Annotated in this window: 53 protein-coding genes and 1 pseudogene (2 of these 54 running past the window's edge); 20 read left to right on the top strand and 34 right to left on the bottom strand. The window is 66.1% G+C overall.

What is annotated here, in order from left to right; all coding sequences use genetic code 11:
- Positions 1-412: the 3' portion of a polyhydroxyalkanoate synthesis repressor PhaR gene (gene phaR / locus EV560_RS04925; protein WP_131854526.1), read on the top strand. It extends 176 nt beyond the left edge of the window; only the last 412 of its 588 coding nucleotides appear in the window; its start codon lies beyond the left edge, outside the window; the stop codon is at positions 410-412.
- A gap of 209 nt (positions 413-621) precedes the next feature.
- On the opposite strand, the gene EV560_RS04920 is transcribed toward phaR, so the two are convergent.
- Positions 622-2310 (bottom strand): bifunctional diguanylate cyclase/phosphodiesterase, encoded by a 1689-nt coding sequence (locus EV560_RS04920; RefSeq protein WP_131854524.1) that lies wholly within the window; start codon positions 2308-2310, stop codon positions 622-624.
- A 180-nt stretch (positions 2311-2490) separates the two neighbouring features.
- Between EV560_RS04920 and EV560_RS04915 the strand changes: the two genes are divergently transcribed.
- Positions 2491-2694: a hypothetical protein gene (locus tag EV560_RS04915; RefSeq protein WP_131854522.1), complete on the top strand. Its 204-nt coding sequence runs from the start codon at positions 2491-2493 to the stop codon at positions 2692-2694.
- A 62-nt stretch (positions 2695-2756) separates the two neighbouring features.
- Here EV560_RS04915 and rpmF read toward each other — a convergent pair whose 3' ends face one another.
- Together rpmF and mtgA are read right to left on the bottom strand one after the other, a co-directional pair.
- On the bottom strand, positions 2757-2942 hold the full coding sequence (gene rpmF / locus EV560_RS04910) for a 50S ribosomal protein L32 (RefSeq protein ID WP_056710300.1): 186 nt from the start codon (positions 2940-2942) through the stop codon (positions 2757-2759).
- A 119-nt stretch (positions 2943-3061) separates the two neighbouring features.
- Positions 3062-3787, bottom strand: coding sequence for a monofunctional biosynthetic peptidoglycan transglycosylase (gene mtgA / locus EV560_RS04905; RefSeq protein ID WP_131854520.1), 726 nt, complete (start codon positions 3785-3787; stop codon positions 3062-3064).
- A gap of 72 nt (positions 3788-3859) precedes the next feature.
- Between mtgA and EV560_RS04900 the strand changes: the two genes are divergently transcribed.
- The 3 genes from EV560_RS04900 (at position 3860) to EV560_RS04890 (ending at position 7075) form a co-directional block, all read left to right on the top strand.
- On the top strand, positions 3860-4798 hold the full coding sequence (locus EV560_RS04900) for a polyprenyl synthetase family protein (protein WP_131854518.1): 939 nt from the start codon (positions 3860-3862) through the stop codon (positions 4796-4798).
- Positions 4799-4851: 53 nt separating this feature from the next.
- Positions 4852-6000: a threonine synthase gene (thrC, locus tag EV560_RS04895; RefSeq protein WP_131854516.1), complete on the top strand. Its 1149-nt coding sequence runs from the start codon at positions 4852-4854 to the stop codon at positions 5998-6000.
- 271 nt (positions 6001-6271) lie between these two features.
- Positions 6272-7075, top strand: a complete 804-nt coding sequence (locus EV560_RS04890; protein WP_131854514.1) for a DUF899 domain-containing protein — start codon at positions 6272-6274, stop codon at positions 7073-7075.
- 176 nt (positions 7076-7251) lie between these two features.
- Here EV560_RS04890 and EV560_RS04885 read toward each other — a convergent pair whose 3' ends face one another.
- From EV560_RS04885 to EV560_RS04860, 6 genes are all read right to left on the bottom strand, one after another.
- Positions 7252-7977, bottom strand: a complete 726-nt coding sequence (locus tag EV560_RS04885) for an outer membrane protein (protein ID WP_131854512.1) — start codon at positions 7975-7977, stop codon at positions 7252-7254.
- Between the two features lie 191 nt (positions 7978-8168).
- Positions 8169-8840, bottom strand: coding sequence for a GNAT family N-acetyltransferase (locus EV560_RS04880; protein ID WP_207907943.1), 672 nt, complete (start codon positions 8838-8840; stop codon positions 8169-8171).
- A 312-nt stretch (positions 8841-9152) separates the two neighbouring features.
- Positions 9153-9959 carry a carbohydrate ABC transporter permease gene (locus EV560_RS04875; RefSeq protein WP_207907942.1) on the bottom strand — a complete coding sequence of 269 codons (807 nt, stop codon included), beginning with the start codon at positions 9957-9959 and terminating at the stop codon, positions 9153-9155.
- Between the two features lie 8 nt (positions 9960-9967).
- Positions 9968-10849, bottom strand: a complete 882-nt coding sequence (locus EV560_RS04870) for a carbohydrate ABC transporter permease (protein WP_131854508.1) — start codon at positions 10847-10849, stop codon at positions 9968-9970.
- A 60-nt stretch (positions 10850-10909) separates the two neighbouring features.
- Entirely contained in the window at positions 10910-12172 is a 1263-nt protein-coding gene (locus EV560_RS04865; RefSeq protein ID WP_131854506.1) for an ABC transporter substrate-binding protein, read from the bottom strand.
- 2 nt (positions 12173-12174) lie between these two features.
- Complete coding sequence (locus EV560_RS04860; RefSeq protein WP_131854504.1) at positions 12175-13263, bottom strand: ABC transporter ATP-binding protein; 1089 nt, start codon at positions 13261-13263, stop codon at positions 12175-12177.
- Positions 13264-13805: 542 nt separating this feature from the next.
- Here EV560_RS04860 and EV560_RS04855 point away from each other — a divergent pair.
- From EV560_RS04855 to EV560_RS04840, 4 genes are all read left to right on the top strand, one after another.
- Positions 13806-14585 (top strand): DeoR/GlpR family DNA-binding transcription regulator, encoded by a 780-nt coding sequence (locus EV560_RS04855; RefSeq protein ID WP_248311887.1) that lies wholly within the window; start codon positions 13806-13808, stop codon positions 14583-14585.
- A 126-nt stretch (positions 14586-14711) separates the two neighbouring features.
- Positions 14712-19082, top strand: coding sequence for a glycerophosphodiester phosphodiesterase family protein (locus tag EV560_RS36645; protein WP_348982187.1), 4371 nt, complete (start codon positions 14712-14714; stop codon positions 19080-19082).
- Positions 19083-19287: 205 nt separating this feature from the next.
- A complete protein-coding gene (locus tag EV560_RS04845; protein ID WP_131854498.1) occupies positions 19288-20130 on the top strand; it encodes a LysR family transcriptional regulator in 843 nt (280 codons plus the stop codon).
- Between the two features lie 319 nt (positions 20131-20449).
- A complete protein-coding gene (locus tag EV560_RS04840; RefSeq protein ID WP_248311886.1) occupies positions 20450-21691 on the top strand; it encodes an amidohydrolase family protein in 1242 nt (413 codons plus the stop codon).
- Positions 21692-21776: 85 nt separating this feature from the next.
- On the opposite strand, the gene EV560_RS04835 is transcribed toward EV560_RS04840, so the two are convergent.
- Both EV560_RS04835 and EV560_RS04830 read right to left on the bottom strand, forming a co-directional pair.
- A complete protein-coding gene (locus tag EV560_RS04835) occupies positions 21777-22544 on the bottom strand; it encodes a glucose 1-dehydrogenase (RefSeq protein ID WP_131854494.1) in 768 nt (255 codons plus the stop codon).
- A gap of 57 nt (positions 22545-22601) precedes the next feature.
- Complete coding sequence (locus EV560_RS04830; protein ID WP_207907941.1) at positions 22602-25259, bottom strand: MGH1-like glycoside hydrolase domain-containing protein; 2658 nt, start codon at positions 25257-25259, stop codon at positions 22602-22604.
- 254 nt (positions 25260-25513) lie between these two features.
- On the opposite strand from EV560_RS04830, the gene EV560_RS04825 reads away from it, so the two are divergent.
- The 9 genes from EV560_RS04825 to EV560_RS04785 all read left to right on the top strand — a co-directional run bounded on the left by EV560_RS04825 (position 25514) and on the right by EV560_RS04785 (position 33889).
- Positions 25514-26605, top strand: coding sequence for a PspA/IM30 family protein (locus EV560_RS04825; RefSeq protein ID WP_131854492.1), 1092 nt, complete (start codon positions 25514-25516; stop codon positions 26603-26605).
- The gene (locus tag EV560_RS04820) at positions 26605-27255 is read left to right on the top strand and encodes an OB-fold-containig protein (RefSeq protein ID WP_131854491.1); all 651 of its coding nucleotides are present in this window, start codon (positions 26605-26607) and stop codon (positions 27253-27255) included. The genes EV560_RS04825 and EV560_RS04820 overlap by 1 nt, the downstream gene beginning before the upstream one ends.
- Before the next feature lie 3 nt (positions 27256-27258).
- Positions 27259-28953, top strand: coding sequence for a flotillin family protein (locus EV560_RS04815; RefSeq protein ID WP_131854489.1), 1695 nt, complete (start codon positions 27259-27261; stop codon positions 28951-28953).
- A 190-nt stretch (positions 28954-29143) separates the two neighbouring features.
- Positions 29144-30073, top strand: a complete 930-nt coding sequence (locus EV560_RS04810) for a transporter substrate-binding domain-containing protein (RefSeq protein ID WP_131854487.1) — start codon at positions 29144-29146, stop codon at positions 30071-30073.
- 79 nt (positions 30074-30152) lie between these two features.
- Positions 30153-30821, top strand: coding sequence for an amino acid ABC transporter permease (locus EV560_RS04805; protein ID WP_131854485.1), 669 nt, complete (start codon positions 30153-30155; stop codon positions 30819-30821).
- 22 nt (positions 30822-30843) lie between these two features.
- Positions 30844-31509, top strand: a complete 666-nt coding sequence (locus tag EV560_RS04800) for an amino acid ABC transporter permease (RefSeq protein WP_131854483.1) — start codon at positions 30844-30846, stop codon at positions 31507-31509.
- An 8-nt stretch (positions 31510-31517) separates the two neighbouring features.
- Positions 31518-32315, top strand: coding sequence for an amino acid ABC transporter ATP-binding protein (locus EV560_RS04795; RefSeq protein WP_131854481.1), 798 nt, complete (start codon positions 31518-31520; stop codon positions 32313-32315).
- Between the two features lie 149 nt (positions 32316-32464).
- Positions 32465-32749: an acylphosphatase gene (locus EV560_RS04790; RefSeq protein ID WP_131854479.1), complete on the top strand. Its 285-nt coding sequence runs from the start codon at positions 32465-32467 to the stop codon at positions 32747-32749.
- Positions 32750-32940: 191 nt separating this feature from the next.
- Positions 32941-33889, top strand: a protein-coding gene (locus tag EV560_RS04785; protein ID WP_131854477.1) for an IS630 family transposase whose coding sequence is annotated in 2 segments (ribosomal slippage) — positions 32941-33276 and positions 33278-33889 — 948 coding nt in all. Because the reading frame shifts where the segments join, the coding sequence is not laid out codon by codon here.
- Between the two features lie 74 nt (positions 33890-33963).
- Here EV560_RS04785 and EV560_RS04780 read toward each other — a convergent pair.
- Positions 33964-35223 carry a histidine kinase gene (locus EV560_RS04780; RefSeq protein ID WP_131854475.1) on the bottom strand — a complete coding sequence of 420 codons (1260 nt, stop codon included), beginning with the start codon at positions 35221-35223 and terminating at the stop codon, positions 33964-33966.
- Positions 35224-35254: 31 nt separating this feature from the next.
- Entirely contained in the window at positions 35255-36547 is a 1293-nt protein-coding gene (locus EV560_RS04775) for an adenylosuccinate synthase (protein ID WP_131854473.1), read from the bottom strand.
- 259 nt (positions 36548-36806) lie between these two features.
- Between EV560_RS04775 and EV560_RS04770 the strand changes: the two genes are divergently transcribed.
- Positions 36807-37376 (top strand): dihydrofolate reductase family protein, encoded by a 570-nt coding sequence (locus EV560_RS04770; RefSeq protein ID WP_131854471.1) that lies wholly within the window; start codon positions 36807-36809, stop codon positions 37374-37376.
- A gap of 9 nt (positions 37377-37385) precedes the next feature.
- Here EV560_RS04770 and EV560_RS04765 read toward each other — a convergent pair whose 3' ends face one another.
- Together EV560_RS04765 and EV560_RS04760 are read right to left on the bottom strand one after the other, a co-directional pair.
- Positions 37386-39095, bottom strand: a complete 1710-nt coding sequence (locus tag EV560_RS04765) for a mucoidy inhibitor MuiA family protein (RefSeq protein ID WP_165923319.1) — start codon at positions 39093-39095, stop codon at positions 37386-37388.
- Positions 39096-39435: 340 nt separating this feature from the next.
- Positions 39436-40314: a type 1 glutamine amidotransferase gene (locus EV560_RS04760; RefSeq protein WP_131854467.1), complete on the bottom strand. Its 879-nt coding sequence runs from the start codon at positions 40312-40314 to the stop codon at positions 39436-39438.
- A 107-nt stretch (positions 40315-40421) separates the two neighbouring features.
- Between EV560_RS04760 and EV560_RS04755 the strand changes: the two genes are divergently transcribed.
- Positions 40422-41330, top strand: coding sequence for a DMT family transporter (locus tag EV560_RS04755; protein ID WP_248311885.1), 909 nt, complete (start codon positions 40422-40424; stop codon positions 41328-41330).
- Between the two features lie 296 nt (positions 41331-41626).
- Here EV560_RS04755 and bla read toward each other — a convergent pair whose 3' ends face one another.
- The 19 genes and pseudogenes from bla to EV560_RS04675 form a co-directional block, all read right to left on the bottom strand.
- Positions 41627-42628 carry a class A beta-lactamase gene (bla, locus tag EV560_RS04750; protein ID WP_131854463.1) on the bottom strand — a complete coding sequence of 334 codons (1002 nt, stop codon included), beginning with the start codon at positions 42626-42628 and terminating at the stop codon, positions 41627-41629.
- A 73-nt stretch (positions 42629-42701) separates the two neighbouring features.
- Positions 42702-44291: a phosphoglycerate dehydrogenase gene (gene serA, locus EV560_RS04745; RefSeq protein ID WP_131854461.1), complete on the bottom strand. Its 1590-nt coding sequence runs from the start codon at positions 44289-44291 to the stop codon at positions 42702-42704.
- A gap of 214 nt (positions 44292-44505) precedes the next feature.
- The gene (locus EV560_RS04740) at positions 44506-45684 is read right to left on the bottom strand and encodes a phosphoserine transaminase (RefSeq protein ID WP_131854459.1); all 1179 of its coding nucleotides are present in this window, start codon (positions 45682-45684) and stop codon (positions 44506-44508) included.
- A 205-nt stretch (positions 45685-45889) separates the two neighbouring features.
- Positions 45890-46744, bottom strand: a complete 855-nt coding sequence (locus tag EV560_RS04735; protein ID WP_131854457.1) for a hypothetical protein — start codon at positions 46742-46744, stop codon at positions 45890-45892.
- Between the two features lie 80 nt (positions 46745-46824).
- On the bottom strand, positions 46825-47052 hold the full coding sequence (locus EV560_RS04730) for a hypothetical protein (RefSeq protein ID WP_131854455.1): 228 nt from the start codon (positions 47050-47052) through the stop codon (positions 46825-46827).
- A gap of 355 nt (positions 47053-47407) precedes the next feature.
- Positions 47408-47788: a hypothetical protein gene (locus EV560_RS36225; protein ID WP_248311913.1), complete on the bottom strand. Its 381-nt coding sequence runs from the start codon at positions 47786-47788 to the stop codon at positions 47408-47410.
- A 76-nt stretch (positions 47789-47864) separates the two neighbouring features.
- Positions 47865-48329: pseudogene (locus EV560_RS36220) on the bottom strand (DNA cytosine methyltransferase); the annotation flags it as partial.
- Positions 48307-48504 (bottom strand): Com family DNA-binding transcriptional regulator, encoded by a 198-nt coding sequence (locus tag EV560_RS36825; protein ID WP_131854451.1) that lies wholly within the window; start codon positions 48502-48504, stop codon positions 48307-48309. The pseudogene EV560_RS36220 and the gene EV560_RS36825, both read right to left, overlap by 23 nt.
- Before the next feature lie 140 nt (positions 48505-48644).
- A complete protein-coding gene (locus EV560_RS04715; protein ID WP_131854449.1) occupies positions 48645-49226 on the bottom strand; it encodes a hypothetical protein in 582 nt (193 codons plus the stop codon).
- 2 nt (positions 49227-49228) lie between these two features.
- On the bottom strand, positions 49229-50275 hold the full coding sequence (locus EV560_RS04710) for a phage late control D family protein (protein ID WP_131854447.1): 1047 nt from the start codon (positions 50273-50275) through the stop codon (positions 49229-49231).
- Positions 50276-50277: 2 nt separating this feature from the next.
- Entirely contained in the window at positions 50278-50496 is a 219-nt protein-coding gene (locus tag EV560_RS04705) for a tail protein X (RefSeq protein WP_131854446.1), read from the bottom strand.
- A complete protein-coding gene (locus tag EV560_RS04700) occupies positions 50496-50927 on the bottom strand; it encodes a phage tail protein (protein ID WP_131854444.1) in 432 nt (143 codons plus the stop codon). Before EV560_RS04700 ends, EV560_RS04705 begins: the two co-directional genes overlap by 1 nt.
- Positions 50927-52957, bottom strand: coding sequence for a phage tail tape measure protein (locus EV560_RS04695; RefSeq protein ID WP_282568834.1), 2031 nt, complete (start codon positions 52955-52957; stop codon positions 50927-50929). Before EV560_RS04695 ends, EV560_RS04700 begins: the two co-directional genes overlap by 1 nt.
- 456 nt (positions 52958-53413) lie before the next feature.
- Positions 53414-53536, bottom strand: coding sequence for a hypothetical protein (locus tag EV560_RS36640; protein ID WP_282568832.1), 123 nt, complete (start codon positions 53534-53536; stop codon positions 53414-53416).
- A gap of 23 nt (positions 53537-53559) precedes the next feature.
- On the bottom strand, positions 53560-53982 hold the full coding sequence (locus EV560_RS04690) for a phage tail assembly protein (RefSeq protein WP_165923318.1): 423 nt from the start codon (positions 53980-53982) through the stop codon (positions 53560-53562).
- Entirely contained in the window at positions 53979-54524 is a 546-nt protein-coding gene (locus EV560_RS35690) for a phage major tail tube protein (RefSeq protein WP_165923317.1), read from the bottom strand. Before EV560_RS35690 ends, EV560_RS04690 begins: the two co-directional genes overlap by 4 nt.
- A gap of 30 nt (positions 54525-54554) precedes the next feature.
- Positions 54555-55760, bottom strand: coding sequence for a phage tail sheath family protein (locus tag EV560_RS04685; RefSeq protein ID WP_131854438.1), 1206 nt, complete (start codon positions 55758-55760; stop codon positions 54555-54557).
- Between the two features lie 137 nt (positions 55761-55897).
- Positions 55898-56563: a DUF4376 domain-containing protein gene (locus tag EV560_RS04680; protein WP_131854436.1), complete on the bottom strand. Its 666-nt coding sequence runs from the start codon at positions 56561-56563 to the stop codon at positions 55898-55900.
- Positions 56556-56717, bottom strand: the final stretch of a protein-coding gene (locus tag EV560_RS04675) for a phage tail-collar fiber domain-containing protein (protein ID WP_131854434.1). It continues 1437 nt past the right edge of the window; only the last 162 of its 1599 coding nucleotides appear in the window; the start codon falls outside the window, past its right edge — the gene reads right to left on this strand; the stop codon is at positions 56556-56558. Before EV560_RS04675 ends, EV560_RS04680 begins: the two co-directional genes overlap by 8 nt.

The following is a 56717-nucleotide window of genomic DNA, read 5'->3' as shown; positions in this document are numbered from 1 at the left end:
CCAGATCATCTTCGACGAGGAGAGCAAGGACGGGCAGAACCTGCTGCCGATCACCTTCCTGCGCCAGCTCATCCGCTTCTACGGCGACAGCATGCAGGCGCTGGTGCCGCGCTATCTCGAATTCTCGATGGATAATCTGGCCAAGGAGCAGAACCAGTTCCGCGATCAGATGAGCAAGGCCTTCGGCACGAATCCGATGGATGCGATCCAGGCGCAGACGCGGGCGAACATGGCGATGTTCACCGAGGCTTTCCGGCTGTTCAATCCCTTTGCCGCCGCGGCCGCCGCCAAGGCGAAGACCGAGGCGGAAGCGGCCCCGCCGGCAGCGCAGAAAGGCGACGAACTCGGCGACCTGAAGCGCGAGCTCTCCGAAATGCGCGACAGGCTGGACAAGCTCGCCAAGGCGAAATGACGTCGAGGCGTCGTGCCCCGGCCTGAGCCGGGCAGTTCGTGACGGAATGCAGTCTCGTTCCAGATCATCGGGCCGGATATCGTATCCGGTCTGATGATCTAGCTAGTTGTTTTGCATCGGCTTTTCCGAAAGCCGCAATCCGCTTTCCGGGCCGATGCGCTAGCTGAAATTCCCGGTGTGCGCTTCGCCGCCCCCCGATTGATGTCGGCTCAGCCTGCGGCGCGCAGCGGATTGGCCGTCTCCGGCTTCCAGAGCTCGGCCTTTCCGACGAGATGGCCCTGCAGATAGGTCACGCCCCAGTCGGCAAGCATGCTCGCCTGAAGGTCGTCATCGACCCATTCGGCGACCGTGTCGACCTGGAGATGGCGCGCGAGATCGATCAGCGTGCGCACGTAGAATCGGTCGTCAGTCGAGCGGCGCAGGTTCTGGGTGAAGGCGCCGTCGAGCTTGAGTATGTCGATCGGGAAGGCGCGCAGGTGCTTGAGCGAGGTATGGCCGGCGCCGAAATCGTCGATGGCGACGCGCGCGCCCTGCGCCTTGACTGTGCCGAGCAGGCGAGCCATGCGCGACGGATCCTCGATCGTCGCGGTCTCGGTGACTTCGACGATCAGGCGTGAGGCGACGCCCTTGGCGCCGTTCGTCGCCGCCAGGAAGGCCTCGAGCCATTCCGGATCGCTGAGCGAGCGCGGCGAAACGTTGATCGATAGCGTCATGGAGGGGTCGCTCGCCAGCATCGCGATCGCCAGTTCCAGCACGCGGTGGTCGAAAAGCCGCACCAGTCCGCGCCGCTCCAGGAGCGGGATCAGCTCCGCCGACGCGAAGTACAAGCCGTGCGCACCGCGTCCGACCCGCAGCAAGGCCTCGTGAAAGACAGTCTCGCGCGATTTCGCGGAGACGATGGGCTGCAATGCCAGGGTGACGCGGCGCTCGTTCAGCGCGGCGACCGCCTGGACATCGAGCCCCGTCTGCTCGGTCCCGGGCTCACGGACGACGCGCTGCTTGGCGACGACGGCCGAATCGACCGCGCCGCTGCGCGCGAAGGTGAGCGCATTCTCGGCCGCGGCGACCAGGCTGCCGGCCTGGCGCGACAGATCGGGCGCGATCGCGGCGCCGACGCGCAAGCGGGCGAGCGCGATGCCGTGCGAGGTTTCGATCGCCGACAGCGCCACAGCCTTGATGAAGCGGCGCGCGGCGGGCTCGGCCTGGTTGGCGGGGCAACCCGCCAGCAGGATGGCGAAGCGGTTGCTCGAATAGCGCACGAGATGATCCCGCCGCCGCAGGACCGAGCGCAGGCGCTCCTGGACCACGCCGATGATCTCATCGGTGGCCTCGTGGCCGAAATCGTCGTTCAGCCGGGCGAGTTCATCGATCGCCGCCACCAGCAGCACGACCGAGCGCTCAGCCGGAAGATGTTCGCCAAGCGCCATCTCGACACGCTCGACCAGGGCGGCGCGGTCGCAATTGTCGTGGTTCGGGCGGTTGAGCTCGTCGGCCCTCACGGCCTGCTCGAGCCGCAACACGCCGCGCGCACTGGCCGGGCGGCCATCGATGCCGGCGAACCAGCGCCCGGCATCCTCCACCCACATCTTGCGGCCGGGCAGGGCGACGGCATAGCGGGTGCGGTAGATCACGCCCTCGCCATGGTCCTGGCCGCCGGAGGAGAAGATCGCGTCATAGCGGCTGCGGCCGCTGCCGGGCTCGACCAAGGCGGCGAAAGCGAAGCCGCGATTCGTCACCGCTGCGGGAAGCGCGCCGAGGACGTCCTGGACATTCGGGCCCCATTTCAGGCCGTCGCTGGCGATGTCCCAGCTATAGGCTACTTCGCCGATGGAGGAGAGCAGGCTGCGCGGATCGGCAAGGGCCTCGTCGCGGGGACCGAATATCGATGGCGCGGGCATCGTTCTGAGGCCTCAATGGCGCTGATTGCACGGGGCTGTTCGGCACCGTGCCGTCCTGGCTGGACGAGGGTTGGGGATATGTCCCGAAACGATGCAGGTTTTTGCCCTAACGCATCGTTAAGGCTGGCAGCGGGATTGCAGAATTTGCTCCGAAAATTGCGATTCGCGTCGGAGCGGGACATGACCGGAGCCGAGAGCCGGGAGGAGAGCAGCATCACGGCGCCGCGCGCGCTGGCGATGGTGCTGCTGCAGCTGGCGGCGAGCCAGGCCGAAATCGGCCCCTTCGCCCCGCGTGGGCGTGAGGCGCCGCAGGTGGCGGCGGGGCGGTATCGTGCAGCGGCTGCGCGGCATGCGACCATGCGCCGACCCCGTCTGACCGCCTGAGCGCGCGCCAAAGAAAAAGCCGGCCTTTCGGCCGGCTTCAACATTTCAGCAAATCGCGAGGCTCACGCCTCGGACTTGGCCTTCAGCACCTGGCGACCGCGATACATGCCGCTCTTCAGGTCGACATGGTGCGGACGGCGCAGTTCGCCGGAGTTCTTGTCCTCGATATAGGTCGGCTGCTTCAGCGCGTCGGCCGAGCGGCGCATGCCACGCTTCGACGGCGAAGTCTTTCTCTTCGGAACGGCCATTCTACTCTCCATCGTGCCATCGCCCGGAGGCTGGCAGTCAAAGCCACGCCACCGCCATGACGACGGATCAATCTCGTGAGGCGTTGCCCATACACGCTCGCCGCGGGGATTGCTAGTGCCTAATCGGCTTTTCCGCCAGAGGGGATCGCACAATCGCCGAGCGGGCCGAGCTGGATCGTCCGGCGCTGCACTCTGCCCGCGGCCGATTGCAGGGCGCGGCTCGGTTTCGCCGGATTGCGCAGGATCGGATTGGGCAGCGCGCCGGCGAGCCTTGCCGCCTCCGCAGGTGTGAGGCGGGCGGCCGGCTTGTGGAAATAATGTTGCGAGGCGGCCTCGGCCCCGAAGATGCCGTCACCCCATTCGGCGACGTTGAGGTAGACCTCGATCACCCTCCGTTTCGGCCAGACGAGCTCGATCAGCATGGCGAGCGGAATCTCAAGTCCCTTGCGAATGTAGGAACGGTCCGGCCAGAGGAAGACGTTCTTGGCCGTCTGCATGGTGAGGGTCGAGGCGCCACGGCTCGGCCCGTCCTCGTCATCGAGCACGCTGTTGAGCTCGATCCAGTCGACTCCAGCATGGCTGCAGAAACGCTGGTCCTCGGAGGCGATCACGGCCCGGATCAGGTTGGGGGAGATCTGCTCGAGCGGCACCCATTCCCGCTCGACCGGCTTGAACGTGAGCCAGCGGCCGAGCATCAAGGTCGAGGGCACAGGCACGAAGCGATAGAGCACAAGCCCCAGTGCCAGCAGGAGGACAAGGGAGACGAGGATGCGGTAGCACCAGCCGACCACACGGCTGATGATTCCGCGCCGCCTCGAGCGCTCCCGACTAACCACGACCGTCATGCCCCCGCACCTTGACGATCCCGCCCCCGTCCGGCAAGGCCCCGCCACGTCACCAAACCCCGAGACGCGCGCATGAGTTCCGCCCATCACGACGAAGCCCTGCCGACGCGACTGGCGCGGAATGCCGATGCGATCGAGGCGCTGCTCGACAGGTTGCTCAGCTTCGAGGACGGGCCAGGCGAGATCGCCCGTCCCGAGCGCCTGCTTGCGGCGATGCGCCATGGCGCTCTCGGCGGCGGCAAGCGCTTGCGGCCCTTCCTGGTTGTCGAGACGGCGCGGCTGTTCGGCGCGAGCGAGGCGCAGGCGCTGCGCGCGGGAGCGGCGGTCGAGCTGCTGCATTGCTATTCGCTCGTGCATGACGACCTGCCCTCGATGGACGACGACGACACCCGGCGCGGACGCCCGACCGTGCACAAGGCCTTCGACGAGGCGACCGCGATCCTCGCCGGCGATGCGCTGCTGACGCTCGCCTTCGAGGTGATGGCCGATCCGGAGACGCACCGATCGGGCGAGGTGCGCGCGGCTCTGGCGCTGTGCCTGGCCCGAGCCTCCGGCCTTGCCGGCATGGTCGGTGGCCAGATGCTCGATCTTGCAGCGGAAGGCCGCTTCGAGCCCGCGCCGCGCGCGCTTGGCGAGCCTGATATCCGCCGCCTCCAGGCGATGAAGACCGGCGCGCTGCTCCGGGCGAGCGTCGAGATCGGCGGGCTGATCGGCGGCGCCGATGCGGCCGCGCTCGATGCGCTCAGGCGCTATGGCCGCGCGGTCGGCGCGGCCTTCCAGGTCGCGGACGACATCCTCGACGTGGAGGCGACGCCGGAAGAACTCGGCAAGGCCACGGCCAAGGATGCCGACAAGGGCAAGGGCACGCTGGTCTCGGCACTCGGGCTCGAGGCCGCCAAGCGGGAGCGCGACCGGCTGCGCGACGAGGCGATCACGGCGCTGGCGGGCTTCGGCGAAGAGGCTGGGATGTTGCGCGCCGCGGCGCGGTTCGCAGCGGCGCGGCGGAGCTGATCCGAACGAGGGCGGCGGAGCTCATCGGAGCGAGGGAAGGGGAGCGAGGCATCATGCAACTACGCTGTGTCGAGTGCGGGGCGACATTCGCCCCGGAGCTGATCTACCGCTGCAAGACCTGTGGCGGCATCCTCGAACAGCTGGGCCATGACGAGGTCGCGCCCTTCTCCTTCGGCGAGGGCCGGACGCCGCTGCTGCGCGCGAGCCGGATCGAGGCGAGCCTGCCCGGCTTCTCCGGCGAGATCTGGCTCAAGGACGAGACGCGCAACCCGTCGGGTTCGTTCAAGGACCGGCTGATCTCGGCTGCGCTCGGCCGGGCGATCGCCATGGGCGTGAAGGGCGTCGTCTGCGCCTCCTCCGGCAATGCCGGGGCGGCGACCGCGGCTTATGCGGCGCGTGCCGGCGTTCCCGCCATCATCATCGTGCCGGCCCATACGCCGATGGGCAAGGTCACGCAGATCGCCGCCCATGGCGCCGTGCTGCTTCTGGTCGAGGGCCATTACAGCCGCTCCTACGACCTCGCGCGCGCGCTGGCCGAGGAGCACGGCTTTGCCAACCTGACGACGACCTTCATCAACCCCTACGCGGTCGCCGGCCTCACCGAGGTCGGGTCGGAAATCCTCGCGCAGCTCGGTCATGCCGCGCCGAGCCATGTCCTGATCCCGACCGGCAGCGGGCCGCTGGTGAAGGGCGTCTGGCAGGGGCTGCTCGATGCCGGCGCCACGACCCGGCTGGTCGCGGTGCAGGCGGAAGGCTGCGCACCGATCGTCCAGGCCTTCGAAGCGGACGCGAAGCAGGTCACCGCCTGGGGCATGCCCGAAACGATCGCGTCGGGGATCAGCGACCCGCTGATCGGCTATGAGCGCGACGGCACCTATACGCTGCGGCTGGTGCGGGAGAGCGGCGGGCTCGCGCTCTCGGTCAGCGATGACGAGTTGCGGGCCGCCATGCGGAGCCTGGCGCGGCTGGAAGGCGTCTATGCCGAGCCGACCGGCGCGAGCCCGATCGCGGCCCTGCCTCGGCTCGTCACGGAGGGGCATTTGCCGGCAGGCGCACGCGTCGTCTGCCTGATCACCGGTCATGGCTTCAAGGATGGCCGGGCCTATCAGGAGATGCCGGCTCGCACACTTCGCGTCGAAGACCCGAAGAACACGGTGGCGGTGGCGAAACTCTGCGAAGAGGCGATGCGCGAGCACGCCTAGATGATTGGACCGGATATCGTATCCGGTCTGATGATCCAGCTTCTTGTTTTCGCATCGGCTTTTCCGAAAACCGCAACCCACTTTTCGAGCCGATGCGCCAGGCCGGGGTGCCGTACCGCTTGATGACCCCGGGGCGAGGCCTTTCCCGGAATATCGTCACATTTGTTACTCTCGGTGCCGGGTATCCGGCGCCAGACTGCCACCTGATCGACATCAGCGATGAACCCCGCCCGAGGCGGGAACATCGCTCAAATCAGGAGGTTTCAGGGTCATGACGACATCAGCCGAGAATGGAAGCCAGGGTGCGCAGCCGGCGATGCATAAGCCGCCGGTCGTGTCGCAGCAGGCATGGGACGCGGCTCACAAAGAGCTGCTCGTGAAGGAAAAAGCCCAGAGCCGCGCCCGCGACGCGCTCGCCGCCGAGCGCCGGCGCATGCCATGGATGGCCGTCGAGAAGGCCTATGCGTTCGAGGGGCCGGCGGGCAAGGTCAGCCTGCTCGACCTGTTCGAGGGACGGCGCCAGCTCATCATCTATCGCGCTTTCTATGAGCCGGGCGTGTTCGGCTGGCCAGAGCATGCCTGCCGGGGCTGCTCGATGGTGGCGGACCAAGTCGCGCATCTCGCCCATCTGAATGCCCGCGACACCACGCTCGTCTTCGTCTCGCGCGCGCCGCAGGCCGAGATCGTGCGGCTGAAGGAACGGATGGGCTGGACGATGCCGTGGTTCACCATCACGGACAGTTTCGACGGTGATTTCGGGGTGGACGAGTGGCACGGCACGAATGTGTTCTATCGCGACGGCGACCAGGTGTTCCGCACCTATTTCGTCAACAACCGCGGCGACGAGCAGATGGGGAACACCTGGAACTATCTCGATATCACGCCGCTGGGGCGTCAGGAGGTCTGGGAGGATTCGCCGGAGGGCTACCCGCAGACGCCGACCTATAAGTGGTGGAACTGGCACGACAGCTATGTCGCGGACGCGGCGCCCGACAAGAGATGGGTCGAGGTCTCGGATGCCGGCGAGGCGGCGTTCAGGAACCAGGACGCGAGCGCGAAATCCCAGATGACCTAGCTCTTTGTTTTCGCATCGGTTTTTCCGAAAGCCGCAATCCACTTTTCGGGCCGATGCGCTAAGTCCGTTGGCCTCGATCCGGATGATCGTCTCTCAGGCAAAGCTGTTTGGGGCAGACGAACGGAAACAGCCCGGCGCCATGCGCCAGGCTGTTCCAAAAGTCCAAAGGCTGTGGTTCAGAACTTGTAGTTCACGCCGACGCGCAGGATGCCGCCGGCGCCGTTGCCGTCCGTGGTCGCGGTATAGAGACCGGCGGGAAGCACGCCGCCCGGCCCGTTGACGAAGGCGCGGCTCTTACGTCCCTCGCCGTTCTCGATGTAGAGACCTTCGATCTTCATCGTCCAGTTGTTGGTGAAGGCGTATTCGACGCCGCCGCCGATGGTCCAGCCGATATTGCTGGTGTTGTTGCCGGTCAGCGGATTGCTGTTCAGGCCACCATAGGCCAGACCGCCGGTGATGTAGATCAGGGTCCGGTCGATGGCGTAACCCAGGCGAGCGCGGACGGTGCCGAGATAGCCGCCGTCATTTCCGCCGCGGGCCCACCAGCTATAGGCACCCCAGGAGACGTCGCCGCCGACATCGACATACTGGATGTCGGTCTCGACACCGTAGACGATCGAGCCGACCTGGAAGTTATAGCCGATCTGGCCGCCGCCGACGAAGACGCCGTCGCCGCCGCCGCCGGACAGGATGCCGGAGGAGCCTGGCGTCGGGCCGGTGATGACGACGTCACGCGAATCCGACCAGCCCACGCCGGCATTCAGACCGACATAGAAGCCGGTCCAGGTGAACACGGGGGCGTAAATGACAGGGGGGGCCGCGCGGACCGGCAGATCGGCCGCGTAGCTCGATGTCGCCAGGCATGCCGCGAGCACGGCTGTGGATACGAGGCTTAGGCGCATGCTATCCTCCCATAGTGGCGGTTACCAAGGCTGACCGTTGCATATGAAACTAAGTCTGTGAAGTTGAATAATTTCTTACTTTTGCAGGCTAGCCGCCAAAACCTCCCGAACGTGATATTTTGATCACTCGGCCCATTGCTGAAGGCGTTTTAGATTTCGCCAAAGCAACGCCTGAAATCGCGATATCGGGGTCAGTATCGCGCGAGCACGGTCAATTGCATGGTCTTTCGCCAGCGAAATCCGAGCCTTTCGTAAAGCGAGATCGCGTTCACATTGTCTTCGAATACGTGAAGGATCGGCGTCAGCGCGCGCCCCTGCATCTGGCGGATGAGCCGCATCATCAGAAGCGCTGCATAGCCTTTGCCGCGGTGGCCGGGATCGACACAGACCGCGCTGATCTCGACAAAGCGGTCAAACCGCATCCGCTCGCCGGCCATCGCCGCGAGTGCGCCATCGGCCCGAATTCCGATATACCGACCGAATTCGATCGTTCGCGGCCCGAAGGGGCCGGGCCGGGTCCGTCCGGTGAGATCGATCATATCAGCGACATCGGCGCTGCCGAGGACCACCGGCTCCGGCCCGGCCGGCTCGGCCGTTGCCGGCGTCTCCAGGATCATCTGAACGATCGAAGCCTGACGCTCGATCCTGAAGCCGGCCGGCGGGTCCAGAACGCCGAGGCCGACCAACGCCACCCGCTCTCCAGCCGAAGTCAGCGAGGCCAGGGCCTCGAACGACGCAGGCGTTTCGCCCGCCACGGCTGCAAACGGCGCGACCTCGGGCGGGTATCGCATTGCCAGCGAGTTGCCCTCAGCAAGAGCGGCGTTCCCGGTCGTCAGGGCGGCCCAGACGGGGCTGTCGAGCAAGGGCGATGTCGCCGATAAGTTGGTTGACGACTGATTCATGAACCGCCTCGCGAATGGCAGGGAGTGCGTTGCCTTGAGCGGCGCAGCTGGCCGCCGAAGCCGACGAGACATGCGAGCGTCCGGACGACCGGGATGCCGGCAGCACGAGGAACCTAGTCTCCGTCGGGCTAGCGGCGTATCGTCGCAAACGACAATTTTGGGGTCATTTACGACAATAAATCCCACGCTGGGAGATCCGGCTTCGCCGCGAAGCGGATCGCGCTGCGGCAATCTGCGTGAGCGATGTTCGCGCGCCCTCGGGCAATGCCGCTTCTACTTGATGCCCGATGTCAGGAAGGCTTGCATGAACTGGCGCTGGAAGATGATGAAGGCCAGGACCAGCGGGGCGATCGTCATCAGCGTGGCGGCGCTGATCAGCGAGATGTCGACGCCGCTCTCGGGCGCGCCGAACAGCGACAGGCCGACAGTGAGCGGGCGTGTCTGCGGGGAGTTGGTCACGATCAGCGGCCAGAGGAAGTTATTCCAGTGCGTGGCGACCGAAACCAGCGCATAGGCGAGATAGACCGGCCGCGCGGCGGGGATATAGACGCGCCAGAGCACGCCGAGCCAGGAACAGCCCTCGACCCGCGCTGCCTCCTCGAGTTCCTTTGGCACCGACTTGAATGCCTGCCGCAGCAGGAAGATGCCGAAGGCGCTCGCCATATAGGGCAGCCCGATGCCGAGCGTGGTGTCGAAGAGGCCGATCCTGGCGATGGTGGCGTAGTTCTCGACGATCAGCACCTCCGGCAGGATGAAGAGCTGCATCAGGACGAGGATGAAGACGACGCCGCGTCCCGGAAATTCGAAGCGGGCGAAGGCGAAGCCGGCGAGCGTGCAGAGCACGAGCTGGCCGATCAGCACCGTGGTGACGAGCTTCACGGTGTTGGCGATATAGGCGAGCCACGGGGCTTGCTGCCAGACCGTGCGGATATTCGCCAAGATCCAGGGCGCCGTGAGATCACGGCCGACCACGGCGTGGATATCGTGAAAGGCGGCGAAGACCGCATAGGCCAGCGGCGAGATCCAGGTGAGTGCGAGCACGAGCGCGCCGAGAGCGTCCAGTGTGAGCCAGCGCTGCATCGCGGTTCTCATCGATAATGCGCCCGCCGGTCGATCAGGGTGAACTGCACCACGGCGATCGCGCAGAGCACGAGCAGGACGAGCATGGTCATCGCGGCGGCGCGTGGCGCGTCGAAATAGGAGAAGGCGAGCTCCCAGATCCAGTAGAGGACGAGCTTCGAGGCGTTGTCGGGCCCGCCCTTGGTCAGGATGAAGAGCTGGTCGATGAGTCTCACCGAATTGATCAACGCGTTGACCAGCACGAACAGGGTCGTCGGCATCAGCAGCGGCAGCACGACGCGGCGGGTATAGGTCCAGCGACCGGCGCCCTCGATCAGCGCCGCTTCCTTGAGGTCGGGCGGGATGGTCTGCAGCGCCGCGAGATAGAAGATCATGAAGAAGCCGGCCTCCTTCCAGATCGCGACGACGATCACGGCCCAGAGCGCGGTGTCGGGCTGGCCGAGCCAGTTGACAGAGCCGAGGCCGAGGAAGGCGAAGGGGCCGATGCCCGGCGTGTAGAAGAACAGCCAGAGGTTCGCCGCCGCGATCATCGGCAGCATGGTCGGCGTGAAATAGGCGACGCGGACGAAGGCGCGGGCCGGGATGTTCGCATTGGCCCAGAGCGCCATACCGAGCGCGATGACGATCGAGGCCGGCACGGTGATTCCGGCATAGAGCAGGTTGTTGCCGAGCACGCGCCAGAAGACGGGATCGGCGATCAGATCAGTGTAATTGTCGAGGCCGACGAAGGCGGGCGGGCGGCGGCGCGTGCCGGCCGAGAACAGGCTCTGCCAGAGTGTCGCGACCGTCGGAGCGAATGCGAAGGTCGTGAGCAGGACGAGCGCGGGGGAGAGCAGCATCCAGCCGTAGAGGGCCGTGCGCCGTCGCTCCTGTTTCAGCATGTCTGACATGGCCGCTCTCGCAAAAGGGGCTGCGGGGACGGCTTGGCCGCCCCCGCAGCTTGGGAATGCTTACTTCTGGAAGGGCTTCAGCAGCCGTTCGGCCGTGGCCTGGGCCTCGGCCAGAGCGGCCTGCGGGGTCTTGGTACCGACGACGGCGGCCTGCACCGCGTTGTTCAGCGCCTCGCGGACGCGGCCGGTCTCATAGGTCGAGAATTCGGAGATCGCGACCTTGAGCTGGTCGCGGGCGACGACCGCCTGCGGGAATTCCTTGCCGTACTGCTTCAGCGCCTCGGTCTCATAGGAAGCCGGGCTGACGCCGACATAGCCGGTTGCGATCGACCATTTGGCGGCCTGCTCGGGCGAGGTCATGTACTTGATCAGCTTCAGAGCGGCCTTGCGCTCGTCCGGCTTGGCATTCTTGAACAGGTAGAAATTGCCGCCGCCGGTGGGCGAGCCCGGCTGCTTGTGAGCGGGCAGCATGGCGACGCCGAAGTCGAACTTGGCTTCCTTCTTCACGGCGGTGAGGTTGCCGGTCGTGTGCCACATCATCGCGGTCTGGCCCGAGGTGAAGGCCTGGCGCAGCGTGCCCCACTCGATCGCGCCCTCGGGGCTAACCTTCTTCTCGGCCGAGAGCGAGCGCCAGAAGGCGAGCGCCTCGACGACGGCCGGATCGGTGAAATAGGTCTTGGTGCCGTCGGCGCTCATCAGCTCCTTGCCGTTCTCGATGGCGAAGCACTGGAACATCCAATAGGCATAGCCGGTGGTCGGGATCATCAGGCCCCAGCGGCCCTCCTTGGTGAGCTTCTTTGCGGCCGAGGCCATCTCGTCCCAGGTGCGCGGCGGCTGGTTCGGGTCGAGTCCGGCCTCGCGGAACATGTCCTTGTTGTAGAACATCACGATGGTCGAGCGCTGGAACGGCACGCCCCAGGTCTTGCCGTCGACCTTCCCGTTCGCCATCAGCGCCGGATAGAAGCTGCCGAGCCACTTCTTGTCCTCGTCGGAGGTCGCGACCTCCTCGAAGGGCACGATCAGGTCCTGCTCGATCAGGTCATAGGCATCGATCGAGAACAGCACCGAAAGCTGGGCCGGCTGGCCGCTCTTGATCGCAGAGATCGCGCGGATGCGGGTGTCGTCGTAGTTGCCGGCATAGACGGCCTCGACATCGATCTCCGGGTTCTCCTTCTCGAAGCCCTTGATCATGCCGTCGACCACGTCGGTCAGCGGGCCGCCGACGGCGATGGGGTAATACATCGTGAGTTTGGTCTGGGCGGCGGCGACGGGTGTCGCAGCGGCGGCCAGGCCGAGGAGGAGGCCGGCAAAGAGGGATTTCATGGTCAGGGACCTTTCGCTGCTGAAGAGGGGGCCGGCGCGCTGCGCGGCCTGTCGGAGGGTGAAGGGGCAATGGGCGGGTCGATGCGGCGGCCGCTGACGCGGTCGAACCAATGCGTCGCCTCGGCCGGCCAATCGAGCGAGAGGCGCTCGCCCGGCGCGACATCCGAACGGCCGGGAAGGCGCGCGGTCAGGCGGGCTTTGGCGGCGACATCGAGATGGACGAAGGTCTCGGCGCCGAGGAATTCCTGTTCGATGACCTGTGCCGCCAGCCGGCCTTCGCCCTCGGGGCGAAGCGCGATGTCCTCGCCGCGCACGGCGAAGACGGCATCGGATGCGTCACCCAGCAGCTGCGCCGGCAGCATCACCATGGGCGGCGATCCGATGAAGCTGGCCGCGAAGCTCGTCGCGGGCTTCTCGTAGATCTCGGCCGGGCTCGCGGCCTGCTCGATCCGTCCATCGCGCATCAGCACGACGAGATCGGCCATGCTCATCGCCTCGGTCTGATCGTGCGTGACATAGATGACGGTCATGCCGAGCCGCTTCTGCAGGGCGCGGATGTCCTGGCGCACGCTGTGACGCAGCTGCGCGTCGAGATTCGAGAGCGGCTCGTCCATCAGGCAGAGGGGATGGTTGGCGACGATGGCGCGCGCGAGCGCGACGCGCTGGCGCTGGCCGCCGGAGAGCTTTGCTGGCTTACGGTCTTCGAGCCCTTCGAGCCCGGTGATGGCGAGGGCCTCGTCGAGCCGCTGCCGGCGCTCGGCGCGGGGCACGCCGCGCACCTTCAGGCCGAAGACGATATTCTCGGCGACGTCGAGATGGGGGAAGAGCGCATAGGACTGGAAGACCATCGAGAGGCCGCGCTCGGAGGGCGTGAGCGCGGTGATGTCGCGCCCGTCCATCTCGATGCGGCCGGCATCGGGCGTCTCCAGCCCGGCGATCAGCCGCAGCGTCGTCGACTTGCCGCAGCCGGAGGGTCCGAGCAGCACCACGAATTGCCCGCGCCCGATCGTGAGCGAGACATCGCCGACTCCCGAGCGCGCCGAGAAGCGACGGCTCAGTCCTTTTATAGTCAGGAAGGGGGAGGCGGACATGGATGAACTCGATGACGTGCGTAGGCGGTTCGGTGGGCCTTTCGGGGCGCGGCAGGGACGGATCGCCAGCACTGGCGCGACGGCATCTCTCCGGCGCAGTGTCGCTTCGGGCAGTGCCTATGCTGGTAGAACGTCCCGTTGACGGGCCTACGTCAGCTCCATGACGTTCATATGAAATTCAAATGAGCGCGACTGGGCGGCATTCTGATCATTTGCTCACGGCGGGGCATTCGTCCGGCGCGACCGTGGCTATGGCGGGCGGGGCTGGTCGGGGGAGAGTGGCCATGGTCGACTCCCTATGCGATGCGGTTACGATGGATCGGTCCGAAATCGTCGATTTACCGATCTATTTGCCGGCTCTGAGGCATCTTTTCACGTGACTTTCAAATCTGCAACTGCTGCGAATTCGCTCGCCCGGGGTCCCTCCGAAAGCGGGAAGCGGCGCTGGCGGCAGGAAATCTTAAGAACCTGTTCACCGTCGTGAAAGCGTCACGGCTGGAGGCTATAGAACTCATATGAACACGCAGAACATTCATTTGAGCATGCGCACCGGTTCCGACGGACGGCAAATGGCGATCGCCGAGATGCTGCGAAGCCGGGACTTCATCACTGTCGAGGAGCTGGCCGTGCATTTCGCCGTCGCCACGCAGACGATCCGGCGCGACCTGATCGCCCTGTGCGATCAGGGCGTCGCGCGTCGTCGCCATGGCGGCATCGAGAGCGTGACGCAGGGCAAGAACCTCGCGTTCAAGGATCGTTCCGTGCTGAACCGCGAAGCGAAGCAGAGCATCGCGGCAGCCGTCGCGAGCCATGTGCATGATGGCGCGTCGCTGTCCTTCGGCATCGGCACGACGCCGCAGATCGTCGCCGAGGCGCTGCTCTCGACCCATCGCGACCTGAAGGTCGTGACCAACAACCTGCCGCTCGCGCTGATGGTGGCGCGCGGCTCGGATTTCACGCTCGCGATCGCCGGCGGCAATGTGCGCGGCAGCGATCTCGACGTCTGCGGTCCCTCGATCGACTCATTCTTCGCCTCCTATAAGGTCGACATCGCGATCTTCGGCGTCGCCGGCGTCGACGAGGACGGCTCGCTGCTCGATTTCTCGCAGGACGAAGTGCGCGTGCGCGAGGCGATGCTGCGCAACTGCCGCAAGTCCTACCTCGTGCTCGATTCCTCGAAATTCACCCGCGCGGCCTATGTCCATGGCGGGCGCATCGATCAGGTGACGGCGGTGTTCTGCGAAACGGAGCCGCCCGCCAGAATTCAACGGATGCTGGACCAGTCCGGTGTCCAGTTCATCAGGAGCTCCGGGCCGGCATAGCGCCGCGCCCTCACCGTGACCCCGCGCCCTCGAGGGCGCGGCGCGATGATCGCATTTCCCCGATTTTCCTCCTCGTCGCGACGCCGCGGCGGGGTCGGCCTCTTATTGTCTTTCGGAGACCAGACCATGACCGATATCGTTCTTCTCGGCCATCGCGGCAGCAACCCCTATCCCGACCATTCGCTGGATTCCTACAAGGCCGCCATCAACTGGGGCGCGGATTTCATCGAGCCGGATCTTTATCTGACCAAGGACGGCGTGCTGGTCTGCTCGCACGACAATCACGACTTCTCGAACAAGACCTATGCCGAGGCGCTGGCGGAGAACCCGAGCCTCGTCACGTTCGACCAGGTCATCGAGCTGGTGAAGGCACAGTCGATCGAGACCGGCCGCAATATCGGCATCACGCTCGAGACCAAGAGCACCAACTACGCGACCAGCGAGGCCGTGATCCAGAAGCTGGTCGAGCACGAATTCACCGACCCGTCGCGGGTCTATATCAACAGCTTCGCCTCGGGGAACCTGCAGAGCCTGCATGACCAGATCATGCCGCAATATGGCGTCGACTTCCCGCTGCTGCTGCTGACGAGCGGTATCTCGAACCTCGAACAGATCGCGCAATATGCCGACGGCATCGCGCCGTCGGTCGGCTCCTTCACCAAGGAGCAGGTCGATCAGGCCCACGCGCTCGGCCTCGAAGTCCATGCCTGGACCGTCAACGGCGCGCAGACCGACATCCAGAACCTGATCAATCAGGGCGTCGATGCGGTCTATGTCGACTCGATGAACGTCGCCCGCACGGCATTGGAGCAGATCAACGGCGTCAAAACCGTCTACGGCTCGGGCGTCGACGAGACGGTCTCGGGCAGTGCCGGCAAAGACCTCTTTTACGCCATGCAGGGCGACGACATCGTTCGCGCCAAGGGCGGCGACGACACGGTTTATGGCGATGCCGGCGACGACCTTCTTTTCGGCGGTGACGGCAACGATCATCTGGTCGGCGGTGGCGGGAGCGACTTCCTCCAAGGCGATGCGGGCAGCGATGTGCTTGATGGTGGCGCCGGCAATGACGTCATCGTCGCGAGCGGCGACACGGTCCTGTTCCGCACGGGCGCCGGCATCGATCTCGTCTCGCTCGACAATGCCAGCACGGTCAACTTCGAAGACATCGCCTCGGGCGACGTCACCGTCGTCCAGGATGGTGGCAATCTCATCATCCGCGCTGGCGACGATGCGTTCGTGATCCGCAACGGTGCGGTTGCCGCGGGGCAGCCGGCCTCGATCACCTTCTCGGATGGCGTGACCTGGGCCGGCACCGAGCTCGCCAGCCATGCGACGACCGGATCCGACGGCGATGTCGCGGCCGCGCTGCCGGCGCTCGAAGACGTGCTCGCCACCGCGCCCGACCTCGCGACCGAGCCGCCCCAGCCGCCGGTCGCGATCGGTACCGATCTCATCGTCAATGGCGGCTTCGAGGACGTCACCGGCCTGACTGTGGCCGGCAATGGCTGGGGCTGGCTCAACGAGGGCGGCACGCTGCCCGGTTGGGTCGACCGTGCCGGCAACCGCGTCGAGATCCACAAGGACATCCAGAACGGCGTCGGCCCGAAAGAGGGCACCAAATATTTCGATCTCGATGGCAACGGCCACAATGTCACGCTGGTCCAGCACATCGACCGGGCCGAAGAGGGCGCGACCTATCGCCTGACCTTCTCGATCGCCGATGCGGATGGTACCACCAATGATGATGGCGTGCGTGTGCTCTGGAACGGCCAGGTCGTCTACGAGGGCATCCCGAACGCCAGCTGGAATACCTTCAGCTTCAATGTGGTCGGCGGCTCAGGCGACGGCACGAACGAGCTGATCTTCCAGGGCACCGAGACGAACCAGAACTGGTACGGTGCCGCGCTCGACGACGTGCATTTCGTCAAGATCGCCGAGCCGGGTGAGCAGCTCCCCGACAATATCGCGCCGGACGCGGTGGCAGGCACGGCCACTGGCGACCAGGGCAAGGTCCTCACCGGCCAGCTCACGGCGACGGATGCCAATAACGACGTGCTGGCCTACAGCCTCGGCACCGGCCCGGCGCATGGCTCGGTCGTGATCAACGCGGACGGCAGCTACAAGTACACGCCCGCGACGGGCTTCGCGGGCAGCGACAGCTTCACCTTCCAGGTGAATGACGGCCACGGCGGCGTCGACCAGGCGACCATGACCCTGACCATCAAGCCGGCGCCGGTCGATCTGATCGTCAATGGCGGTTTCGAGGACCTGACCGGAGCGGATAACGGCGCCGACTGGGGCTATCGCAACACCAGCCCCGCGGGCGTCATCCCCGGCTGGACCAATATCGGCGACAATCGCGCCGAGGTGCACCGCGATACGGTCGGCGGTGTCGGTCCCGCGGAGGGCAGCTACTGGTTCGACCTCGAAGGCGCTCCGACGAATGCCAAGCTGGTCCAGACCGTTGCCGGCGTCGAGGCCGGCAAGACCTACCAGCTCAAATTCTCCATTGCCGACACCGATACGGCGCAGGCCAACGACACCGTCAACGTCTATTGGGGCGGCCAGCTCATCTGTACCGGCATTCCCAAGGGCAAGTGGCAGCAGATCACGATCGACGTCGTCGGCGGCGCCGGCGACGGCTCCAACAAGCTGATGTTCCAGAGCACCACGCCGAGCCCGAATGGCGCAGGCGTCGCGCTCGACGCTGTCTCGATGATCAAGATCGACAAGAATCCGAACCTGATCGTCAATGGCAGCTTCGAGGATCTGACCGGCGCCAATAACGGCAACTGGGTCGGCGATTGGGGCTATCGCAACGATAGCGGCGTCATTCCCGGCTGGAAGCAGACCAATACGGCCGCCGGTGGCCGCGCCGAGGTGCATTTCGACACCTTGAACGGTGTCAGCGCCAAGGACGGCAAGGCCTGGTTCGACATGGACGGCAACAAGAACAATGCCCGTCTGGTGCAGGCGGTTGCGGGCGTCGAGGCCGGCAAGGCCTATGAGCTGAAGTTCTCGCTCGCCGATATCGACGCTGCGACCAATGACGACGGCGTCCGCGTCTCATGGGGCGGCCAGATCATTTTCGAAGGCAAGCCGGGCGCGAGCTGGGAGACCTACACGATCAGCGTGGTCGGTGGTGCCGGCGACGGCAAGAACGAGCTCGTCTTCGAAGGGACCGAGACCAACAAGAACGGCTATGGTGCTGCGCTCGACGACATCTCGCTGCGCAGGCTCGACGGTCCGGTTGGGACGGAAGGCGACGACGCGCTTCAGGGCACGATCGGCAACGACACGATCAACGCGCTCGGCGGTGACGACACGGTCTTCGGCGGCGCTGGCAACGACGTGATCGACGGTGGCGCGGGTGACGATGAGCTCTCCGGCGATGATGGCAACGACGTGCTGAAGGGCGGCATCGGCGACGACGCGCTCATCGGTGGCGCCGGCAGCGACATGCTCTTCGGCGGCGAAGGCGACGATGCCCTCGATGGCGGCGCGGGCATCGACACGGCCAACTACTCCGACGACACCACCGGTATCGTGGTCGACCTCTCGGCGGGCACGGCCGAGGGCGACAATATCGGCTTCGACGAGCTGAGCTCGATCGAAACCGTCATCGGCGGCTCGGGCAACGACGTCATCACTGGCGACGATCTCGCCAACACGCTCGATGGCGGTGCCGGCAACGATACGCTGAATGGTGGCGCGGGTGACGATCTCATTCTCGCTGGCGCCGGCAACGACACGATCGACGGTGGCGCGGGCTTCGACACGCTCGATCTCTCGGCGGCGACGGGCCCGATCTCGGTCGACACCACCCGCGGCCTGATCTCGGGCGCGGGCATCGGCACCGACAGCTTCTCGAACATCGAGAAACTGCTCTTCGGAGCGGGTGATGACACCGTCACTGGTGGCAACGGCAATGACGGCTTCGATGGTGGCGCTGGCAACGACACGCTGAAGGGCGGCGCCGGCGACGACACGCTCTCCGGCGGCGACGGCAACGACCTGCTCGACGGCGGCTCGGGTAACGACCATGTCGACGGCGGCGCCGGCATCGATACGATCAAGGCAGGCTCCGGCAACGATACGATCGATGCCGGCGCGGGCAATGACGTGATCGACGCAGGCTCGGACAATGACATCATCGTTGCCGGTGCCGGCAACGACACCGTCGATGCCGGCTCGGGCGACGACCGGATCACCGGCGGCGCGGGCGACGATGCGCTGACCGGCGGCTCGGGCCACGACGCCTTCGTCTTCGCGGCGGGCTTCGGCAAGGACACGATCAGCGACTTCAAGACGACCGGCTCGAGCTCGGACGTCATCGAGTTCGCGACAAATGTCTTCGCCGATTTCGATGCGGCGATCGCCGCTGCTCATCAGGTCGGCGCGGACACGGTCTTCACGGTCGATGCCGACACGTCGCTGACGCTGAAGAACCTCCAGCTCGCCAGCCTCCACGCCGACGACTTCCACTTCGTCTGAGCGTCACGACCAAGACCGAGCGAAAGGGCGCCCGCGAGGGCGCCCTTTCCGATTCCGTCCACGGTTTGTGCTGGCGCAGCGTGAGCGGTCAGAGCGATCCCGAGACGACAGGATGGTGGCCTGTCGATTGGGCCGGGCATTGCGTGTATGAACCGGATCATCGGCCGAAGCATCATGGAGTGGCGGAGGCGTGAATCGATACCCGATGTTCAATCCGCAACTGCTGCTCAGCTTCGTTGCCGTCTGCGAGACACTGAGCTTCACGCGCGCGGCCGATCGGGTGTCGCTGTCGCAATCCACCGTCAGCCTGCAGGTCAAGCGGCTCGAGGATCTGCTCGGAAGGCCGCTTCTGGAGCGCTCGTCGCATCAGGTCGAGCTCACCGAGGAGGGAGAGCGGCTGCTGACCTATGCGCGGCGGATCATCGCTCTCAACGAGGAGGCGCATGATGCGCTGACGGGCGCCTGGCGCGACGGTGTCCTGCGGCTCGGGATGCCGGAGGATTTTGCCGTCCCCACCGTCGAGTTGCTTGCGGCATTCAGCCGGGAGCAACCGCATCTGCGCCTCGATGTCACCAGCGGGCTGAGCACCGACCTGCGCGGCGCCTATGACCGCGAGGAGCTGGACCTGATCCTGGTCAAGCAGCGGCGCGGCCAGCCGCCGCGTGCCGCGCGGCACGAGCCGCTGTTGTGGCTCGACAGCATGGCGCACCCCGCCATCGAGCGCTCGCCGGTCTCGCTGGCGATGTTCCCGCTCGGCGGGCTCTATCGTGACGAACTGTGCCAGGCGCTCGACGAGCTCGGCCTGCGTTGGCGCGTCGGCTACTGCAGCGGCAGCCTGGCCGCGCTCGCCGCGGCATCCGCTGCCGGGCTGGGCGTGACCCTTCTGCCCGCCAGTTGCCAGCTGCCGGGCCATCGGACGCTGGGCGCCGCTGAAGGCTTGGTCGAGATCACCGATTTCGAGCTGGCGCTCTACTATCGCGACAACGCACCCGTCTCGACCTTGGTTCTGGCCGAGCGGCTCGCCGCGTTCTGCCGACTGGAGCCATGATCCAGCTTCTTGTTCCGCATCGGCTTTTCCGACTACCGCAATCCATATTTCGGGCCGATGGGCTCGCCGCATTGCCGTTTCAAATAGCCAGCATTGGCAAATATCGCTGCCAAATCGCGCCTTCCGCCCGTAATCCAACGGAAACAACGAAACGGAGGCGGCGACCATGGAAGCGGGATTTCAGCAGAGCAGACGCGCGTTTCTCGGCCAGACGGGAGGCTTGGCCACCGCTTGCGCCGTTATCGGCCTGGCGAGCGGCAGTGCTACGGCGGCGCCCGCTACCAGGAGCAGCGCCGCGCCCACGACCGGAACGCAGAGCGTGACCGACCAGCATTACTGCCTGACGGATGTACGGCTCGAGGACGGCTTCGAGTATGACGGCGACACCGTGATCGCGACGCGCACGGGGCTCTATACGCTTGAGATCAAGGCCGGCAAGATCGTCGCGCTGCATTCGGCAGGTAGCGCTCTGCCGGCCGGCCTGCCTCGCTATCAAGCCCATGGCCAGCTCGCGCTGCCGACGATGCGGGACATGCACATCCATCTCGACAAGACGTTCTATGGTGGTCCGTGGCAGGCGCCGCTGCCGCGCCAGGGCAAGACGATCCTGGACATGATCGCGCGCGAGGAAAAGCTGCTGCCGCAGCTCCTGCCGACTTCGCAGCAACGGGCCGAAGCGCTGATCGCCCTGCTTCAGTCCAAGGGCACGACGGTGGCGCGCAGCCACTGCAATATCGATCCGGTCAGCGGCCTCAAGAGCCTGGAGCATCTGCTGCGCGCGCTGGAGAACCATCGCGACGACTTCAGCTGCGAGATCGTGGCATTCCCGCAGCACGGGCTTCTGCATTCGAAGGTCGATGGCCTGATGCGGGAAGCGATGCAGATGGGCGTTGCCTATGTCGGCGGGCTGGATCCGACCAATGTCGACGGGACCATGGAAAGGTCGCTCGACGCCATGTTCCAGATTGCGCTCGATACGGGCAAGGGTGTCGATATCCACCTGCACGAGACGAGCCTGGCCGGTGTCGCCGCGATCAATTACATGATCGCCACCGTCGAGAAGAACCCGGCCTTGCGCGGCAAGGTGACGATCAGCCATGCCTTCGCCCTCGCCACGCTGGCCCCGGGGGCGGTCACGGAGACCGCCGCGCGCATGGCGACGCAGGGTATGACGATCGCCTCGACGGTGCCGCTTGGCAGCATGACGATGCCGCTGCCGCAGCTGAGCGAGAAGGGCGTGTTCGTGATGACGGGCACTGACAGCGTCTATGATCACTGGTCGCCCTTCGGGCGCGCCGACATGCTCGAGAAGGCGAATCTCTACGCCCAGCTCTACCGCGGGAGCGACGAGTTCCGTTTGTCGCGGGCGATGGCGATCGCCACCGGCGGGGTGCTGCCACTCGACGACAACGGCAAACGGGCATGGCCCAAGATCGGCGACGACGCCGCCTTCACGCTGGTCCCCGCCAGCTGCTCGGCAGAGGCTGTCGCTCGCCTGCCGGATCGCAGCGCGACCTTCCATCGCGGCCGCATGGTTTTCGGCAGCGTCGGGGTCGCCTGACGATTAGCTGCCGGACGCGGCGATCTGAAAGCGAAGGCCCGCCGCCGGCGAGCGCGGCGGCCAGCTCGGGCGGCGCAGTGATCGACTAGAGCCCGACGCTACCCTGCATGATCCCGCCATCGGCGAAGATCGTCGTTGCGGTCAGGTAGCTCGCGCCCTCGCCGGCCAGGAAGACCACGACATTTGCGATCTCGCCGGGGTCGGCGAGACGGCCCAGGGGAATGGCGGCGTCGAGCTTCGCCAGCAGCGCCGGATCCTTCATCGTCGAGAGATTGATCGGGGTCGCGACCGCGCCGGGGCCGACGCCGACGACGAGGATGCCGTGGGGCGCGAGCTCGACGCCCGCCGTGCGGGTCAACATCCGCATGCCGCCCTTGGCCAGGCAATAGGCCGTGTTGCCCGGCATCGGCCAATCCTCGTGCACCGAGGTGATATTGATGATCCGGCCCGGCGTGCCCTGCCTGATCATCTGCCGGGCGGCGATCTGGGTGCCGAAGAAGGCGCTCTTCAGGTTGATCGAGAGCACCTTGTCATATTGCGCCTCGGTCGTCTCCAGCACCGAGGTGCGGGTCTCCACCCCGGCATTATTGACCATGATGTCGATATGGCCGAACTCTGCCACCGCCGCATCGACCAGTCGCTGCAACTGCTCGACCTTGCTGACATCGGCCTCGACGCCGATCGCCTCGGATCCGAACGCGGCGATCTCCTGCTTGAGCGTCTCGGTTGCCGCGGCGTCGGAGATGAAGTCGATGACGATATTGGCGCCGGCCTTGGCGAGGCCAAGGGCGATCGCCCTGCCGATGCCGCTATTGCCGCCAGTGACGATCGCAACCTTGCCTTTCAGTGACATCGCTCGTCCTTCCGATCGCAGGTGTTCAACGCGTTGCAGGATCTCTCAGCCATCCCCTCAGCTCGGCGCGGACCTGGTCGCGAGCTGGTCGATCAGGCAGGCGACGAGCCCGGTCCATCCCGTCTGGTGCGAGGCACCGAGGCCGCGGCCGGTATCGCCGTCGAAATACTCATGAAACAGCACGAGATCGCGGAAATGCGGATCGGTCTGCAGCTTGGCATTATCGCCGAAGACCGGTCGCTGTCCGTCCTTGCCGCGCAGGAACAATCCTATCAGCCGCCGGCTGAGCTCGTCGGCGACCTCGTCCAGCGTCAGCCTGGTGCCGGAACCGGTCGGAGCCTCGACCGTGAGGCCCGGCCCATAATAATCATGGAAACGCCGCAGGCTTTCCAGCAGCAGGAAATTGACCGGCATCCAGACCGGGCCGCGCCAGTTCGAGTTGCCGCCGAACAGGCCGAGCGTCGATTCCGCCGGAAGGTATCTGACCTCATGGCGCTTGCCCTCGAGCTCGAAGATACAGGGCTGGTCGAGATAGGCGCGCGACAGCGCGCGCACCCCGTGCGGCGACAGGAACTCGCTTTCGTCGAGCATCCGTTCGAGCAGCTTGACCATCCGGAACCGGCGGGCGAGCGACAGCAGGTGGCGGCCATCGGCTCCCGGATCGTTCCAGCGTGACACCAGCAGCGCGAGAGCGCTGTGCTGCTGGTGGAAATAGGCCATGCGCTCGAGCAAGCCGGGCAGCTTGCGCAGGTTCTCGCCCTCGACCACAGCGACGGCGAAGAGCGGGATCAGCCCGACGACCGAGCGGACCCGCATCGGCTGGACCGAGCCGTCGGGCAGGCAGAGCTGGTCGTAGTAGAAATTGTCCGTGTCGTCCCAGAGGCCGCTGCCCTTGCCGTCGCGTCCGGTCATCGCCGAGGCGATATGCAGGAAGTGATCGAAGAACTTTGAGGCCATGTCCTCATAGGCCTTGTCGTGCTGACCGAGCTCGACGGCGATGTGGAACATGTTGAGGCAATACATCGCCATCCAGGCGGTGCCGTCGGATTGCTCGATATAGCCGCCGCCCGGCAGCGGCTTCGAGCGGTCGAACAGGCCGATATTGTCGAGCCCGAGGAAACCACCCTCGAAGATATTGAGGCCGCGCGCATCCTTGCGGTTCACCCACCAGGTGAAGTTCATCAGCAGCTTCTGGAAGATGCGCTCCAGGAACTCGACATCGCCGACACCCTCGTTCCAGCGCTTGTCGAAATCGTAGAGATGCAGGGCCGCCCAGGCCTGGACCGGCGGATTGACGTCGCTGAGCTCCCATTCATAGGCCGGCAGCTCGCCGTTGGGATGCATCATCCAGACCTCGCAGAGCAGCAGGAGCTGGCGCTTGGCGAAGTCGGGATCGACCAGCGCCAGCCCGATGCAGTGGAAGGCGAGATCCCAGGCAGCGAACCAGGGATATTCCCATTTGTCCGGCATCGAGATGATGTCGGCCGCGCTCAGGTGGCGCCAGTCGCTGTTGCGTCCGTGCTTGCGCGCTTCGGGCGGCGGCGGCTCGCCCGGGTCGCCGTCGAGCCATTCGGCGACGTCGTAACAGTAGAACTGCTTGCTCCAGAGCATGCCCGCAAGCGCCTGGCGCTGCACGAGGCGCGTATCCGCATCGGCGATGTTCGCCTGGAGCACGGCATAGAAGCTGTCCGCCTCGGCCTTGCGTGCTTCCACCGTCGCATCGAAATCGGCAAAGCCGGCCGTCCTATCCGCCCCGACGCAAAGCTGGACGCGCACCGTGACCGTAGCTCCAGCCGGCACGTCGCGCTGATAGAGTCCCGCGACCTTGGTGCCGCGGCTCTCCGGGTTGATCGCGGCCGCCTGGCCCTCGACGACGAAGTCGTTGATGCCGTCCTTGAAATAGCCGCGGGTGGCGGCGCTGCCGAAAACCTTGGCGATGTTCGTATCGTTGTCGCAGAAGAGCAGCCGGTCCGGTGCCTCGAAGCTCAGGGCGAAGCGGCCGAGCGCGTCATGGTCGCCGAGGACTTCGCCTTGGCCCTGCTCGCTCATCTGCGGGCGTCGTCTCTCGGACCAGCTCCAGATGTTGCGGAAGACGGCCTGCGGCAGAATATGGATCGGTGCGGCCTCCGGACCGCGATTATGCACGGTGACGCGCATCAGGATGTCGCCCGGTGCAGCCTTGGCGTATTCGACGTCGACATCGAAATAGCGATCATCGTCGAACAGGCCGGTATCGATCAGCTCGAATTCGGGTTGGCCATGGCCCTTGCGCCGGGCGTTCTCGTCGATCAGCTGCTGATAGGGATAGGCGCCCTGGGTGAGCTTGTAGCGCATCCGGCCATAGGCGTGGCTCGGGATCGCATCGAGATAGTAATAGAGTTCCTTGACGTCCTCGCCGTGATTGCCCTGATGGTTGGTCAGGCCGAAGAGCCGCTCCTTGAGGATCGCGTCCTTGCCGTTCCAGAGCGTCAGCGACAGGCAGAGCAGCTGGCGGTCGTCGCAGAAGCCGGCAATGCCGTCCTCGCCCCAGCGATAGGCGCGGCTGCGGGCCTGGTCATGCGGGAAATATTCCCAGGCGGAGCCGTCCGGGCTGTAATCCTCGCGGACCGTGCCCCATTGCCGCTCGCTGACATAGGGTCCCCAGCGCCGCCAATGTTCGACCTCGCCGGGCGTCCCGCGCAGCCTTAGTCGTTCAGGGTCGAGGGGAGCCGGCATTGTCGGTCCTGGCGAGGCGAGCGATCCGCCTTCATATCAGGCCAGGCTTGCGATGTGCACGCTATCGAGCGGCCCTGCACCGGCGAGGACGCGCGCCACCAGGCCGATCGTCCGCTCCGTGAGGCGATCCCCGCGAAATTTCGCTTGCAGGTAGCAAGAATCTTAACTGCAACTTCCGTGAGCCATGCCGCGACCTTGAAAGCACTCAAGCAGTGCTTTATATAATTTGCATGGTCAGGAAGCCCCAAGCGACAATGGCGTTCTTGCTGATGCCGACCGACGAGGATCGGGACGCGCTGCAGTCGACGCTCGACGCCTATCGCCAGGCGATGGCGATCCTCGACGGTACCAAGGGGGCCAATCTCGTGGCGCTGCACGAGGAGGCCTATGAGGAGATCAGGGCCCGCACCGGCCTTCCCTCACGGATGGCGACCTTGGCCCTGCGCGACCACAGCAGGCATTCGGCCGGCGACGAGATCGTCGACATACCCCTCGATTCCAAGCTGTTCGCCGTCAAAGGCCCGGACAGCATCAGCCTCGCTACCGTGAAAGGCCGTGTCGTCGTCCCCTATACGGTGGATGGCTATCGCGACGGTTGGGACGATTTTGCCGAAGCGCGCCTGTCCTTCAGCGGATCGGCCATCAGCGTCCAGGTCGCCGTCCAGGCCAGAATTACCCCGAAGAAGGAGAGCATGATGTCCAATGAAGGTATCCTTGCCCGCCTCGGCCGCGTGATCGCCGGCGTCGTCAACAATGCGGTCGATGTGGCGGAGGGCGCCAATACCACCGCCGTCGCGCAGCAGGCCGTGCGCGAGATCGAGAAGATCGCCGAGGAGGCGAGGGCGGCTCTCGGCGTCGCTGTCGCCGCCGGCCATCGCCTCAAGGCGAAGGCGAAGGATCTCGACGACGAGATCAAGGATCTCGACGAGAAGATCAGGACCGGCCTGGAGAAGGGCCGGGACGATCTCGCCCGCGCCGCCACCGGCGTCCAGATCGATCTCGAAGCCCAGCTCACGGCGATCACCAAGGCGATCGCCGAGAATGCCGGCGAGACCGCGGATGCCGAGGCGACGCTGCGCAGCATCGCCTCGGCGCGCGCCGATGCGGTGAAACGCCTCGACGATGCCAGGAAGGCCGAGCAGGCGGCAGCCGCCGCCGGCACGCCGGCCTCGCCCTCGCAGCGCAACGATCAGCGCCTCGCCGCCGCATTGTCGGCCGTCGAGCGCGTGACCGGCGTTCCCGCCAAGCCCACGACCGGGGCCGCGGAGGTCGAGGAACTCGGCCGCATCCAGCGGGACGATGCGATCGAGGCGCGGTTGCGGGCGTTCAAGGAAGGCCAACGCTGATGGACGGCATCATCCAGCCGGGCACGGGTCCCTTCTGGGTGGCGCTGATGGTGGTCGCCGGCATCGGCCTGATCGAGATCGTCTCGGTCCTGATCGGGGCATCGGCCTCCGGCCTGCTCGATGACGGCCTGGGCCATCACGGACCTGGCGACCATGAGGCCGGCCTGCTCGGAGGCTGGATGTCCTGGCTCAATGCCGGCGGCGTGCCGATCCTGGTGCTCGCCGTGATCCTGCTCTCGGCCTTCGCCGCGATCGGCTTCGCCATGCAGAGCGTCGCAGCCCATATCGTGCGGCCGCTCCCCATCATGATCGCCGCGCCGGCGGCGCTCCTCGCCGCGATCCCGCCGACGCGATGGCTGAGCCGCGGCATCGCCCGCATCATCCCGCGCGACGAGACGAATGCGCTGAGCCAGGTCGATTTCATCGGGCTTGTCGGCACTGTCACGATCGGCCCGCTCGATCAGGGGAATCCCGGCTCGGTCCGGGTGAAGGACCGCCACGACAACATCCACACCCTGCGCACGAAGGCTGCGCCGGGCCATTCCATTGCAACCGGCACGATCGTCCTGATCGTCGACGGAGCCGATGGCCTCTTCGAGGCGATTCCCGCTCCCGAAAACGTCACAGGCGCGGCCCCGAACAGGATTTGAGACATGGATTTTCTGTCCTTGGGTATCATCGCCGGCGCCATCCTCACGGCGATCGTCGTCATCGGCGTCATCATGACGTCGCTCTACACCCGCGCCACGCGCGACAAGGCCTATGTCCGCACGGGCCTCGGCGGCAAGAAGGTGGTTGTGGATGGCGGCTCGGTCATCTTGCCGATCTTCCACTCCTATTCCTGGGTCTCGCTCAGCACCTTGCGGCTCGAGGTGAAGCGCGCCGAAAACGAGTCGCTGATCACCAAGGACAGGATGCGCGCCGATATCACGGCCGAGTTCTATGTCCGCGTGAAGCCCGATGCCGAGAACATCGCTCTGGCGGCCCAGACGCTCGGCGACCGCACGAACGACGCCGACGCACTGAAGGCCCTCGTCGAAGCCAAGTTCGTCGACGGCCTGCGTTCCGTGGCCGCGACCATGTCGCTGCGCGATCTGCAGGAGCAGCGCGCCGAGTTCGTGAAGTCGGTGCAGGCCGCCGTCGCCCATGACCTGCAATCGAACGGCCTCGAACTCGAATCCGTCTCGCTGACGCGCCTCGACCAGACCGATATCAAGCACTTCAATCCGAACAACTCGTTCGACGCGGAAGGCTTGACGGCGCTGACCAAGATCACCGAAGAGCGCAAGCGCGAGCGCAACCAGATCGTCCGCGACAACGAGGTCGAGATCGCCACGAAGGACCGCGAGGCCAGCCTTCGCCGCCTGACGATCGAGCGCGAGCAGCGCGACGCCGAGCTGACGCAGGAACGCGACATCGCCAACAAGACCGCGGAGACGCGCGCCGAAGCCGCCAAGGCCGAGCAGCAAGCGCGCCTCTCCGAGGAGACCTCCCGCCTCGAGACCGAGCGCGGCATCGCCGAGCGTGATGCGGAAGCCCGTCAGGCGCGGGAATCCGCCCGTATCGCCGCCGAGCGTGGCATTGCCGAGCGCGAAGCCGAGGCTCGCAAGATCACCGAGACGGCCCGCATCGAGGCCGCCATCGCAGTTGCGCAGAAGACGGAGGAGGAGGCGGCCGCGCGCGCCAAGGCCGACGAGGCCAAGGCCGCTGCAGTCACGGCCGAAGAGCAGGTCACGACGGCCCGCGCCGTCGAGGTTGCCGAGCGCGCCAAGCGGATCGCAGTCATCGATGCGCGTCGAAGCGCCGAGCAGGACGCCACCGCCATCACGGTCAAGGCCGAGGCCGAACGCGAGGCCGCGCAAAACCTCGCCGCCGCGACCAAGATCCAGGCAGAGGCGGAAGCGGAGGCGGCAAAGGTCCGGGCCGTTGGCGTCATCGAGCTCGGCGAGGCCCAGGCGCGGGCGGAGCGTGCCAAGAACGAGGCGCGCAACGCATTGGCCCCAGCCATCATCGATTTCGAGCTCAGCAAGGCGCGCGTCGAGATCGTGCCGGCGGCGCTGGCGCAGGCGATGAAGCCGATCGAGAAGATCTCCGATATCCGGATCTTCAGCGCGGGCAATCTCGTCGGCGCGTTGAATGGCGCCGCTGCGGGCGAGCGGACCGACGGCGCCGTGGGCGATCTCACAAGCCAGCTGCTGAGCTTCACGGCGCAGAAGCCGATCCTGGATGAGATCCTCAATCAGGCCGGCTTCAAGGGCGCGGACCCGACCCAGGCTCTGCTGGCCGCCTCGGTTGCGTCTGCGTCTCCGATCCAGCCCAAGCCTTCGGCGGTGACGAAGGAAAACTAGTCGAGAGGGCATTGCACGGAGTGCCCGCGCAGCACGCGGGCATTTCGGGCACTCAGCCTGAACTAGCGCACTCGCGCTGGCCCCTGGCGACTCCCGAAGAACCGATTGACAACTGGCCCATTTCTTGCCCGGCTAGCTATGCTGCTGGCCGTGTCGGCAGTGCGAGCGCATCGGGAAATGGGAGGTCGTAATGGGCATTCATGACGATAAGGCTTCAAGCAGCGATACGGACCTGACACTGGAGCGGCGCAGCCTGTTCGGCCTCGGCCTCGCCGGGGCGGCGCTTGGCGGCCTCGCTGCCGGAAGCCTCGCGACGTTGGCGCCGACCGCGGCCAGCGCTCAAACGGTAGCCAAGAGCAAGCTCTACACCATCAAGGAGCGCGGCAAGCTGATCGTCGGCACCGGCAGCACCAACCCGCCCTGGCACTTCCAGGATGCGAGCGGCAAGCTCGTCGGCATGGATATCGACCTCGCGCGGCTGCTCGCCAAGAACCTGTTCGAGGATCCGGAGAAGGTCGAGTTCGTGCTGCAGGGCTCGGATGCGCGCATTCCCAGCCTCGTCACCGACAAGGTCGACATCGTCGTGCAATGGATGACCGTGACGGGCGGACGCGCCCAGCAGGTCGATTTCACCATTCCCTATTATCGCGAGGGCGTCGGCCTGATCCTGCTGGCGCGCGGGGGCAAGTACAAGAATTACGAGGAGCTGAAGAAGGCCGGCAAGGAGGTCGCCATCGGCGGCATGCAGAACGTCTTCCTCGAGGAATGGATCCACAAGGCGCTGCCCGACGCCAAGGTCGATGCGTTCGAGAGCCCTGACGCGGCGATGCAGGCGCTGAACGCAAGGCGCATCGACGCCTCCATGCAGGACCAGTCGGCGATGCGCTGGCTGATGCAGCAGGCGCCCGGCCGCTTCGTCGATTCAGGCTTCGGCTGGATGCCCAATTCCTATGCGTCCGCCGTGAAACCGGGCGACCCGACCTGGCTGAACTGGGTCAATACGGTCTACAAGGAGGCGATGATGGGCGTCGATTTCGACTATTTCGCCGCCTCCTACAAGAAATGGTTCGGCATCGAGCTGCCGATCCCGAAGGTCGGCTTCCCGCAGGAATTCGCCTGAGCGCCGCCGGGCCTTCGGGCCCTCGTTCTGCCGGCGGGCGGGCCCTCCGTCCGCCGGTTCCTGGAACCTGGCGGCTGGCATGATCGACTATCATTTCGACTGGTCCGTCATTGCGCGGAACTCCGGCAAGCTCTTCGACGCGCTGATGCTGGGCTTGACCCTTGCGGTCATCTCGCTGGCGATCGGCTGCGTCATCGGCCTGCTTGCCGCCTATGCCCGCGTCTCCGGCAAATGGTGGCTGTCGCGGCCGGCCTGGCTCTATGTCGAGTTCATCCGCTGCACGCCGCTCCTGCTCCTGATCTTCTTCCTCTATTTCGGCCTGCCCGAATTCGACATCACCTTCCTCGACAAGACCCAGAGCTTCGTCCTGTCGCTCTCGCTCTATGCCGGGGCCTATATGTCGGAGGTTTTTCGTGCCGGCCTGTCCTCGATCCCGAAGCAATATGTCGAGGCGGCCAAGGCGATCGGCCTGCGGCCCTGGCAGCGGCAGCTCTACGTCATCCTGCCGGTGATGTTCCGCATCACCTTGCCGGCGATCGGCAACAACCTGATCTCGCTGTTCAAGGACACCTCGCTGGCGGCGGCGATCGCCGTTCCGGAACTGACCTTCACCGCGCGGCAGATCAACGCGAACACCTTCCGCGTCATGGAAGTCTGGCTGACGGCGAGCGCGCTCTACCTCGCCACGGCCTATCTGATCGCCCTGCTGCTGCGGCTGCTCGAGCGCCGCTACGCGGCCATTCGCTGAGGCTGCGCTCATGGACGCCTGGATGACCCCCGGCAGTTTTCTCTTCGAGGCCTGGCAGGCGCGCCAGGGCCTGCTCAGCGGGCTTGGCGTCACGCTGCTGAGCTCGATCTTCAGCATCGTCATGGCGACGATCTGCGGCCTGGCCATGGGCGTTGCGCTCACCTTCGGCTGGTGGTGGCTGCGCCTGCTGTCGCGGCTCTATGTCGACCTGATGCGCGGTATCCCGGTGCTCGTGCTGATCCTGTTCACCTATTACGGGCTGGCGTTGTTCGGCATCAATGTCGCGGCGTTCTGGGCAGGCGTGATCGCGCTCGGCGCCTTCGCCACGGCCCATGTCGCCGAGAATTTCCGCGGCGCCGTCGAGTCGGTCCCGGCCGGCCAGATGGAGGCGGCCAAGGCGATCGGCCTGACCTTTCCGCGGCGGCTCTGGTACGTGATCATGCCGCAGGCCTTCCGCCGCATGCTGCCGCCCTGGGTCAATACCGGGCTCGAAATCGTCAAGGGCACGACGCTGCTCTCGATCATCGGCGTGGTCGAGCTGCTGCTTGCCTCGCAGCAGGTCATGGCCCGCAATTACATGATCGTCGATTTCTACCTGCTCGCCACGGCAATGTACCTGATCATCAATTTCGCCCTCGCGCAGCTCGGCGGGCTGCTGGAGCGGCGCTTCTCCTATTTGCGCTACTGAGGGCCAGGATGACCGACCAACCTCTCCTGCAGGCAACGGCCGTCCATAAGAGCTTCGGCCAGATCGAGGTGCTGAAGGGCATCGACCTCACGGTCCGGCAGGGCCAGGTCGTCTCCCTGATCGGCGCGTCGGGCTCCGGCAAGACGACCTTCCTGCGCTGCGTCAACCTGCTCGAGGAGCATGATGGCGGCGAGATCCTGCTCGATGGCGATCCGATCGGCTATCAGCTTCGCGGCGGCAAGCGGCGCCGGCTTAGCGAGACGAAGGTTTCGGCCCAGCGCGCCCGGATCGGCATGGTCTTCCAGCAGTTCAACCTGTTCCCGCACCTGACGGCGGGGGACAACGTGATGCTCGGCCTGACCAAGGTGCTCGGCAAGGGCAAGGCCGAGGCACGGGAGATCGCCGAGCACTGGCTCGGCCGTGTCGGCCTGGCCGAGCGGCGCGACCATTACCCCTACCAGCTCTCCGGCGGCCAGCAGCAGCGCGTCGCGATCGCGCGCGCGGTCGCGATGCAGCCGCGCCTGCTGCTTTTCGACGAGGTGACCTCGGCGCTCGATCCCGAGCTCGTGGCGGAGGTGCTCGGCGTGATGCATTCGCTCGCCGATTCCGGCATGACGATGCTGCTCGTCAGCCACGAGATGCTGTTCGTGCGCGACGTCTCGCACCATGTCGTCTTCCTGGACCAGGGCCGTATCGCCCAGCAGGGCCGGCCGGCCGAGGTGTTCGACAATCCCGAAAGCGAGCGCCTGCGCAGCTTCCTCGGCCGCTTCCACGGCATCTTCGGCAAGGCGAATGGCGGCGGCTGAGGGCGCGGCAGCGCTTGCGGACTTGCGGGTATAAGCTGGAACGTCCTTCTTAGGCGCTCAATGATCTAACCCTTTGTTTCAGCATCGGCATTTACCGAAAACCGCCTTCCACTTTTCGGGCCGATGCTCCAAGCGGGAGCGAGGCCGCCATGAACCTGCACCTGATCATCTCCGGCGTGGTCCAGGGCGTCGGCTATCGGCAATGGCTGCGGCGACGCGCGCTCGCCGCGGGCCTGACGGGCTGGGCGAGGAACCGCGCCGACGGGACGGTCGAGGCGGTATTGTCAGGCCAGTCCGAGGCAGTCGAGACACTCGTGGGCGAGGCGATGCGCGGCCCGTCCGGCGCCAGGGTGGATGGCATCGACCGCCGCGAGGATCGGAGCTTGCGCTCTGATGGCGCCGGCGCGGATTTCGTTATCTTGCCGACGCTCTAGAGCATTTCCGCGCTTCTCCGAATCGCGGAAATTCTCTAGCCCTTTGTTTTAACGCATTTTCTTCACGCGAACCGGTATCCACTTCGCTCGAAAATGCTCTAGAGCGTTTCCCGGTTTGATTGAATCGAGAGGGATTCCCCTGGGTTTTGGATTGTGATTCAAGATGCTGGCTGGGCGGAGGCCAGCATCGCATGGTCCGAGCTCTCTCGAATGATCTGCGTGAACGTGTGATTGCGGCGGTTCTTGCCGGCGAGACGAGCCGCACTGTGGCGGCCCGGTTCGGGGTCGCGGTCTCTTCGGTGATCAAGTGGGCGCAGCGGCATCGTGCGACAGGCTCTGTTGCACCAGGGCAGATGGGCGGCCATCGCAAGCGGGTACTGGAGCCGCACCGCAGCTTCATCGCCGAACGGATCGAGCAGTCCCCGCATCTGACGCTTCACGCCCTCAAGGCGGAATTGGCGGCGCATGGGGTTTGCATCTCGCATGACGCGATCTGGCGCTTCTTGCGACGCGAGGGGCTGCGCTTCAAAAAAAACGATATTCGCGCTTGAGCAGACCAGAGCCGACATCGCCCGCCGGCGCCAGCGTTGGCGGGCATGGCAGCGTGGCCTCGATCCCGACAGGCTCGTCTTCATCGACGAGACCTGGATCAAGACCAACATGGCGCCGCTCTACGGCTGGGGACAGAAGGGCAAGCGCCTGAGCGCCCGTGCGCCCCATGGCCACTGGCGCACCCTGACCTTCCTCGGAGCCCTGCGCGCCAACGCCCTGACCGCCCCTTGCGTCTTCGACGGCCCGATCAACGGCCCATGCTTTTGCGCCTATGTCGAACAGGTGCTCCTGCCGACCCTCAAGCCGGGTGACATCGTCATCATGGACAATCTCGGCAGCCACAAATCCGCAGCCGTCCGCCAAATCATCAGGTCGGCTGCCGCCAGGCTCTGGTTCCTGCCGCCCTACTCGCCCGATCTCAATCCGATCGAGCAGGCCTTCGCCAAGATCAAACATTGGCTGAGGCAGGCCCAGATGCGGTCCGTCGAAGACACCTGGCGACAGGTCGGACACCTCGTCGAGACCATCACCTCAGACGAATGCGCAAATTACCTCAACAACGCCGGATACGCTTCAATCAAAACATGAAACGCTCTAGCTTCTTGTTTTCGCATCGGCTTTCCCGAAAGCCGCAATCCACTTTTCGGGCCGATGCGCTAGCCTCAGCGCCAGCGGCTGAAGGCGTCGGCCAGCGTCTGGTTGCCGGATACGCCCTTCTCGAAGGTGATGATGCCGCGCCGGCCCGAGGCGAAACGCACGGGGATGTCGATCCAGGAGCGGGATTGCATCAGGTCGATATTGCGGTCGATCTCGACCGGGACATTCGACAAGGCGGCGACGAAGAGGTTTTCGCCCAGGGCCGAGCTGATCGCCGAGAGCGGCGCGCCGCGCTCGTTCTCGTCGGTCTTGAACTGCGGCACGCCGACCTCGCGGATCGTATCCGCGGCTGCGCCGGTGCGGGTGAAGCGCATGCCGATGATATGCGAAGCCGGGAAGGCGCTGTCGGCATTGCGGCGGATGGTGAAATCGAGGCTCAGGCCGGCATCCGGAATCTCGACCGTGGCGCGCACGATGGTCTCGACCGGGCGGCCCTGGCCGGCGCTTTCGCTGTCCAGCCGCCAGAAGACGCGGCCGTTGATCGCCTGTGGCTGCTGCGGGTTATCCGGCACCTCCGTGTAGAGGATCGCGCGCTGGGCGACGGCGATATCGCTGCCCTGCGCCGCCGGGGCCGTGGCGTTGCCGCCCGTGCGCGGCGCCTGGTTCGGGTTGTTCTGGGGTGCGCCGCTATCGCCGATCCGGTCGTTGATCTTGCCGGCGGAATCGGTCGAGGAGGGCTGCTGCTGCGCCGGCGTCTCGACGCGGGGGCGTGTCGTCGTGTCCGTCGGGCTGAATTTGTTGACGTAGATCGCAGTGCCCGCGATGGCGATGACGGCGATGGCGACGCCGCCGCCGACGATGGCGGTGCGAATATGCACGGGGTCGACGCGGCGCTCGCGCGGCGGCGCGACGCGCGGGCGGATGACCTGCGCCTCCACGGGCTCCGGCTCAAGCGGCTCGTCGTCGAAATTGCGCGGCTCGTCCTCGGCTGCATCCTGGAAGGAGCGCGGCGTCGCTTCCGGCGGCGCGGCCGCCGGCTCCGGCGGGCTGGGGCGCGGCGCGGGCGCAGGTGGCTGGGGTTGCGGCTGTGGCTGCTGCGGCAGGCCGCCCTCGTTCTCGCTGAGCTCGGCCTCGACGCGTGAGACCGCCTCGTCGAGCGCCAGGCGCTCGCGCATGATCTCCGCCTCGCCCAGCGGCGGATCGAGGCTGCGCAGTTGCGCCACGAGCGCCGACCGCGCGCGGTCATAGACCGCGCGGCGTGCTTCGGGGGACTTGTCCGGCAGCCCGGCGATCGCACGCGCCAGGATGGGATAGAAATCGGCCATGGGGCTCAATTGTCCGTGTCAGGCTGCCCCGTCAACCCTCGAATGGATTATGCACCAGGATCGTATCGTCGCGCTCCGGGCTGGTCGATAGCACGGCGACCGTCGCACCGATCAGCTCCTCGATGCGCCGGACGTATTTGATCGCCTGCGCCGGCAGGTCGGCCCAGGAGCGGGCATTGGCGGTCGAGCCCTCCCAGCCCTCGATCACCTCGTAGATCGGCTCGACCCTGGCCTGGTCGCTCTGGCCGGCCGGCAGATGCTCGAGCACCTCGCCGTCGAGCCTGTAGCCGGTGCAGACCTTGATCTCCTTGAAGCCGTCGAGAATGTCGAGCTTGGTCAGGGCGATGCCGTCGATGCCGGAGGTCTTGACCGTCTGGCGCACGAGGCAGGCATCGAACCAGCCGCAACGGCGCTTCCTGCCGGTGACGACGCCGAATTCCTTGCCCTTCTGGCCGATCAGCTCACCGATCTCGTCGAAGAGCTCGGTCGGGAACGGGCCCTCGCCGACGCGGGTCGTATAGGCCTTGGCGATGCCGAGCACATAGCCGACGGCGGAGGGGCCGAGGCCGGAGCCGGTCGCGGCCTGGCCGGCGACGATGTTGGAGGAGGTCACGAACGGATAGGTGCCGTGGTCGACATCGAGCAGGGCTCCCTGCGCGCCCTCGAACAGGATGCGCTTGCCGGCGCGCCGCTGCGCATCGAGCAGCGCCCAGACCGTGTCGGCATAGGGCAGCACGTCGCCGGCGATCCGGGTCAGCTCGGCGAGCAGCTCGGCGGCGTTGACCTCGTCGATGCCGAGGCCGCGGCGCAGCGCATTGTGGTGCGCCAGGAGCCGCTCGATCTTGGCCTTGAGGATCTGCGGATCCTTGAGGTCGATGACGCGAATCGCGCGCCGGCCGACCTTGTCCTCATAGGCCGGGCCGATGCCGCGCTTGGTCGTGCCGATCTTGAGGCCGGCATTGCTGGTCTCGCGGAAATGGTCGAGCTCGCGATGCAGCGGCAAGATCAGCGTCGCATTGTCGGCGATGCGCAGGTTCTCGGGCGAGATCGCGACGCCCTGGGCGCGCAGCCGGGCGATCTCCTCGACGAGATGCCAGGGATCGACGACGACGCCGTTGCCGATGACCGAGAGCTTGCCGGGGCGCACGATGCCCGAAGGCAGCAGCGAGAGCTTGTAGACCTGGCCGTCGATGACGAGGGTATGGCCGGCATTATGGCCGCCCTGGAAGCGCACCACGACATCGGCCTGGCTCGACAGCCAGTCGACGATCTTGCCCTTGCCCTCGTCGCCCCATTGGGCGCCGACCACGACCACATTTGCCATCGGCTCTCGATCCCTGCGTTTTCTCTGCAAGTGCCGCACACATGAAAAACCCCGGCGCAAGGCCGGGGTTTCAGGGCATGTCCTTGCAAGCCCTCATGGGACAACAATGCGGCGAGGTCAAGATTGGTGCTTGCCGGCTAGTTTATGCCGCGCCGTCGAAAATTTCGGATCGTCTGTCGAAACGGGCCGCTTGCGTTCGTCGTGTGGGCGGAGAAGGGCTCGCCAGGCCGGCGCCGCCCACCAATGACGGAGCGTCACGATGCCCAGGAAACTTGTTGTCGCGCAGTACATGTCCCTCGACGGTGTCATCGAGGATCCGGTGGGGATGGAGGATTCGGGCCTCGGGAATTGGGTCGGGCCGTTCTCGCGCGGGCCGGAGGGCGACCGCTTCAAGCATGAGGAGCTGATGGCGGCGGAGATGCTGCTGCTCGGCCGGCGCACCTATGACGCCTTTGCTCCGGTCTGGCCGCAGATCACCGATGAGACCGGCTTCGCGGATCGTATCAATACGATGCCGAAGCTCGTCGCCTCGGCCACGCTGCAGGATGGCCCGTGGCAGAGCACGCGGATCGTCCGCGGTGATATCGCCGGCGAGGTGTCCCGGCTGCGCCAGGGCGAAGGCGGGGACATCCTCGTCTATGGCAGCCGCAAGCTGGTGCAGCATCTCAGCGCGCGCGGCCTCGTGGATGAGTACAACCTGATGGTCTATCCGGTCGCGCTCGGCCGGGGCGGCAAGCTGTTCGATGGCGGCCAGGTCGACCTCGCCCTGCTCGAGGCGAGGCCGTTCGGGTCCGGCATCATGCTGCTGCGCTACGCGGTTCGGCGTTGAGGGCGCGCCTCAGTTCGTCGCTTGCGGCAGCGGCTGCGCTTCGTAGCTCAGCTCGCGATCTCCCGGCCATTTGATCCGGTAGACCAGCTTGATCTCCTTCTCGGCGCCGGGCGCGAGGTCGAAGGTCCAGGCCGAGACGCCGCGCTTGCCGTTCGGCTGCTTCTCGGTGGGAGGCGTGGTCTGGGGCAAGGTCTCGACGGTGACCGCGGCATTCTCCGAGAAGGGCACGCGGTCGGTCACGGTGACGCTGACCGGCTGGGCGTGCAGGCTCTTCACCACCGTCTTGAACTCGCGCAGATCGGTGCGGGTCTGGCCGATCCAGGTCGGTTCGCTCTCGCGACGGCGCACCGGCACGCGGCTGACCTTGAGCTTGTCGTCGGCGCCGAAGCCGAGCGCGACCTTGTCGCCAGGGGCGACGAGGCTGATCCGCCCCTGGCCGATATAGGCGCCGTCGCGATGCAGGAAGACCTGGCCGCCGAGCAGCGGAGCCTCCTCCTCATGGGTGAAGGCCGCTTCGAGATAGGCCTTCTCCTCCAGCTCCGGCGTGGCGCGGGCCGACAGCGTCGGGCTGACCTTGCCCTGCGACAGCACCACGGCCTTCGAGGAACCGTCCTGCGCAATGGTGATGCGGCCGGGCACGGTGAAGCTCGCCTGATAGGCGCCGGCTTCGAGCTGGGCCGTCTGGACCTCCGGCACATAGAAGTCGGCGGTGCGGCCGGCTTTGCGCTGCCGCGCTTCGGCATCGGCCTGGGCTTCGGCTTCGGCCTTGGCCTTTGCCGCCGCCATTGGGGCAGGGGCGGCAACGGGCCCGCTTCTGCGCGGCAGCTCATAGACGCTGGGAGGCTCGTAGAAGGCGACCTGAACCGGCGCGAGATCCGGGGCGCGCGTGCCGCCGGCCGAGCGTGTGGTCGAGAGCGTCACCACGACATCGCTCCAATCCTCGCCGGTGCGCTGGCGCAGCTCGGCACGGCGGATGAAGGCGATCTCGGGCTTGGCCGCGGCGCTGCCGGTCGAGAGCCGCGCCTCGTATTGCGGCAGCCAGTTGGCGCCGCCGACGCGGTAGCTGACGGCCAGTTCGGCCGAGACAGGCGCGCCCGCTTCGACCGCGATGGCGACGTCGCGCTTGGGCGCGCCCGGCCGGCCCGGTTGCGGCCGCGCCCGCTCCAGAACGGCGATTTCGGCATCGATCTCGGAACCGCGGCTGCGCAGCGTGCGCAACTCGCCATTGACCTTGGTAAGCGAGGTGCCGATCGCCTCGAAGACCGCCGGCCAATCGGTCACGGGCAAGGCCTTGCCGTCCGGTCCAAGCTTGTCGGGACCGACCTGGCTGAAGCGCTCGATAGTGGCGCGTTTGGCTTCGACCGCGGCGACATCGCCGTCGAGCTTGCTCTTCTCCTCGCGCAGCGCCCTGATCTTGTCTTCCAGCGCCTTGTCGATCACCGGCTTGACGTCGCCCGGAACGGTGCGGACATCGACCGCGCCGAGCGAGAAGGCGCCCGTGCCCTTGCCCTCGACCCGGATCGAGGCGGGGTCGATCGAGGCAGGCAGGCCGCGCAGCACGATCTGCGAAGCGCCTTCGCTCAGCTCGGCCTTGCCGAGACGGGTGACGACCGCGCCATCGGGATAGACCGTGACCCGGTCGATGCGGGAGGAGAGATCGATATCGGCGGCGCTGGCGAGACTGGGAAACAGGATCAACGCGGCGGTAAGTCGGCTCATCATTTCAGCTATCCCCGGCAAATCACGACCACGTGATAGGCGCGTCCGATTCCGGCGCCGCCAAGGCGGAATTCGGCCGGAAAACTGGAGGCGATCGATTGGAGATTGTAGGGCGCGTCAGGACACCGTCGCGTCCTTCATGTCGATGAGCTCATCCCTTCTCCCCCTGCGGGAGAAGGTGGCGCGAAGCGCCGGATGAGGGGTCGCGCGACCCCGATCGAAGCCCTACAAGCACGCTCACTTTGAAAACGCCGCGCGACCCCTCATCCGTCAGCGCTTTGCGCTGCCACCTTCTCCCGCAGGGGGAGAAGGGAAGGGGCGTCTTTCCGCGGAGCGAGGCTCAGGCCCGCCCGCGCGCGCTCACATGCGGCTTGACGCGCAGGTTGAGGAAGTTGCGCAGCTCGGTGACGCGCTTTTCCGCGTCGAGCACCTCGGCATCGAGCCCATGCGCCCAGGCGAGGTCCTGCCGCGCCGGATCGGAATCGAGCGCACGAAGATCGGCGAGCCAGCTTTCGGCCGAAGCCTCGTCCCTGCGAAACCCTTCGGCGATCAGGATCGGCACCATGCGTACAAGGATCGAGGCGACCTGTCCGAGCGGAAATTCGGGGTGGTACTGCACGCCCCAGAACGTGCCGCCATCATGCCTGATCTCGGCCGCCTGCACGGCGCTGTAGCCGTTCGAGGCCAGGACGCTCGTTTCGCCGGGCGGCGTGACGACCGTGTCGAGATGGATCGCCGGCGCGTCGAAGCTGAGCGGGCGGCCGGCGAGCAGCCCGTGCCCGCGCCCGGCTTCGGTCAAGGTGATCCTGCGGGCGAAGCCGACCTCGCGTCCCCTCGGATTGGCCGTGACGGTGCCGCCGGCCGCGACGGCGCCCATCTGGATGCCCCAGCACGAGCCGAAGCTCGGCGTGCCGCTCTGGTAGATCGCCCGCATCAGCTCGATCTGCCGGGTCACGGCCGGGTCGAGATTGTAGATATGGAGATGCGAGCCGGTCAGGAAGATGCCGTCATAGGAGGCGAGGCCGGCGCCATCCGGCAGGTTCGCGCCCTCATCCGCCGGCAGGCAGATATCGGTGATGCAGTCCGGCACGATGCCGCGGATCGACTCGGCATAGGCCTCGCCCGGCTGGGAGCCATAGCCGGCCGCATGGTTCTCGCGCTGCTCGCGGGTGTTGCCGTCGACGATCAGCAGGCGGAGCGGTCTGGAGACGTGGAGCATGGCCGAAGAAGGGATGCGTCGGGTGACGGGGAGCCTTGCCCTCATCTCACATGACGGGAGGCGTCGGCAAGGCTATTGAGGCGCTCCGTTACCGTACAGGTTGCAACTTGCCCCCGAGCACCACCCTTCCGCAGCGGCTATGGGCCAATGCCTATCTGCTGCTGACCCTGACGACGCTGATGTGGGCCGGCAATGCCGTGGCCAGCCGCATGGCCGTCGGGCAGATCTCGCCGATGGCGCTGACCTCGCTCCGCTGGGTCTTCGTCTGCTCCATCCTGCCCCTGCTGCTGCGGCGCGAGCTGAAGGACTATGCGCCGGTCCTGTTCAAGCATCGCTGGCTCATCGTCGCGCTCGGCACGTTCGGCTTCACCGCCTTCAACGCGCTGATGTACATCGCCGGCTATTCGACCAGCGCCATCAATATCGGCATTCTCCAGGGCTCGATCCCGGTTTTCGTCCTGATCGGCGCCTTCCTCGCCCACCGCGCGCGGATCGGCTGGATGCAGGCGCTCGGCGTCGGCGTGACGATGCTCGGCATCCTGGTCACCGCGAGCCAGGGCGATATCCACATCCTCCAGCATTTCACCTTCGTGCCCGGCGATCTGTGGATGGTCATCGCCTGCGTGCTCTATGCCGGCTACACGGTCGGCCTGCGCTCGCGCCCGGCGGTGCCGGGACTGGTGTTCTTCTGCGCGGTCGCGCTCGTTGCCTGCGTCGTCTCGCTGCCGCTGCTCGGGCTCGAGATCTGGACCGGCACCGTGGTCTGGCCGACGCCAAAGGGCTGGCTGATCCTCGCTTTCGTGGTGCTCGGTCCGTCGCTGCTGGCGCAGCTCTTCTTCATGCGCGCGGTCGAGCTGATCGGGCCCGGGCGGGCCGGCGTCTTCGTCAATCTCGTGCCCGTCTTCGCGCCGCTGCTCGCCGTGCTGATCCTCGGCGAGCAGCTCGCGCTCTATCACGGGCTGGCGCTGGCGCTGGTGCTGGGCGGCATCTGGATCGCCGAGCGAAGGCCTGGCTGACAATTCTACTGGCGAGGCCGCCTGACGCGGCCGTCTGCGCTTCCGGTGCTCACGGACATGAAGTCCGCTGCGCTCCGGTTCTCGACCGCCGCGCCAGTCGACTCACGCCAGCGAATTCTCAGCCAGGCCTTGCCCTTGTTCTCTTCAGGCGGGCGACGGCTGCCTTGATCGCCGAGCGGCGCGTGGCGAAGCCCTGGCTCGTCATTGCGAGGAGGCGCAGCCGACGAAGCAATCGAGGAGGACTGGGCGAGACCCCTGGATTGCTTCGCTCCGCTCGCAATGACGATGGGGCTCGTCTACTTCAGGCTGGCGACGGCTGCCTTTGCCACGGCGGCATGGGCGGCCTCGCGCGCCTTCTCGTCGACCGTCGCGCCCTTGAGATAGACCGCGATGGCGAAACGCCGGCCGTTCGGCAAGGTGACGATGCCGATATCGTTGGTGGCGTGGTTGAGGCCGCCTGGCGTCGGGCCAAGCCCGGTCTTGTGGGCGAAGCGGGCGCCCTCGGGCAGGCCGGCGCGGACGCGCTGCGGGCCGGATTTGCTCTCGACGGTGATCTTCTCGATCAGCGCGTTATGCGCCGGCTCACGCAGCCAGTTGCCGGCGGCGAGCCCGTCGAGGAAGGCGATCGAGGCCTCCGGGGTCGCGCTGTCGCGCTTGTCGTCGAGGACGGAGGCCAGCGTCTTGCGGCGCTCGGCGGCGGGGATCGCCTGGATCTGCTTGTAGAACGCGGCCGTATCGATCGCCTTGTCCCAGCCGAAGCCGGGCAGGCCGAGGATCTCGGGCTGGAGCACGCGCTCGTAGCGGTCGACCGAGATGCCCTCGACGCCGCCATCCCTGAGCATCTTGGTCACGACCTGCGGCCCGCCGACGAGGCGCAGCAAGAGGTCGGCGGCGGTGTTGTCGCTGTCGCCGGTGGCGCGGGTGAGGAGGTCGCGCAGCGGGTAGGGATTGCTCTCGCCCTTGAAGCTCTTGGCGAGCGGGCTGTGATAGAGCGAGAGATCCTTGCGGGTGACGGTGATCGGTTGGTCGAGCTTGAACTTGCCGGCCTCGACCGCCTGCAGCACGGCGATGCCGAGCGGCAGCTTGAAGACGCTCTGGAGCGGGAAGGGCTCCTTGCCGCGATGCGACCAGCTCTTGCGGTCCTTGAGGTCGATCAGCGCGACGCCGAGCTTGCCGCCGGTCTGCTGCTCGATCACCGGGATCTCGGCATCGAGCTTCGCCTTGTCCCAATCGGCGAAGGCGGGCGTGGCGGCGAGGAGAGCGAGGGCGGCATAGGCATAGGCGTGGCGAGACGGCATGAAAAATCCCCTGTGGCAGGGCGCCACAGGGGAGAGCAATTGCGGCGCCGTTTGGGCGCTATTCTGGCCGAGATCAGAAGCGCAGCCGGCGTGCCCGCTTCACCATCGGGATCTCGTGGATCTTCGCCAGCAGCTCGTCCGAGATCGGCTCATCGACGGCGACATAGCAGATCGCGTCACCGCCCGGCTTGTCGCGGCCGAGATTGAAGGTCGCGACATTGACGCCGGCCGCGCCGAGCAGCGAGCCGAACTGGCCGATGAAGCCCGGCTTGTCGGCATTGCGGACATAGAGCATGTGCGGCGCGAACTCGGCATCGACCTGGATGTCGCGGATCTCGACGATGCGCGGCTTGCCGTCCTGGAAGACCGTGCCGGAGGCGTGGCGCGGCATGTCCTCGGCCTCGACGACGATGCGGATGACGCTCTCGAGATTGCCGGCGGCCTCGCGCGTCAGCTCCTCGACGACGATACCCTTCTCCTTGGCGATCATCGCGGCGTTGACCATGTTGATCTCCGGCAGGAAGGGCCGGAGCACGCCGGTGATCGCGGCGGCCGAGATCGCCTTGAGGTTCAGGCTCGCGACCGCGCCCTGATACTCGATGCGGATGCCCTTGACCGCGGCCTCGGTGAGCTGGCCCAGGAAGGAGCCGAGCTTCTCGGCCAGCGAGACGAAGGGTTTGATCCGCGGCGCTTCCTCGGCCGAGATCGAGGGGAAGTTCACCGCGTTGGTGATGGCGCCCTTCAAGAGATAGTCCGACATCTGCTCGGCGACCTGGAGCGCGACATTCTCCTGCGCCTCGTTGGTCGACGCGCCGAGATGCGGCGTGCAGACGACATTCTCCAGCCCGAAGAGCGGGTTCGTCTCGGCCGGCTCCTGCGAAAACACGTCGAAGGCGGCGCCGGCGACATGGCCGGACTTGATCAGCTCCGCCAAAGCCGCCTCGTCGACGAGGCCGCCGCGGGCGCAGTTGATGATGCGCACGCCCTTCCTGGTCTTGGCGAGGTTCTCGGCCGAGAGGATGTTCTTCGTCTTCTCGGTCATCGGCACGTGCAGCGTGATGAAATCGGCGCGCTTCAGCAGGTCGTCGAGCTCGACCTTCTCGACGCCGAGCTGCACCGCCCGCTCCGGCGAGAGATAGGGGTCGAAGGCGATGACGCGCATCCTCAGGCCGATGGCGCGCTCGGCGACGATCGAGCCGATATTGCCGCAGCCGATCAGACCCAGCGTCTTGGCCGTGATCTCGACGCCCATGAAGCGGTTCTTCTCCCATTTCCCGGCCTGGGTGGAGAGGTCGGCCGAGGGGATCTGCCGGGCGAGCGCGAACATCATGGCGATGGCGTGCTCGGCTGTCGTGATCGAATTGCCGAAGGGCGTGTTCATCACGATGATGCCGCGCGCCGTCGCGGCGGGGATCTCGACATTGTCGACGCCGATGCCGGCGCGGCCGATCACTTTCAGGTTCTTGGCCTGCTCCAGGAGCTTGGCGGTCGCCTTGGTGGCGGAGCGGATGGCGAGGCCGTCATACTCGCCGATCACGGCGGCGAGCTTGTCCTTGTCCTTGCCGAGCGAGGTGTCGAAGGTCACGTCGATGCCGCGATCCTTGAAGATCTGCACGGCAGCGGGGGAGAGGGCGTCCGAGATCAGGACTTTGGGGGCGGTCATGAGGATACCTCAAATGGCCCGCGCGCTGGCGGCGGGCTGAAAAGGGGAAGGTCGTCATGGTCGCCCTTGTGGCGACCATCCACGTCTTCGCGCGGCTCGAGGCGAGCGTATTCGGATAGAGGCAGGCTCAGCCTGTGCGCGTCATCGGCGCCGCAAGACGTGGATGGTCGGTACAAGCCCGACCATGACGACATGGGGCGCCGCTAAAGGGGCCTTACGCCGCCTTCTTGCCCAGGCCGGCCTTGGCCTCGGCGAAGGCGTATTCGATCCAGGGCAGCAGCGCCTTGACGTCGCGCGCCTGCACGGTCGCGCCGCACCAGATGCGCAGGCCCGGAGGGGCGTCGCGGTAATGGCCGAGATCGTAGCCGGCGCCGGCCTTCTCGATGATCGAGACGACCTGCTTGGCGAAGGCTCCTTGAGCCTCCGCAGACAGCGCCGTCACGGCCGGGTCTGTGAACTTCAGGCAGACCGAGGTGTTCGAGCGCGTCTTCGGCTTCACCGCGAGGAAGTCGATCCAGTCGTTCTCGCGGACGAATTTGGCGATGACGCGGGTATTGGCGTCGGCGCGCTTCACGAGGCCATCGAGCCCGCCGACCTTCTTCGCCCAGGCGAGCGCATCGAGATAATCCTCGACCGCGAGCATGGAGGGCGTGTTGATCGTCTCGCCCGAGAAGATGCCCTCGATCAGCTTGCCGCCGGAGGTCATGCGGAAGATCTTCGGCAGCGGCCAGGCCGGCTTGTAGGTCGTGAGCCGCTCGACCGCGCGGGGCGAGAGCACGATCATGCCATGCGCGGCCTCGCCGCCGAGCACCTTCTGCCAGGAGAAGGTGGTGACATCGAGCTTCGCCCAGTCGAGCTTCTGCGCGAAGGCGGCCGAGGTCGCGTCGCAAATGGTCAGGCCTTCGCGGTCATCGGCGATCCAGCTGGCATCGGCGACGCGCACGCCGGAGGTCGTGCCGTTCCAGGTGAAGACGACGTCACGGGTCCTGGTGTCGACCTTCTTCAGGTTCGGCAGCTCGCCATAGGGAGCCTCGAAAAGGCGGGCATCAGGCAGCTTGAGCTGCTTGGCGACATCGGTCACCCAGCCCGCGCCAAAGCTCTCCCAGGCGAGCATGTCGACGCCGCGGGCCCCTAACAGCGACCACATCGCCATCTCGACGGCGCCGGTATCGGAGGCAGGCACGATGCCGATGCGGTAATCGGCCGGGACCTGCAGCACCTCGCGGGTCAGGTCGATCGCAAGCTTGAGCTTGTCCTTGCCGATCTTGGCGCGGTGCGAGCGGCCGAGCGCCGCGTCGGAGAGGGATTTCAGATTCCAGCCGGGGCGCTTGGCGCAGGGGCCGGACGAGAAATGCGGCACGCGCGGACGCGCGGCCGGAGCAGTATTCGCCATCGATGTTCTCCATCCTTACAGATGGGCGCGCCGCGTTGGGGCGGCGTGTCCCGTCGATGGGGGTAGGATGGGAGGGGCGGGGGAGTCAAGCGGGGTGCTGGTGTAGCGCGAACTTTCAAATGGCAACGCGCGAACAACCAAATGACAACAGGCTGAAATTTCGCGCACAGCTGACCCTAAATGGGTCAGCTTCCTCGGCGCAGGTTCATTCGGTGGGATGAGCTCGCGGATAGACCCGATCTACGCGCTGTTGGGTTTCGTCCTGCTGCGATCGTAGAGAGTCCTCGATATGCTTCCACGATTCTTCGATCGAGCTGAATGAGGTGCGGGGTGTTGCCGCCACGAAGTCAGAAAGCTTGGCCCACCGCTTTGCAGTCTCGTCCCTGTTATAATCTGCCACCGCAGCTTTCTCCTCGGCCGTTGGCACGGGAGTGCCTCTAAATCCCCCTCCCGGATGCAACATTCTGGGTTGGAATGCCCGGACGTCGCCAGCGAGGACTAACAATTGCCGAAAGTACGCTTCAATCGACTTCACTGAACGCGACAACTCGCGCCAGTGGGGCAATGCCCCCGGCTTTCCGACAGGGCTCCGCAGGAAATTTGACACCGGCTGGGTAATTCCAGCCATCAACGCGCGGTTGATCTCCGTTTCAACCTTGTGAATATCTTTGCGGGTTATCGCCTCCTCGAAACCTGCGAGGTCGAACTTCGAAAGCACATCAAGCTGCCTTCCAAGGTCGAGCAAGTCATCAAATTTTGAGAGGTCCCCAATTAGGCGCTCATAGCTGTTTTGGAGCGCCTGCCGCTCCATCGTCCTCAGTTGCGCCCAAATGATCCAAGCAGCAAGGCTGGCTAGAATAAATGATAGCCAGCCCGAAATAAGCTGCTGGTAGCGGTTGAGCCAGAATTCGACACATCCCCCGTTCGCAGGCGAAATCTGCAGCTTTTCGCCTCCGCATCCAAAAAATTGAGCTGGTCCCCAAGCTAGCACGATCGACAAGACCGCCGCCGCGCCTACGCCCGCAACGAATATGAGTATCAACCAGAGAATTTTTTTCATCCGCCCCCCAAAAATGCGACCCAGGCCTCAACAAAATGAAGAATCTGAGCCCAGAAATGCGCCATGATCGACAGCGCCGCCTACGTCGAGATGAGCTTCTCGAACGCCCTTGCGAACTCGCGCGCCTCCGCGGGCGTGAACTTGATGACGAGATGGTCGAGCACCCGTATCTCGATGATGCCTCCAGCCTTCCGCGCGGTCAGGCCGGTCCGCTGCACATATTGGGGCTTCTTATCGACGATCTCTATCCGGGCTTCATTCAACGAAGTTTCGACCTGGTGACGGCGGGTCGGAGAGTGCGGATTCATCGTCGCTGTCTCAATGCATAGGCATGCGCATGTAGGATTGGCTAAAGCGGCCGCACGTTCTTACGACGCGACGCGGGGCTCGCGGTCGGAAGGCTCTTGCTCAGAGCCCTTCCGCTCGAGATAGGCAGCAATAGCGCGCTCGAAAGTCATTCGTTCCAATTCTTCCGCTGATCCTGACGTGGCGGATTCGAGGTCCCTGATCCGCACCAGAGCGGTCCGGTACTCAGCATCCGACAAAATCTGGATGACGGGGGCTTCAGGTGGCTCGGGCCGCGAAACTGTCATCACCGTTCCCCTCACTGCCTCAAGAGTTAAGGCCACTAGGTATCGTAAGGGCAAGTGGCGCGTTGTCACGTCAGCCACTAGCCCGCGCCGAGAGCCTCCTCAAGAGTTCGATACGCGATCGCTGCAGCCAGGCTGCAAACCCCGTTACCGGCTGCTCGGGGTTGGTCCAGCCGATAGGCCAGCCCATGATCCAGTCGGTGAAGCGCGGGTTCAAGGTCAGGGCGTTGTCGGAGAGCCTGCTCCCAGCCTGCACCATCAGATGGAGCGGGTGCGAAAAGGGGAAGCTCGCCGGCGCCGTGTAGGTCGCGCCCATCGCCTTGCTCGCCCGCCAGAGCAGCGTCCAGGCGATCGCCACCTCCTTGATGCCGACCTGCTTGCCCTCCTGGTGCAGCGAGGTCCGTAGCGTCCAGCCGGTGGCGCAGAGGCCGAACTCCGGCCGGTTCGCCGACATCTGGGCGGTTGGCGTCGGCCAGGACGAAGAGCCGTCGGCGCCAATGCGCAGCGCCTGCCTCAGCAGCCGAGAAGAGAGCCGCCCGGATTCGGAAGCCCATCGTTTTGAGGTCGGATCGTACGCTGTCGAAACCGAGGCTGACATGGCCTTCGACGTTCTCGAGGAATATGCGCCTGGCGCCGGTCTCGCGGATGATCCGTCGCACATGCGGCCAGAGGTGGCGTGGATCATCTTCGCCGAGCCGGTTGCCGGCCGAGCTGAAGGGCTGGCAGGGGTAGCCTGCCAGGACGATATCCACCGCTCCGCGCCAAGGGCTGCCGTCGAAGGTGGCAAGATCATCCCAGACAGGTGCATCACAAAGGGCCTGGTCTCCCATCCGGGCCACGAGCACGGACGCGGCGAAACTGTCCCGCTCGACATAACCCACGGTTCGAAATCCGGGTTCTGCGATTGCCAGGCCGAGATCCAGCCCGCCAACGCCGGCACAGAGGGAGAGGCCTCGCAGGAGGCCGGTAGAATTATTTTCGGAATGTAGAGCCACAACGGTCGCGTCCTTGGGTTGGACGCTCGCTCTGGCGTTCGGATGAAGGCTCGGAGGCCCTGAGGATGTTGATCGACCGGCAGCGCCGGCATTTCGCTTCAACGCGGCCGGAGATAGCGTTCTCCTCCGCGCGGAACAAGAGCGCGCCGCAGCCGGCGCAACGGATGTCCTTCACCTGATCCTAACCCGAATCGTCGCCCATCGCGCGCGGCCTCGCGGCCGTCGTGGCAGGCGATGTGATTAGGTTCCTCGTCGGGCGGCTTGAACTTCCCGGAACCGGCCGCCGGAGCCCTCGGGCTCCCCTGTCACGTCACTTCAGGTGGTCGCGCCTGATGCCGCCCAGACGGCAGCTTCACCGGCATTTGAAAGCACCTTGAACACCACCTCCTCATGCTGGGCTGAAATGCCGGTGTGAGCGGATTTGGCCGCCGGCAGCACCATGGTGGCGCCGGCTTCCAGCGCCCAGGTGACCGCGCCGGCGCCGCCGCGCCGAACCGTCACGCTATCGCCCGGCGCCCAGTCGTTCGGCAGGGTCACCACGCGGGCCGCTGCGTTGGAGACGACGACGAGCGCGCTCTTGTCGGCCGCCGTGAGCGTGAGGCTCGCCGCATAAGGATTGATGCGCTGGGCGGTCTGCTGGACGAAGGCGGCCAGCTCGGCCGCGGTCGGCCTGGTCGCGAGGCCGGCCCGCTTCAACTCGACGCGATCGCCGGCGACGACTGGTGCCGGCTCCTGCTCGGGCGGGCCCGGCTCGCCTGTCGCCGTGATCGTGCCCTGGGCGAGCTCATAGGCCGCCTGCTCGGCCGTCAGCGTGATCTCGCTCTGACCGGGCGTGAGCTTGATGCCGGCGATGTAAGGGCCGGCCTTGTTGGTGATGTCGTAGATCTGCGTCGACATGTTCAACTGTCCTTCTTTCCGGAGGAGCCATCCTCCTTCGATTTGACCTCGACCTTGGTGAGCCAGCCGTTCTCATCCCAGACGTGCTCGACGGCGTCCGCCCGCCAGGTGCCGGCGATGCCGGAGCGGAAGCTCTTGCCGGCGATGACGTCGGCTTCGGCCTGGGCGTCGAATCGGCCGCGGGCGAGCTGGAAGTGACCGTCGCCGGTATTGCGGGTAAGCCGCTGCGCCTCGGCCTGGGCGGCCTTCTCGGCCTGCTCCTTGTTCGGCAGCGGGTTCTTCAACGTGTAGTCGGGCCCGTCCATTCCGGTCTCGGCCTCAACCTTGGTCCGCTTGCCGGTCTTCTGGTCGATATAGGCGGATTTGACCTTGCCGTACTGCGCCCGCCCGGAGGGCTCAATCGACCAAGTCTTGCAGTCGCTCTTCTCGATCGAGATCGACGAGAGGCTCTGGCCGCTGGTCGATTTGGCCTTGCCGCGCTTGGACACGACGAGCTTGTCGCCCATCGGCTTGACGACGCCGCCATGCTCGTCGGCCAGTGTCGTCAGGAAGTCGATCTCGGAGGTATCGATCCGGGCGCGATACGGGATCTTGACCTTGGCGAGGTCGGACTCGACGCGCGCGGTCATGCCGTTGCGCTTGGCGATCGCCTCGACGATTTCGCCAAGCGTCTTTTCCTCGAAATGCTCGCGGTCGACGCCTTTGAGCTTGCGCTTCAGATCGGCGGCGCTCGCCTGGATGACGACGAACTCGCCCTCGTCGACATCGCCCTTCAGCTCGATCGACTGCATCTCATATGTGCCGATCAGGCCCTGCTCGGCGTCGAGCCAGCCGCCATAGACGACGATGGTCGCCTTTTCCGGCGGCAGCTCGATCGCGTTGTCGGCGTCGTCCAGCGTGAAGGTGATACGGTCGGAGGTCTGCCCCGCCTCGTCGCGCGCCGTTGCCGAGACAAGCCGCGAATAGAAGCCTCCCGAGACCTCGTTGCCGTTGACCGTGATGTAGATGAAGGGACGGAAGCCCTGTTGCAGCGCATCGCTCACGAACACGATCAGCTCCACAGCTTCACGGAGTCGCGCAGGCGAGCCGTGGCCGCCGGCGGCTCCGGCAGCACGACGATGGCGCCGATCGGCAGCACGACGCCGGACGCGGCCAGGCCGGGATTGAGCCCGAGCGTCTGCTCGACGAGTTGCTGATCCTGCCGGCCGAAGGCCCGCCAGATCAGCAGATCGAGCGTCATCTCGTCCTGGACCACCTTGACGCTCGCCATCAGAACAGCCCCCCGAACGGGCCGCCGTCGCCGCCGAAGGGCGCGAGCTTGACGCTGAACTCGACCTTTCGGCCGATGCCGTTGTCGTGGATGTGCTTGTGGTCGGCGCCGACCTCGAGGATGACGACGGTTCCGAAGACGCTGGCCGCAAAGCCGCCGGCGGACCAGCCGAGCAGCTCGACCGGCCGTCCGGCGGCCTGTGTCGCCTTCAGGGCCAGATATTCGGCATGGCCGCCCCACTCCTGGTCGTAATAGACGCCCTCGATTTCGAAGCTGTCGTCATCGCGACCGGTGAACTGACGGGCGGGTCCGACGCCAAAGCGCTTGGTGGCCGGCCAATTCATCTTCGTACGCTCGCTGATCTCCTGCAGCGAGAGCGGCAAAGTCTCGAATATATGCGGGCCAATGGCCAGTACAGGATAGCCGGCCATCACTCGACCCCGTCATGGAGCGCGCCGGAAATGCGCTTGCTCGGCGCGCCGCCAGAGCCGCCGGCGGCAGCCCTGACCTGCGACGCGACGTCGTGCGCGGCCGCGACCGCGCGCGCGCCACCGCTCCGGATCCCGGATTCCAGGGTCGCCATCATCGCGGCACCGGAAGCCGAGAGGTCAGCGCCGCCGAAGGCCCCGGTTATACCGGTGCGGATGCCGTCCGCGGCCGCCTCGACCGAGGCGCCGCCCTGCCGCAGTCCGGAGGCGAGGCTCTCGGCGATCGTGATGCCGGCGCCGCCGAGGTCGATATCGCCGGCGCCGATCAGGCTCTGGGCCCAATCCTTGATCGAAGGGCGGAAAGAGCCCGCGCCGGGACCGGCTCCACGTGGCTCGGCCGAGACGGGCGCGCCGCCTGGTCCGAAGCCGAAGCGGCCGGCCGCGGTTGCGTTCGGCGCGATGCGATTGCGCAGCGCCTGGTCGGCCTCGTTACGCCGGCGCAGGTAAGGATCGGCATCGGCGCCGAACGCCAGTCGATCAGCGCGGTTGCCGGCAGTGCGGCGCAACTCGTCCAGCGTCGTCAGCCGGGCTTCAAGCTGCAGTACCCGCTCGCGCAGGGCCATGACCTCACCGCGATCGGGCCCGCCGCGCTCCTCCTGGTCGGCCGGCCTACGCGGATCAGGGGCTGAAACACGCTGGTCGAAGGGGCTAGTCGGGATATCGGCCAGTTGCTTGCGCAGATTTTCGAGCCGGCGATTCTTGCGGCGGTCGCCGAGCCCGTCCGGCGCGAGCTTCAGCTCGGTTTCAAGCGTCTCGATCTGGCGCAGCAGCTGGCGCCGCAGCAGCTGGGCCCTTTCGGAGAGAACGGTCTGCGGATTGGCTTGCGACGTCCGGTTGGCGGTGTCCTCATAATCGGCCCTGGCCGATATGGCATTGCTCTCGCCCTTCACGCGAGCGGCTAAGAGTCGGTCGTTGGCGAGCTTCTCCCGCTCCTCGGCCGTCAATGGAATTCCACCGGCGACCTTTTGCGCCAGGTCGGATTCGGCCCTCTTGTCGGCGGCGTGCTTATCGAGCTCGTCCATGCCGGCAATGATCTTCTCGATGCCCTCGTTGATGGCAGGCAACGCCCACCGCCCGAGGCGATCGCCGACGGCGCTTGCCAATGCCGAAAGGCGCTTCAAGTGCTTGTCAGTGGTGTTGAGCTCGATGTTGAGGCTCTTCTGAGCCGAGCCCTTCCAGATTTTGGGATCCCGGACGATTTCAAGATTTTTGCGGATCTCGGGCAGCGCCTGGCCCGCTCGCGCAACCTCGTCCCACCACTCCTTTCCGAAAATGTTGATTGCCACGTCCGCCTGGTCGGCGTGCTTCTGGAGCCGCTCCAGCACATCGATGATCGTGGCGGTAGCATCCTTCTTCATGCCCGCCTTCACCTTGGCGGGCGTGAGCCCCAGCATGCCCAGGCCTTCGGTGTACTTCTTGCCGCCGCCCGTGCGGAGGGTCGACGCGAGCGCCGCGAAGCCGCGTGATGCGACCTCGGGCGCGATCGCCACGTTGTTCATGGCCGTCAGGAAGGCTAGCGAGGCATCAAACTCGACCCCAGCGGCCTTCGCAGCAGCACCGGCGCGCTGGAACATGTCGACGACGTCCATTTCCTTCGCTGCACCGGCGTCGGAAAGCGCGTTGACCTTGTCGGAAAAGTCTTCGAGCTGCCCATTGCCCCAGCCCGTCGCCGCCCGAATCTTGGCGAGCGCGTTGCCGGTCTTGTCGGCAGTCGCGTCCCACGCCGTAGCCGCGGCGAGGTTGATCCTCACGAATTCCGGCATGTCCTTCAGCGTGACGCCGCCGGCACCGGCCTCCGCAACGAGGGAGGCGACCTCCTCGCGGGTGCGGCCATATGCGATCGCCCATTTCGAGACGGCTTGCTCCATCTTCGCGAGCTCGGCGGGATCATCCATCCCGTCGACCTTCTTGCGGACCTCCGCCATCGCCTTCTCGAAGGAGATCGACTGGCCCACGGTTGCCCGTGTCCCCATGCGGATGCCCTGGACGCCGAGATAGCCGCCGAGCAGTCCCTTGGTACCTGCGAAAAGGGCAGAGCCGCTGGTTTCGGTGGTGCCCCCAGCTGTGTACCGGCCCTTGCCATCTCGAAGCTGTCCGCTCGTCGCTTTCAGGCCGTTCAGTCTGGCGCGCGCGCGATCCGCGCTGCGGCCGACCTGGTCGAGATCGCGGGCGAGCTTGCCGGCGCCGGAGTTGGTGCCGAGGCTGGTCGCCGCCGCCTTGGTCTCCCTGATGTTGAGGGAAGCGGTCTTCGAGCTCGAGGCGAGGTTCAGGAAGTCCCGGCTGATCCGCTGCGGGCCGCGGGTCCCGTCGAGAGCCTTGGCCGCATCCCTGACACCCTTGATGTCGCGCTGCGCCTGGCGCGCGCCGCCCCGCGTATTGGCGATCAGATCGAGGATCATCTTGACGCGCATGTTCATGCGATGCGGTTCCTATGCGCCGGCGAGATCCTGCAGCTCGCCATGCCAGAACAGGATCCTGCCGACGTGCCAGGCGAGCACGGTCGGCAGCGACGTCCCGGTGCCGCGCGCGACCTCGATCGCGAGCAGCGGCACCGAAGCCAGAGCGCTGCGCTCGATCAGGCGCTCGCGCCGGCCGGCTCCAGCGCCGCCTCGAGGTCGAGGACGGCGCGCGGCAAGAAAGGGGCGACGGCTTCCGCCACCCTCTCGGAATCGTCGGCCCAGAGCGCCCCGAACACGGCCGGGTGCACGCCGCAGATCCGAGCCCGCAGCCGAACCGGGAGCGACAGCTCGTCCGAGTCCTCTTCCAGGAGTTCGGCGATATCGGCACCGGTCGGCCGCCGCATCGTGATCGCGTCGAGCCGCTCGCCGCCGACCACCAGCGCGTGATCGAGCGGCACGGTCCTTGACCAGGCCGCAGGGTCGGCTGGCCGGATGTCAGGCTGTGTCACAGCCACCGCCGGCGATCGCGCCGGCGTCGGTTCAGCCGCGGCCGCAAAGCCCGGATAGGGCTTGACCGGAGAGAGGTCCGGCTCGCTCACGAGGTCAGCCCGAGCATATTGGCGATGCGCACGGACTGGCCGTCGCTGTCGACCCAGCCGCCCAATTCGATATTGAAGCGGGCGATCTCGGCCGTGCCGATCGTGAGCAGGTAGGACGAAATCGACTTGATCTCGTATTCCGTGCCGACGAGCGATCCGCCTTCGTGCTCATCCGTCTCGGCATTGAGGCGGCCATACATGGTGGCGACCACCTGAACCTCGCGATCGGTGCCCGCGGTCGCGTACTCGTTCACCAGCGCGCCGAGGCAAGTGAACTTGCGGCGGACACCGAAGGGCGTGCGGAACAACGCCAGCACCTCGGGCTGCAAGCCCTTGAGGTTGAAGCCGGCGGAGCACGGTTCGCGGGTGGTCGCGACCTCGATCGAGCCGTTACTCGCGGCCGGCGAAAACTCGTCGTATTTCTCGCGCTGGACCGGCAGCTTGGTCTTGCCGAGCGTGAGATGGGTGTTGATCGTCTGCCCGGCCGCGTCCTCCGCCAAGAGGTTCGAGCCGCGAAGGACGAGGAAGGGGATGCTGGCCATGGGTGATGCTCTCCTGCGGTGGCGCGGCGGTCAGACGCGATCGAGCGACTGCAGGATGCCGTCGGCCAGATCGGCGTAGTAGGCGACGTTGCGGCGGGCGCCGAACTGCAGATCCTGGAGCGGCGCGGCCGGCTCGCGGTCGTATTCGACGCGCAGGATGCCGGAGGCCAGTTCCTCGTTGCTGTTGAGGCTGCGGTCGAACCAGGCGCGCCCGCCCAGGATCGCGCCCTTGGCCTTCAGGCTGTCGAGGAAGCTCTCCAGCGACTGAATGACCGAGACGGCGAGCGGCACCGAGAGATTGCGGTCGAGCGCCCAGTAGAAGGAATTGATGACGGCCTCGTCGATCATGTCCTGCGTGCGCACGACATTGACGAAGCGGTCGAGCGGATCCTCGGCGCAGGTCTCGTTGCCCCACAGGATGAAGCCGGCGCGGAGCGTGGCGATGCGGTTTTCGTTGAGCCAGTTCGCCTCGCTGTCCGGCTCGCCGGTGTAATACGGGATCGGGCGCGAGGGGCCGACAATGCCGCCCATCTGCTGGTTGGACGCGCTCTCGAAGGGGCCGCCGACCTCTTTGTCGCGTTTGACGAACAGCCCCGCGATCCGGCCGGACGCCGGCTGCGTGACGATCGACGCACCGGAAAGCACCTTTACCGAAGGGTGGAAGAGATAGGCGCGCGGGTCGTTGGGGAAATCGTCGCGATAGGTGTTGGCCGCCTCTTTCGTGGCATCGGGCGTGTTGAGGATCTTGATCGCCCGCAGCCGTGTGGCGATGCCGTCGAGCTCGGCCGCGACCGGGTTCTTGGCATTGGCCAGGCGCTGGCTGTCATAGCCCGGCGCGATCAGCAGCTTGGCCGGCTTTAAAGCCTGCTTGAAGGCGTGGACGCCGGAATAGTCGGCACCGGAGCCGACCATGTTGGCGATGGTCTGCTCCAGCTTGGTCTGCGGCACCGCGGAGGCGCCTTCGGCGACGCGGACCACCTGCACCTCGGCGACGACGCCCTGGTCATCGATCGCGTCGAAGACCGCATCGACATTGCCGCCGGCGCCGAGCGCCGCGCGCATCGTCGCATCGTTGGAGAACATCTCCACCACGGTGTCTTCCGGGAAGACGTCCGGATCCGCAGCCGGAGCGACCAGCACGGCGCCGATCGTCGAGTACTCGCCGACCGAGATCGGGCGCGTCGTCTGCCCGACCTGGAAGACGCGGGTGCCGTGGAAATATTCAGCGGTGGCCATCGTGCGCTCCGGATCCCGAACATGGCGGCGCGCTTGACAGCGCCGAGGTCGGGTCCGACGCTAGGTGTCGAGGCAAAGGAAAAGGCCCCTGACGCGTGTCAGGGGCCTTCGTCGTCTGCAGCGGGTGAGCCGCTCGGTCAGGCAAAGGCGGCGTCGATGTCGGCCACTGTCATGATCTGCCCTGCCTCGTACTGCGCCAGGACGTCGGCACCGAGATCGAAGGCAGCCTGGACATGCGCCAGGGCGGCGAGAATGGCCGCCATCATGTCGGCATTGCTGACGGACCTTGGCTTGCCATCGGCAAAATTGAAGGTCGCGCCGTCTTGGCGCAGGCCATCCCGGATCGCCGAATAGACCTGGTGCAAGGCGGCCCTGTCGTCGCCGCGTTGGGTGGAGACCAGCACGGGCTCGCCCGCAATTTCAACGGTGATGCCGCGAACCTCGCGACGCCACCGTCGATCGGCGATGTGGGCCGGAATACCGACCAAGAGGCCGAAGGGCGAAAGAGCCTTCTGCAGCTCCGCATCCGTCTGTTCGCCCTCGGGAGTGCTCGGCCAGGGGCTGGCGGCGCCATTGATATCCAGCCAGGCGAGATAGCCTTCGTCGTCGGCCCCGGTGACGAGCTGCCGCGCCGAGGAATAAACACGCCCGTCACTGGCCGCCCAGTACCAGTCCGACCAGATGAAGACGCTGATGAGAGGCGGCAGATCGAAAAGCGGTTCGCCGTCTTCGCCGAACAGGGGGGCCGGCACGTCGAGCTCCCCTTCGTCTTCGGCGGGAACCTCGTTGCTCAACTCAGACATAGGAGCCTCCCACGTTTGTGCCTGCCGCGTTGCCCGGAAGCGCGGTCGGGTTGGCTCCCCCGACGCTGATGATGCCACCCGACGTGATCTCGTAACGCTTGCCGGTGGCGCTCCCCGTTTGGAGATACCCGACCGCGCTCATCGCGCCGCCTTC

Source organism: Allobosea sp. BK604 (assembly GCF_004341515.1).
Lineage (GTDB): Bacteria > Pseudomonadota > Alphaproteobacteria > Rhizobiales > Beijerinckiaceae > Allobosea.
The sequence above is the reverse complement of the archived record's forward strand: the minus strand, read 5'-3'. Positions and strand labels throughout refer to the sequence as shown.

What these genes read in the sequence shown, in the direction of transcription:
- EV560_RS04920 (WP_131854524.1), bottom strand. Translation starts at nt 2,310, where the DNA reads ATGCCCGCGCCATCGATATTCGGTCCCCGCGACGAGGCCCTTGCCGAT.
- EV560_RS04915 (WP_131854522.1), top strand. Translation starts at nt 2,491, where the DNA reads ATGACCGGAGCCGAGAGCCGGGAGGAGAGCAGCATCACGGCGCCGCGC.
- rpmF (WP_056710300.1), bottom strand. Translation starts at nt 2,942, where the DNA reads ATGGCCGTTCCGAAGAGAAAGACTTCGCCGTCGAAGCGTGGCATGCGC.
- mtgA (WP_131854520.1), bottom strand. Translation starts at nt 3,787, where the DNA reads ATGACGGTCGTGGTTAGTCGGGAGCGCTCGAGGCGGCGCGGAATCATC.
- EV560_RS04900 (WP_131854518.1), top strand. Translation starts at nt 3,860, where the DNA reads ATGAGTTCCGCCCATCACGACGAAGCCCTGCCGACGCGACTGGCGCGG.
- thrC (WP_131854516.1), top strand. Translation starts at nt 4,852, where the DNA reads ATGCAACTACGCTGTGTCGAGTGCGGGGCGACATTCGCCCCGGAGCTG.
- EV560_RS04890 (WP_131854514.1), top strand. Translation starts at nt 6,272, where the DNA reads ATGACGACATCAGCCGAGAATGGAAGCCAGGGTGCGCAGCCGGCGATG.
- EV560_RS04885 (WP_131854512.1), bottom strand. Translation starts at nt 7,977, where the DNA reads ATGCGCCTAAGCCTCGTATCCACAGCCGTGCTCGCGGCATGCCTGGCG.
- EV560_RS04875 (WP_207907942.1), bottom strand. Translation starts at nt 9,959, where the DNA reads ATGCAGCGCTGGCTCACACTGGACGCTCTCGGCGCGCTCGTGCTCGCA.
- EV560_RS04870 (WP_131854508.1), bottom strand. Translation starts at nt 10,849, where the DNA reads ATGTCAGACATGCTGAAACAGGAGCGACGGCGCACGGCCCTCTACGGC.
- EV560_RS04865 (WP_131854506.1), bottom strand. Translation starts at nt 12,172, where the DNA reads ATGAAATCCCTCTTTGCCGGCCTCCTCCTCGGCCTGGCCGCCGCTGCG.
- EV560_RS04860 (WP_131854504.1), bottom strand. Translation starts at nt 13,263, where the DNA reads ATGTCCGCCTCCCCCTTCCTGACTATAAAAGGACTGAGCCGTCGCTTC.
- EV560_RS04855 (WP_248311887.1), top strand. Translation starts at nt 13,806, where the DNA reads ATGCGCACCGGTTCCGACGGACGGCAAATGGCGATCGCCGAGATGCTG.
- EV560_RS36645 (WP_348982187.1), top strand. Translation starts at nt 14,712, where the DNA reads ATGACCGATATCGTTCTTCTCGGCCATCGCGGCAGCAACCCCTATCCC.
- EV560_RS04845 (WP_131854498.1), top strand. Translation starts at nt 19,288, where the DNA reads ATGTTCAATCCGCAACTGCTGCTCAGCTTCGTTGCCGTCTGCGAGACA.
- EV560_RS04835 (WP_131854494.1), bottom strand. Translation starts at nt 22,544, where the DNA reads ATGTCACTGAAAGGCAAGGTTGCGATCGTCACTGGCGGCAATAGCGGC.
- EV560_RS04830 (WP_207907941.1), bottom strand. Translation starts at nt 25,259, where the DNA reads ATGCCGGCTCCCCTCGACCCTGAACGACTAAGGCTGCGCGGGACGCCC.
- EV560_RS04825 (WP_131854492.1), top strand. Translation starts at nt 25,514, where the DNA reads ATGGCGTTCTTGCTGATGCCGACCGACGAGGATCGGGACGCGCTGCAG.
- EV560_RS04820 (WP_131854491.1), top strand. Translation starts at nt 26,605, where the DNA reads ATGGACGGCATCATCCAGCCGGGCACGGGTCCCTTCTGGGTGGCGCTG.
- EV560_RS04815 (WP_131854489.1), top strand. Translation starts at nt 27,259, where the DNA reads ATGGATTTTCTGTCCTTGGGTATCATCGCCGGCGCCATCCTCACGGCG.
- EV560_RS04810 (WP_131854487.1), top strand. Translation starts at nt 29,144, where the DNA reads ATGGGCATTCATGACGATAAGGCTTCAAGCAGCGATACGGACCTGACA.
- EV560_RS04805 (WP_131854485.1), top strand. Translation starts at nt 30,153, where the DNA reads ATGATCGACTATCATTTCGACTGGTCCGTCATTGCGCGGAACTCCGGC.
- EV560_RS04800 (WP_131854483.1), top strand. Translation starts at nt 30,844, where the DNA reads ATGACCCCCGGCAGTTTTCTCTTCGAGGCCTGGCAGGCGCGCCAGGGC.
- EV560_RS04795 (WP_131854481.1), top strand. Translation starts at nt 31,518, where the DNA reads ATGACCGACCAACCTCTCCTGCAGGCAACGGCCGTCCATAAGAGCTTC.
- EV560_RS04790 (WP_131854479.1), top strand. Translation starts at nt 32,465, where the DNA reads ATGAACCTGCACCTGATCATCTCCGGCGTGGTCCAGGGCGTCGGCTAT.
- EV560_RS04780 (WP_131854475.1), bottom strand. Translation starts at nt 35,223, where the DNA reads ATGGCCGATTTCTATCCCATCCTGGCGCGTGCGATCGCCGGGCTGCCG.
- EV560_RS04775 (WP_131854473.1), bottom strand. Translation starts at nt 36,547, where the DNA reads ATGGCAAATGTGGTCGTGGTCGGCGCCCAATGGGGCGACGAGGGCAAG.
- EV560_RS04770 (WP_131854471.1), top strand. Translation starts at nt 36,807, where the DNA reads ATGCCCAGGAAACTTGTTGTCGCGCAGTACATGTCCCTCGACGGTGTC.
- EV560_RS04765 (WP_165923319.1), bottom strand. Translation starts at nt 39,095, where the DNA reads ATGAGCCGACTTACCGCCGCGTTGATCCTGTTTCCCAGTCTCGCCAGC.
- EV560_RS04760 (WP_131854467.1), bottom strand. Translation starts at nt 40,314, where the DNA reads ATGCTCCACGTCTCCAGACCGCTCCGCCTGCTGATCGTCGACGGCAAC.
- bla (WP_131854463.1), bottom strand. Translation starts at nt 42,628, where the DNA reads ATGCCGTCTCGCCACGCCTATGCCTATGCCGCCCTCGCTCTCCTCGCC.
- serA (WP_131854461.1), bottom strand. Translation starts at nt 44,291, where the DNA reads ATGACCGCCCCCAAAGTCCTGATCTCGGACGCCCTCTCCCCCGCTGCC.
- EV560_RS04740 (WP_131854459.1), bottom strand. Translation starts at nt 45,684, where the DNA reads ATGGCGAATACTGCTCCGGCCGCGCGTCCGCGCGTGCCGCATTTCTCG.
- EV560_RS04735 (WP_131854457.1), bottom strand. Translation starts at nt 46,744, where the DNA reads ATGAAAAAAATTCTCTGGTTGATACTCATATTCGTTGCGGGCGTAGGC.
- EV560_RS04730 (WP_131854455.1), bottom strand. Translation starts at nt 47,052, where the DNA reads ATGAATCCGCACTCTCCGACCCGCCGTCACCAGGTCGAAACTTCGTTG.
- EV560_RS36225 (WP_248311913.1), bottom strand. Translation starts at nt 47,788, where the DNA reads ATGTCGGCGAACCGGCCGGAGTTCGGCCTCTGCGCCACCGGCTGGACG.
- EV560_RS04715 (WP_131854449.1), bottom strand. Translation starts at nt 49,226, where the DNA reads ATGTCGACGCAGATCTACGACATCACCAACAAGGCCGGCCCTTACATC.
- EV560_RS04705 (WP_131854446.1), bottom strand. Translation starts at nt 50,496, where the DNA reads ATGGCGAGCGTCAAGGTGGTCCAGGACGAGATGACGCTCGATCTGCTG.
- EV560_RS04700 (WP_131854444.1), bottom strand. Translation starts at nt 50,927, where the DNA reads ATGGCCGGCTATCCTGTACTGGCCATTGGCCCGCATATATTCGAGACT.
- EV560_RS04695 (WP_282568834.1), bottom strand. Translation starts at nt 52,957, where the DNA reads ATGGGGACACGGGCAACCGTGGGCCAGTCGATCTCCTTCGAGAAGGCG.
- EV560_RS35690 (WP_165923317.1), bottom strand. Translation starts at nt 54,524, where the DNA reads ATGGCCAGCATCCCCTTCCTCGTCCTTCGCGGCTCGAACCTCTTGGCG.
- EV560_RS04685 (WP_131854438.1), bottom strand. Translation starts at nt 55,760, where the DNA reads ATGGCCACCGCTGAATATTTCCACGGCACCCGCGTCTTCCAGGTCGGG.
- EV560_RS04680 (WP_131854436.1), bottom strand. Translation starts at nt 56,563, where the DNA reads ATGTCTGAGTTGAGCAACGAGGTTCCCGCCGAAGACGAAGGGGAGCTC.